56 protein-coding genes (2 of these 56 cut by a window edge) are annotated in these 57,006 nt (G+C 55.8%); 21 read left to right on the top strand and 35 right to left on the bottom strand.

Annotated features, from left to right (window positions below):
- The 4 genes in view from yihX to fabY are tightly spaced (at most 44 nt apart) and all read left to right on the top strand, a layout consistent with a single transcriptional unit that may run on beyond the window.
- Positions 1–235, top strand: the 3' portion of a protein-coding gene (yihX, locus tag PYR66_22680) for a glucose-1-phosphatase (GenBank protein ID WEF28027.1). It extends 365 nt beyond the left edge of the window; the window shows 235 of its 600 coding nt (coding positions 366–600); the start codon falls outside the window, past its left edge; it ends in the stop codon at positions 233–235.
- On the top strand, positions 229–1,089 hold the full coding sequence (locus PYR66_22675; GenBank protein ID WEF28026.1) for a virulence factor BrkB family protein: 861 nt from the start codon (positions 229–231) through the stop codon (positions 1,087–1,089). The genes yihX and PYR66_22675 overlap by 7 nt, the downstream gene beginning before the upstream one ends.
- Positions 1,086–1,523, top strand: a complete 438-nt coding sequence (dtd, locus tag PYR66_22670) for a D-aminoacyl-tRNA deacylase (protein WEF28025.1) — start codon at positions 1,086–1,088, stop codon at positions 1,521–1,523. Before PYR66_22675 ends, dtd begins: the two co-directional genes overlap by 4 nt.
- 44 nt (positions 1,524–1,567) lie before the next feature.
- Complete coding sequence (fabY, locus tag PYR66_22665; protein WEF28024.1) at positions 1,568–2,509, top strand: fatty acid biosynthesis protein FabY; 942 nt, start codon at positions 1,568–1,570, stop codon at positions 2,507–2,509.
- 16 nt (positions 2,510–2,525) lie between these two features.
- Here the strand turns inward: fabY and PYR66_22660 are convergent, their stop codons facing one another.
- A complete protein-coding gene (locus PYR66_22660) occupies positions 2,526–3,443 on the bottom strand; it encodes an alpha/beta hydrolase (protein ID WEF28023.1) in 918 nt (305 codons plus the stop codon).
- Positions 3,444–3,646: 203 nt separating this feature from the next.
- On the opposite strand from PYR66_22660, the gene PYR66_22655 reads away from it, so the two are divergent.
- Positions 3,647–3,889, top strand: coding sequence for a ribbon-helix-helix domain-containing protein (locus PYR66_22655; GenBank protein WEF30531.1), 243 nt, complete (start codon positions 3,647–3,649; stop codon positions 3,887–3,889).
- Complete coding sequence (locus tag PYR66_22650) at positions 3,889–4,263, top strand: type II toxin-antitoxin system VapC family toxin (protein WEF28022.1); 375 nt, start codon at positions 3,889–3,891, stop codon at positions 4,261–4,263. The genes PYR66_22655 and PYR66_22650 overlap by 1 nt, the downstream gene beginning before the upstream one ends.
- 38 nt (positions 4,264–4,301) lie before the next feature.
- Here PYR66_22650 and fdhE read toward each other — a convergent pair whose 3' ends face one another.
- From fdhE to fdnG, 4 genes are read right to left on the bottom strand one after another with little or no spacing between them, the layout of a single operon-like run.
- On the bottom strand, positions 4,302–5,231 hold the full coding sequence (fdhE, locus tag PYR66_22645) for a formate dehydrogenase accessory protein FdhE (GenBank protein WEF28021.1): 930 nt from the start codon (positions 5,229–5,231) through the stop codon (positions 4,302–4,304).
- A gap of 5 nt (positions 5,232–5,236) precedes the next feature.
- The gene (gene fdoI / locus PYR66_22640) at positions 5,237–5,863 is read right to left on the bottom strand and encodes a formate dehydrogenase cytochrome b556 subunit (GenBank protein ID WEF28020.1); all 627 of its coding nucleotides are present in this window, start codon (positions 5,861–5,863) and stop codon (positions 5,237–5,239) included.
- Entirely contained in the window at positions 5,860–6,762 is a 903-nt protein-coding gene (gene fdxH / locus PYR66_22635; GenBank protein WEF28019.1) for a formate dehydrogenase subunit beta, read from the bottom strand. Before fdxH ends, fdoI begins: the two co-directional genes overlap by 4 nt.
- Before the next feature lie 12 nt (positions 6,763–6,774).
- A complete protein-coding gene (fdnG, locus tag PYR66_22630) occupies positions 6,775–9,825 on the bottom strand; it encodes a formate dehydrogenase-N subunit alpha (GenBank protein ID WEF28018.1) in 3,051 nt (1,016 codons plus the stop codon).
- A 157-nt stretch (positions 9,826–9,982) separates the two neighbouring features.
- Here fdnG and fdhD point away from each other — a divergent pair, with 157 nt between their 5' ends.
- Together fdhD and PYR66_22620 are read left to right on the top strand one after the other, a co-directional pair.
- Positions 9,983–10,819, top strand: coding sequence for a formate dehydrogenase accessory sulfurtransferase FdhD (fdhD, locus tag PYR66_22625; protein ID WEF28017.1), 837 nt, complete (start codon positions 9,983–9,985; stop codon positions 10,817–10,819).
- Positions 10,820–10,947: 128 nt separating this feature from the next.
- A complete protein-coding gene (locus tag PYR66_22620) occupies positions 10,948–11,160 on the top strand; it encodes a DUF1471 domain-containing protein (protein ID WEF28016.1) in 213 nt (70 codons plus the stop codon).
- Positions 11,161–11,201: 41 nt separating this feature from the next.
- Here the strand turns inward: PYR66_22620 and PYR66_22615 are convergent, their stop codons facing one another.
- Positions 11,202–11,525, bottom strand: coding sequence for an AzlD domain-containing protein (locus tag PYR66_22615; protein ID WEF28015.1), 324 nt, complete (start codon positions 11,523–11,525; stop codon positions 11,202–11,204).
- On the bottom strand, positions 11,525–12,184 hold the full coding sequence (locus tag PYR66_22610) for an AzlC family ABC transporter permease (protein WEF28014.1): 660 nt from the start codon (positions 12,182–12,184) through the stop codon (positions 11,525–11,527). Before PYR66_22610 ends, PYR66_22615 begins: the two co-directional genes overlap by 1 nt.
- 100 nt (positions 12,185–12,284) lie before the next feature.
- Between PYR66_22610 and PYR66_22605 the strand changes: the two genes are divergently transcribed.
- Positions 12,285–12,833 (top strand): helix-turn-helix domain-containing protein, encoded by a 549-nt coding sequence (locus PYR66_22605; protein WEF28013.1) that lies wholly within the window; start codon positions 12,285–12,287, stop codon positions 12,831–12,833.
- Positions 12,834–12,874: 41 nt separating this feature from the next.
- Here PYR66_22605 and rhaM read toward each other — a convergent pair whose 3' ends face one another.
- The 5 genes from rhaM to rhaB form a co-directional block, all read right to left on the bottom strand.
- Positions 12,875–13,189, bottom strand: a complete 315-nt coding sequence (gene rhaM / locus PYR66_22600; protein WEF28012.1) for an L-rhamnose mutarotase — start codon at positions 13,187–13,189, stop codon at positions 12,875–12,877.
- The gene (gene fucO, locus PYR66_22595) at positions 13,186–14,334 is read right to left on the bottom strand and encodes a lactaldehyde reductase (GenBank protein WEF28011.1); all 1,149 of its coding nucleotides are present in this window, start codon (positions 14,332–14,334) and stop codon (positions 13,186–13,188) included. Before fucO ends, rhaM begins: the two co-directional genes overlap by 4 nt.
- 32 nt (positions 14,335–14,366) lie before the next feature.
- Complete coding sequence (gene rhaD / locus PYR66_22590; GenBank protein WEF28010.1) at positions 14,367–15,191, bottom strand: rhamnulose-1-phosphate aldolase; 825 nt, start codon at positions 15,189–15,191, stop codon at positions 14,367–14,369.
- Between the two features lie 134 nt (positions 15,192–15,325).
- Positions 15,326–16,585: an L-rhamnose isomerase gene (gene rhaA, locus PYR66_22585; GenBank protein ID WEF28009.1), complete on the bottom strand. Its 1,260-nt coding sequence runs from the start codon at positions 16,583–16,585 to the stop codon at positions 15,326–15,328.
- Positions 16,582–18,048, bottom strand: coding sequence for a rhamnulokinase (gene rhaB, locus PYR66_22580; GenBank protein ID WEF28008.1), 1,467 nt, complete (start codon positions 18,046–18,048; stop codon positions 16,582–16,584). Before rhaB ends, rhaA begins: the two co-directional genes overlap by 4 nt.
- Positions 18,049–18,359: 311 nt before the next feature.
- On the opposite strand from rhaB, the gene rhaS reads away from it, so the two are divergent.
- Together rhaS and rhaR are read left to right on the top strand one after the other, a co-directional pair.
- A complete protein-coding gene (rhaS, locus tag PYR66_22575) occupies positions 18,360–19,196 on the top strand; it encodes an HTH-type transcriptional activator RhaS (GenBank protein ID WEF28007.1) in 837 nt (278 codons plus the stop codon).
- A 72-nt stretch (positions 19,197–19,268) separates the two neighbouring features.
- On the top strand, positions 19,269–20,117 hold the full coding sequence (gene rhaR / locus PYR66_22570) for an HTH-type transcriptional activator RhaR (GenBank protein ID WEF30530.1): 849 nt from the start codon (positions 19,269–19,271) through the stop codon (positions 20,115–20,117).
- A 9-nt stretch (positions 20,118–20,126) separates the two neighbouring features.
- On the opposite strand, the gene rhaT is transcribed toward rhaR, so the two are convergent.
- Positions 20,127–21,161, bottom strand: coding sequence for an L-rhamnose/proton symporter RhaT (gene rhaT / locus PYR66_22565; protein WEF28006.1), 1,035 nt, complete (start codon positions 21,159–21,161; stop codon positions 20,127–20,129).
- A gap of 291 nt (positions 21,162–21,452) precedes the next feature.
- Here rhaT and sodA point away from each other — a divergent pair, with 291 nt between their 5' ends.
- Together sodA and yiiM are read left to right on the top strand one after the other, a co-directional pair.
- Positions 21,453–22,073: a superoxide dismutase [Mn] gene (sodA, locus tag PYR66_22560; protein WEF28005.1), complete on the top strand. Its 621-nt coding sequence runs from the start codon at positions 21,453–21,455 to the stop codon at positions 22,071–22,073.
- 72 nt (positions 22,074–22,145) lie between these two features.
- The gene (yiiM, locus tag PYR66_22555; GenBank protein WEF28004.1) at positions 22,146–22,820 is read left to right on the top strand and encodes a 6-hydroxyaminopurine reductase; all 675 of its coding nucleotides are present in this window, start codon (positions 22,146–22,148) and stop codon (positions 22,818–22,820) included.
- 120 nt (positions 22,821–22,940) lie between these two features.
- Here yiiM and cpxA read toward each other — a convergent pair whose 3' ends face one another.
- Both cpxA and cpxR read right to left on the bottom strand, forming a co-directional pair.
- Entirely contained in the window at positions 22,941–24,314 is a 1,374-nt protein-coding gene (gene cpxA, locus PYR66_22550; GenBank protein ID WEF28003.1) for an envelope stress sensor histidine kinase CpxA, read from the bottom strand.
- Entirely contained in the window at positions 24,311–25,012 is a 702-nt protein-coding gene (cpxR, locus tag PYR66_22545; protein ID WEF28002.1) for an envelope stress response regulator transcription factor CpxR, read from the bottom strand. The genes cpxA and cpxR overlap by 4 nt, the downstream gene beginning before the upstream one ends.
- Before the next feature lie 149 nt (positions 25,013–25,161).
- Between cpxR and cpxP the strand changes: the two genes are divergently transcribed.
- The 3 genes from cpxP to pfkA all read left to right on the top strand — a co-directional run bounded on the left by cpxP (position 25,162) and on the right by pfkA (position 27,886).
- Positions 25,162–25,665 carry a cell-envelope stress modulator CpxP gene (cpxP, locus tag PYR66_22540; protein ID WEF28001.1) on the top strand — a complete coding sequence of 168 codons (504 nt, stop codon included), beginning with the start codon at positions 25,162–25,164 and terminating at the stop codon, positions 25,663–25,665.
- 158 nt (positions 25,666–25,823) lie between these two features.
- Complete coding sequence (fieF, locus tag PYR66_22535) at positions 25,824–26,720, top strand: CDF family cation-efflux transporter FieF (protein ID WEF28000.1); 897 nt, start codon at positions 25,824–25,826, stop codon at positions 26,718–26,720.
- A gap of 203 nt (positions 26,721–26,923) precedes the next feature.
- On the top strand, positions 26,924–27,886 hold the full coding sequence (gene pfkA, locus PYR66_22530; protein ID WEF27999.1) for a 6-phosphofructokinase: 963 nt from the start codon (positions 26,924–26,926) through the stop codon (positions 27,884–27,886).
- Positions 27,887–27,953: 67 nt separating this feature from the next.
- Here the strand turns inward: pfkA and rraA are convergent, their stop codons facing one another.
- The 7 genes from rraA to priA all read right to left on the bottom strand — a co-directional run bounded on the left by rraA (position 27,954) and on the right by priA (position 35,929).
- Positions 27,954–28,439, bottom strand: coding sequence for a ribonuclease E activity regulator RraA (rraA, locus tag PYR66_22525; GenBank protein WEF27998.1), 486 nt, complete (start codon positions 28,437–28,439; stop codon positions 27,954–27,956).
- Between the two features lie 92 nt (positions 28,440–28,531).
- Positions 28,532–29,458, bottom strand: a complete 927-nt coding sequence (gene menA / locus PYR66_22520) for a 1,4-dihydroxy-2-naphthoate polyprenyltransferase (protein ID WEF30529.1) — start codon at positions 29,456–29,458, stop codon at positions 28,532–28,534.
- 67 nt (positions 29,459–29,525) lie between these two features.
- Positions 29,526–30,860, bottom strand: a complete 1,335-nt coding sequence (gene hslU / locus PYR66_22515) for an HslU--HslV peptidase ATPase subunit (protein WEF27997.1) — start codon at positions 30,858–30,860, stop codon at positions 29,526–29,528.
- Positions 30,861–30,869: 9 nt separating this feature from the next.
- Positions 30,870–31,400, bottom strand: coding sequence for an ATP-dependent protease subunit HslV (hslV, locus tag PYR66_22510; protein WEF27996.1), 531 nt, complete (start codon positions 31,398–31,400; stop codon positions 30,870–30,872).
- Positions 31,401–31,492: 92 nt separating this feature from the next.
- Positions 31,493–32,461 carry a cell division protein FtsN gene (ftsN, locus tag PYR66_22505; protein ID WEF27995.1) on the bottom strand — a complete coding sequence of 323 codons (969 nt, stop codon included), beginning with the start codon at positions 32,459–32,461 and terminating at the stop codon, positions 31,493–31,495.
- Positions 32,462–32,554: 93 nt separating this feature from the next.
- Positions 32,555–33,583 (bottom strand): DNA-binding transcriptional regulator CytR, encoded by a 1,029-nt coding sequence (gene cytR, locus PYR66_22500; protein ID WEF27994.1) that lies wholly within the window; start codon positions 33,581–33,583, stop codon positions 32,555–32,557.
- Positions 33,584–33,733: 150 nt separating this feature from the next.
- Complete coding sequence (gene priA, locus PYR66_22495; protein WEF27993.1) at positions 33,734–35,929, bottom strand: primosomal protein N'; 2,196 nt, start codon at positions 35,927–35,929, stop codon at positions 33,734–33,736.
- 269 nt (positions 35,930–36,198) lie between these two features.
- On the opposite strand from priA, the gene rpmE reads away from it, so the two are divergent.
- Entirely contained in the window at positions 36,199–36,411 is a 213-nt protein-coding gene (gene rpmE, locus PYR66_22490; GenBank protein ID WEF27992.1) for a 50S ribosomal protein L31, read from the top strand.
- Positions 36,412–36,456: 45 nt separating this feature from the next.
- Here rpmE and PYR66_22485 read toward each other — a convergent pair whose 3' ends face one another.
- From PYR66_22485 to metJ, 3 genes are all read right to left on the bottom strand, one after another.
- On the bottom strand, positions 36,457–37,176 hold the full coding sequence (locus PYR66_22485) for a DUF3053 family protein (protein WEF27991.1): 720 nt from the start codon (positions 37,174–37,176) through the stop codon (positions 36,457–36,459).
- 89 nt (positions 37,177–37,265) lie between these two features.
- Positions 37,266–37,847, bottom strand: a complete 582-nt coding sequence (locus PYR66_22480; GenBank protein WEF30528.1) for a YiiX family permuted papain-like enzyme — start codon at positions 37,845–37,847, stop codon at positions 37,266–37,268.
- A gap of 90 nt (positions 37,848–37,937) precedes the next feature.
- Positions 37,938–38,255, bottom strand: coding sequence for a met regulon transcriptional regulator MetJ (gene metJ / locus PYR66_22475; GenBank protein WEF27990.1), 318 nt, complete (start codon positions 38,253–38,255; stop codon positions 37,938–37,940).
- A gap of 264 nt (positions 38,256–38,519) precedes the next feature.
- Between metJ and metB the strand changes: the two genes are divergently transcribed.
- Both metB and PYR66_22465 read left to right on the top strand, forming a co-directional pair.
- Positions 38,520–39,680, top strand: a complete 1,161-nt coding sequence (metB, locus tag PYR66_22470; GenBank protein ID WEF27989.1) for a cystathionine gamma-synthase — start codon at positions 38,520–38,522, stop codon at positions 39,678–39,680.
- Positions 39,681–39,682: 2 nt separating this feature from the next.
- Positions 39,683–42,115: a bifunctional aspartate kinase/homoserine dehydrogenase II gene (locus tag PYR66_22465; protein ID WEF27988.1), complete on the top strand. Its 2,433-nt coding sequence runs from the start codon at positions 39,683–39,685 to the stop codon at positions 42,113–42,115.
- A 44-nt stretch (positions 42,116–42,159) separates the two neighbouring features.
- Here PYR66_22465 and malI read toward each other — a convergent pair whose 3' ends face one another.
- Entirely contained in the window at positions 42,160–43,176 is a 1,017-nt protein-coding gene (malI, locus tag PYR66_22460; protein WEF27987.1) for a Mal regulon transcriptional regulator MalI, read from the bottom strand.
- Between the two features lie 91 nt (positions 43,177–43,267).
- Positions 43,268–44,767: a PTS transporter subunit EIIC gene (locus PYR66_22455; protein WEF27986.1), complete on the bottom strand. Its 1,500-nt coding sequence runs from the start codon at positions 44,765–44,767 to the stop codon at positions 43,268–43,270.
- Positions 44,768–45,132: 365 nt separating this feature from the next.
- Between PYR66_22455 and metF the strand changes: the two genes are divergently transcribed.
- Positions 45,133–46,020, top strand: a complete 888-nt coding sequence (gene metF, locus PYR66_22450) for a methylenetetrahydrofolate reductase (GenBank protein WEF27985.1) — start codon at positions 45,133–45,135, stop codon at positions 46,018–46,020.
- A 151-nt stretch (positions 46,021–46,171) separates the two neighbouring features.
- Positions 46,172–47,098 (top strand): DMT family transporter, encoded by a 927-nt coding sequence (locus PYR66_22445; GenBank protein ID WEF27984.1) that lies wholly within the window; start codon positions 46,172–46,174, stop codon positions 47,096–47,098.
- 44 nt (positions 47,099–47,142) lie between these two features.
- Here PYR66_22445 and nagE read toward each other — a convergent pair whose 3' ends face one another.
- The 8 genes from nagE to fsa form a co-directional block, all read right to left on the bottom strand.
- Positions 47,143–49,155: an N-acetylglucosamine-specific PTS transporter subunit IIBC gene (gene nagE, locus PYR66_22440; protein WEF27983.1), complete on the bottom strand. Its 2,013-nt coding sequence runs from the start codon at positions 49,153–49,155 to the stop codon at positions 47,143–47,145.
- Between the two features lie 267 nt (positions 49,156–49,422).
- Positions 49,423–50,565 carry an N-acetylglucosamine-6-phosphate deacetylase gene (nagA, locus tag PYR66_22435; GenBank protein ID WEF27982.1) on the bottom strand — a complete coding sequence of 381 codons (1,143 nt, stop codon included), beginning with the start codon at positions 50,563–50,565 and terminating at the stop codon, positions 49,423–49,425.
- Positions 50,566–50,575: 10 nt separating this feature from the next.
- Positions 50,576–51,313 (bottom strand): glucosamine-6-phosphate deaminase, encoded by a 738-nt coding sequence (gene nagB / locus PYR66_22430; protein WEF27981.1) that lies wholly within the window; start codon positions 51,311–51,313, stop codon positions 50,576–50,578.
- Between the two features lie 8 nt (positions 51,314–51,321).
- Entirely contained in the window at positions 51,322–52,236 is a 915-nt protein-coding gene (locus PYR66_22425) for a glycyl-radical enzyme activating protein (protein WEF27980.1), read from the bottom strand.
- A gap of 13 nt (positions 52,237–52,249) precedes the next feature.
- A complete protein-coding gene (locus PYR66_22420; protein ID WEF27979.1) occupies positions 52,250–54,673 on the bottom strand; it encodes a formate C-acetyltransferase/glycerol dehydratase family glycyl radical enzyme in 2,424 nt (807 codons plus the stop codon).
- Positions 54,674–54,831: 158 nt separating this feature from the next.
- The gene (locus PYR66_22415) at positions 54,832–55,581 is read right to left on the bottom strand and encodes a DeoR/GlpR family DNA-binding transcription regulator (protein WEF27978.1); all 750 of its coding nucleotides are present in this window, start codon (positions 55,579–55,581) and stop codon (positions 54,832–54,834) included.
- A gap of 138 nt (positions 55,582–55,719) precedes the next feature.
- Positions 55,720–56,823: a glycerol dehydrogenase gene (locus PYR66_22410; GenBank protein WEF27977.1), complete on the bottom strand. Its 1,104-nt coding sequence runs from the start codon at positions 56,821–56,823 to the stop codon at positions 55,720–55,722.
- Positions 56,824–56,877: 54 nt separating this feature from the next.
- Positions 56,878–57,006, bottom strand: the end of a protein-coding gene (gene fsa / locus PYR66_22405; GenBank protein WEF27976.1) for a fructose-6-phosphate aldolase. Its footprint extends 534 nt past the window's final position; the window shows 129 of its 663 coding nt (coding positions 535–663); its start codon lies beyond the right edge, outside the window; its stop codon occupies positions 56,878–56,880.

The following is a 57,006-nucleotide window of genomic DNA, read 5'->3' as shown; positions in this document are numbered from 1 at the left end:
GGAAGTACGCGCTGCTGCCGATCATATCTATCTGTCGCAAGAAATGGGAATGCGTAAGCCTGAAGCGCGCATCTATCAAAGCGTTCTGCAGTCTGAAGGTTTTTCGCCGGAAGATGCGGTCTTTTTCGATGATAACGCCGATAATATAGCTGGGGCTAATCAGTTGGGGATCACCAGTATTCTGGTAACCGGCAAGGAGACCATCCCCAACTACTTTGCGAAGCAGCTATGCTAAAAAGCGTTCATCAAAAAATCAAACACCATACCAGGCCGCTGGTGGCCTGGCTTAAGCTGCTGTGGCGGCGAATTGAAGAAGACAACATGACGACGCTGGCGGGGAATCTGGCCTATGTGTCGTTACTCGCGCTGGTGCCGCTGATCGCCGTTGTTTTTGCACTTTTCGCCGCATTTCCGATGTTTTCCGATGTAAGTGCGCAGATTCGCCACTTTATTTTCGCCAATTTTATCCCGGCGACCGGCGATGTCATCCAGGGGTATATCGAACAGTTTGTGGCGAACTCCAGCCGGATGACCGCGGTCGGAGCCTTTGGCCTGATTGTTACCTCATTACTGTTGATGTACTCGATTGATAGTGCGCTGAATACTATCTGGCGCAGTAGCCGGACGCGGCCGAAAGTGTATTCATTCGCCGTCTACTGGATGATCCTGACTCTCGGGCCGTTGTTGGCCGGCGCGAGCCTGGCAATCAGCTCCTATTTGCTCTCGCTACGCTGGGCCAGCGAGCTCAATAGCGTGATTGATGACGTTCTACGGGTTTTCCCGCTGATTTTATCGTGGGCGGCGTTCTGGCTGCTGTATAGCATTGTGCCGACGACCCAGGTACGTAACCGCGATGCGGTGATTGGCTCGCTGGTGGCGGCGCTGTTATTTGAAGCCGGTAAAAAGGCTTTTGCTTTATATATCACGATGTTCCCATCGTATCAGTTGATTTACGGCGTGATCGCGGTGGTACCTATTTTGTTTGTCTGGGTCTACTGGACCTGGTGTATCGTCTTGCTTGGCGCTGAAATTACTGTCACTCTCGGTGAATACCGCAAACTTAAAAAAGAAGAAACAGAACAACCATGATTGCATTAATTCAACGCGTATCCCGTGCAAGCGTTACCGTGGAGGGGGAAGTGACGGGTGAAATCGGCCCGGGACTTTTGGTGCTGTTGGGCGTCGAAAAAGACGATGATGAGCAAAAGGCCAATCGTCTTTGCGAACGTGTGCTGGGCTACCGCATCTTCAGCGACGCCGAAGGCAAAATGAACCTGAATGTGCAGCAGGCAGGCGGCAGCGTGCTGGTGGTGTCTCAGTTTACCCTGGCGGCCGATACCGAGCGCGGCATGCGTCCGAGCTTTTCAAAAGGGGCTGCGCCGGACAGCGCGGAAGCGCTGTATGAATATTTTGTTGGGCGTTGCCGCCAGCAAGAGATGAATACTCAGACCGGGAGATTCGCTGCGGATATGCAGGTCTCACTGGTGAACGATGGCCCCGTGACCTTTTGGTTGCAGGTATGAGTCAGCTTCCGGGCAGGCTGCGGGTAACAAAAGAGAGTACAGCTATGTATCACCTTCGTGTACCGCAAACAGAAGAAGAGTTAGAGAGCTACTATCAGTTCCGCTGGGAGATGCTGCGTAAGCCGCTGCATCAACCGAAAGGGTCGGAACGTGACGCCTGGGATGCGATGGCGCATCACCAGATGGTGGTGGATGAAGAGGGCAATCTGGTTGCCGTCGGTCGGCTGTACATCAATGCCGAGAATGAAGCATCGATTCGCTTTATGGCTGTTCATCCTTCCGTGCAGGATAAAGGTTTAGGGACCTTAATGGCGATGACCCTCGAATCCGTCGCCCGGCAGGAAGGGGTGAAACGGGTGACCTGTAGCGCTCGTGAGGACGCGATGGAATTCTTCGCCAAGCTGGGCTTCGTGAACCAGGGCGAAATCACCACGCCGACGACCACGCCGATTCGTCATTTCCTGATGATTAAACCTATCGCTTCGCTGGACGATATCCTGCACCGTGGCGACTGGTGTGGACAGTTACAACAAGCCTGGTATCAGCATATTCCGCTGAGCGAAAAGATGGGCGTGCGCATTCAGCAGTACACCGGGCAGAAGTTTATGACCACCATGCCCGAGGCGGGAAACCAGAACCCGCACCACACGCTGTTTGCCGGCAGCTTGTTCTCTCTCGCCACGTTAACCGGTTGGGGACTCATCTGGTTGATGCTGCGCGAACGTCACCTTGGCGGCACGATCATCCTCGCTGATGCCCATATCCGATACAGTAAACCCATTAGCGGGCGCCCCAACGCCGTGGCTGACTTGGGCTCGTTAAGCGGCGATCTTGACCGCCTGGCGCGAGGGCGTAAGGCTCGCGTGCAGCTGCAGGTTGAACTCTTCGGCGACGAGAAGCTGGGTGCCGTTTTTGAAGGCACCTATATCGTGCTGCCCGCGAAGCCGTTCGGTTCGTATGAAGAAGGCGGGAACGAGGAAGAGTAACCCGTTTCTTACGCGGCTATTGGCCTGGCGCTTGCGCCCGCCAGGCGATATCACGTATGGCATTCCGGGCAGTCTGGCTGATTCCACCTAACTGAAAGAAACCGTGAATGACGCCCAGATAGCGCAGACAGGCGCTATCTACCCCTTGTTCTATTAGCCGTCGGTGCAGAGCTTCTCCTTCATCGCGCAAGGGGTCAAATTCCGCCGTCAGGATATGAACCGGCGGCAGACCGTTAAAATCTTCACGCCATAGTGGGCTGGCTTCCGGATGGGTAACGGAGGTTGTCGCGAAATACATTTCATAGCCACTGATCAGCGTATCTCGGGTGATGATGTAATCTTCGCCGTTGCTGACGTAGCTTGCCATGCAGGCGGTCGCGTCAAGCATGGGGTAAATCAGGATGAGCTGCGCTGGTTGCCATGCTCCCGCTGCTTTCAGGCGCAGGGCCGTGACGAGGGCAAGGTGGCCGCCGGCGCTGTCGCCAGCCAACGTGATGCGGGAAGCGTCAACACCAAGCCGCTTCGCGTGCCGATGGATAATGATAGCGCTTTGTTCCGCGTCATCGTGTCCTGACGGGAAGGTGTGCTCCGGCGCCAGGCGGTACTGAATGGCGATAACCCGACATCCGCTGAACCAGGCGAGCTGGCGTAATTGGTTGTCATGGGTGGCAAAGCCGCCGCTAACAAAACAGCCGCCGTGGTAGTAAAGGATGGTAGGTACTAAGCCGCTGGTATTTGGCGGCGAAACCACGCGAAAGGTCATGCCATCGAGCGTGATGTCTTCAACTTGCACTCGCGTTTCCGTTTCCCCTGCGAGGACGGCACTGGCTAGATAGCCGCCCCTTCGATCATCAATACTTTGCTCTCGCGATGACGGCCGTCCTGCGGCAATAAACTCGTTAACCAGCGAAGCAATACCTTTTTCCAGCGCCATGTGCGTTCCCTCTACTGTTTTAATATCCAGTGTTATAGCCTGGTTTTTATGGAAAAGATATGCCGGGTGCAGCCATGTTTGGATTCTGGAAAGCGGCTCGCAAAAGCACATTTCTCTGCAAGGATCGGCTTCTTCTTAGCTTTTATCGGGTGTAAATTGCTCATAATCTGAACGCCAATGATATACTGGAGGTATATATGAACATGATGGTTGAAAGGGATATGGGCAGAATACTTCTCGATTTATCAGACGATGTCATCAAACGGCTGGATGACCTCAAAGCGCAGCGTAATCTACCGCGTGCGGAGCTGTTACGTGAAGCCGTTGAACAATACCTGGAAAAGCAAGATCGGGCTAAGGAGAGCATTTCCGGCGCTCTCGGCCTGTGGCAAGGCTGCGAAGAAGACGGTGTTGAATACCAACGTAAACTGCGCGAGGAGTGGTAATGGTTAAGGGCGTCGCGCTATTTGATACCAATATTCTTATTGATTTATTTAGTGGACGGCGTGAAGCGCAACAAGCGCTAGAGGCATGGCCGTTGCAGAATGCGATTAGCTTGATTACCTGGATGGAAGTGATGGTTGGCGCCAAAAAGTATCACCAGGAACAGCGTACGCGGATTGCCCTGAGATCTTTTAATATCATTGATGTTTCACATGATATTGCAGAACGAAGCGTTGATCTGCGGCAGGAATATCGCATGACGTTGCCGGATGCCATCATTCTGGCGACGGCGCAGATTCATCGGCTTGAACTGATTACGCGGAACACGAAGGATTTTGCGGATCTTCCCGGCGTGGTCATACCGTACGAATTATAGGACGGGCGACTTGCGTCGCCCGTAACGGGATGCAGAACTTATTCCCCTTCGCCCGGGAACATGAACGGGTTAATCGAGCTTCTGGCGAAGCCTTCCTGTTCCATGCGAGCGTCGAGCACCAGCGAGGCTAAATCGTCGGCAACGGCTTCTACTTTCGGGTCTTTCTCCTGATACATAATCTTCAGGTAGCTCCCGCAGTCGCCGCAGCTTTCGGCTTTCACCGCAGCCTGTTCGTTATCCAGTGACCAGTAGTGCAGGTCGCGGCTCTGTTCGCAGTTGCTGCATTTAACGCGTACCACGTGCCATTCAGTCTCGCACAGGTTGCAGTGCAAATAGCGCAGCCCTTGAGTCGTGCCGATTTGCACAATGCTGGAAACCGGCATGGATCCGCATACCGGGCAGAACTGGCGCTGCTCGCCGTATTCGGCGCGTGCTTTACCTGGGATCAGGCTGGCCATTTGCGCCCAGTACAGCGACAGTGCGGCCCAAATGAATGGCGCTTTGTCACTGCTGACCGACGCGAAATCGGAAGCAAACAGCGCGCTGGCCATCTCTTCCAGCTCCGGTTCGGAGGCTTTTTCCAGGTTCTCGATAACCGACAGCGCCGGGCCACTCATCTCCGGCTTCAGCTCGGCGATCAGCGAATGCAGCAGCTTGTGCCAGTGCTTATCACGCGGCAGCACATGGATATCCAGCGGCGGCTTGCCCTGCTCGTTGGCCTCTTTAATGCGGGCGGTCAGATCCATCTGTAGCGGATGGTCGTACAGCACCACTTCCTGCGCATGGGCGATCAGCGCGGCAAAGCGCAGGTAATCGCCCAACGGGTTGTTGGCAGCCAACTCGCGCAGGCGATCCGCGCGGCGGTTATAAAGATTCTTCAGTCTGGGGAACAGTAGCGGCGGAATTGCTTCCGCCGTGCGTTTCTCGCTCGAACCCAGCTCGTCTTGCGGGATTATGCGAATACTCATTCAGTCTATTTTTCCTGTTTCTGGCGGACCTCACGGTACCAGCGCGGGTGATGTTTCTTCGCCCATGTCTTGGTAACCCAGCCTTCCACCATCGCGGTAATGGTGCCTTTCACCCAAAGGGCAGCGTAGATATGCACCATGATAACCACAATTAACGCGACTGCGGCAAAAGAATGCAGCATCAGCGCAAATCGGATCACCGGGATTGAGAACGCAGGCGCAAAATACGGACGCCAGATGATCACGCCGCTCACCAGCAGCAGTACCAGGAAAATAATCGCCGCCCAGAAAACGCATTTCTGGCCGAAGTTATAGCGCCCGGTATCGCCTACCTCCTCGTTGACGACGATCTTACGAATATTCTTCGCCCAAAAGATATCATCCCGATTGATTAGGTTGTGGTGCCAGTAACGGAAAAACATGATGATAAACGACGCAAACATCACCACCCCGACGAATGGGTGGAGGATACGCGCCAACTGCGGTGTACCGAGGATATGCATCAGCCAGTTAAATGACGGGAAGAAAAAGCCTAACCCGCTTACCGCCGCCAGAATAAAGCAGAAGGCGGTTATCCAGTGGTTGATACGTTCCGGCGCCGTGTAGCGCACGATGGTGTCACGTTTTTTCATTTGCGCACCTCGTCATCTTTCTCATGCAGGTTGTCTTCTTCCTCATCCGCGCGGTTCGGACCGACACCGACGTAGTGGAAGATGCTTGCGGCGAAGGTCGCGGCAAAGCCGACCGCTGCCAGCGGTTTCCAGATGCCTTTCCAGAATTTCACCGTTTGGCTGATTTCCGGATTCTCCGGCAGACCGTGGTACAGATTCGGTTTATCGGCGTGGTGCAGCACGTACATGACGTGGGTGCCGCCGACGCCAGCCGGATCGTACAGGCCCGCGTTGTCGTAACCACGGGTTTTCAGTTCTGCGACGCGCTCGCCAGCCAGCGTTTTCATATCCTCTTTAGAACCAAAGTGGATAGCGCCGGTTGGGCAGGTTTTCACGCAGGCGGGTTCCTGGCCGACATTTACCCGGTCTACGCACAGCGTGCATTTATAGACGCGGTTGTCTTCCGGGTTCAGTCGCGGCACATCGAACGGACAACCCGCGATGCAGTAGCCGCAGCCGATACACTGCTCGGACTGGAAATCGACGATGCCGTTAGCGTACTGAATGATGGCGCCTTCCGCTGGGCAAGCTTTCAGGCAGCCCGGGTCAGCGCAGTGCATACAGCCATCCTTACGGATAAGCCATTCCAGCTTGTCGTTTTGTTCCACTTCAGAGAAACGCATGACCGTCCATGACTTCGCGGTCAGGTCCGCCGGGTTGTCGTACACCCCGACGTTGTGACCCACTTCGTCACGAATATCGTTCCATTCAGAGCAGGCCACCTGACAGGCTTTGCAGCCGATACAGGTGGTGACGTCGATAAGCTTCGCCACTTCCTGTTGGTGTTCCCGCGCCTGAGGCGCGGGGGTGAAACCGTTAGTCGCGGAACGACGAATAATATCTTGCGATTGATAAGCCATAAGTCGTCTCCGTTACGCCTTTTCCACATTCACGAGGAAGGCCTTGAACTCCGGCGTCTGCGTGTTGGCATCGCCGACAAATGGCGTCAGCGTATTGGCGATAAAGCCTTTTTTCGCCACGCCTTCGTAGCCCCAGTGAATAGGAATACCGATGGTATCCACCTCTTTACCGTGAACCTGCAGCGTACGAATACGCTTGGTCACCACCGCCTTGGCTTTAATATAGCCGCGGTTAGAGGAGACCTTCACGGTATCGCCATGGCCGATGCCGAGCTTATTCGCCAGTTTTTCACCGATCTCCACAAACTGTTCCGGCTGCGCGATAGCGTTAAGGAGTGCGTGCTTGGTCCAGTAGTGGAAGTGTTCGGTCAGGCGGTAAGTGGTGCCGACGTACGGGAACTTCTCGGCTTTACCCATTTGCTCAAGATCGTCTTTGAAGACGCGGGCGGCTGGGTTCGAGACCACGTTCGGGTGCAGCGGGTTAGTACCCAGCGGCGTTTCAAACGGTTCGTAGTGTTCCGGGAACGGACCTTCCGCCATCTTATCAAGAGCGAACAGACGACCCATGCCTTCCGGCTGCATGATAAACGGACCGACATCGCTGCCAGGGGCGGCGGTACTGTAGTCCGGAATATCCATCCCGCTCCATTTCGCGCCGTCCCATTTCAGCAGTTGACGCTTCGGATCCCACGGTTTGCCCTGCGGGTCAGCGGAGGCGCGGTTGTACAGGATGCGGCGGTTTAGCGGCCACGCCCAGGCCCAGCCCAACGTATTACCAAGACCTGACGGGTCGGCGTTATCGCGGCGAGCCATTTGGTTGCCTTCCGGCGTCCAGCTGCCGGCAAAGATCCAGCAGCCGCTGGCGGTGGTGCCGTCATCACGCAGCTGCGCGAAGGAGCTTAGCTGTTGTCCTTTCTTGACAATCACCGCGCCGGTTGCCGGGTCGATGATATCCGCCAGCGCTTTACCGTTGCTTTCCATCGCCACTTCTTCAGACGCGGGTTCATGCGGCGTGGAGTAGTCCCACGTCATGTTGAGCACCGGCTCCGTCGTTGGGCCGCCTTCTTCGGCATACATCTTACGCAGGCGTAAGAAGATACCGGCGAGGATTTCGCCATCGGTGACGGCGATCCCTGGGGCATCCGCACCTTTCCAGTGCCACTGCAGCCAGCGGCCGGAGTTAACGATAGAACCGTTCTCTTCGGCGAAGCAGGTGGACGGCAGACGGAACACTTCGGTCTGGATTTTCGACGAATCAACATCATTCGACTCACCGTGGTTTTGCCAGAAGGTGGACGTTTCGGTGTTGAGCGGATCGATGGTCACCAGGAATTTCAGCTTCGACAGGGAGGCCACGACCTTGTTTTTATTCGGGAACGAGGCGACCGGGTTAAAGCCCTGGCAAATATAGCCATTCACTTTGCCCTGGTTCATCATGTCGAAATACTGCAGGACGTCGTAGCTCTTATCCCACTTCGGCAACCAGTCAAAGCCCCAGTTGTTCTCTGCCGTGGCCTTGTCGCCGAAGAATGCCTTCATCATTGAGACGAAGAACTTCGGATAGTTGCTCCAGTAGTTAACCTGGTCTTTCAGCAGTGGCTTCGGCGTGTTGGCGCTCAGGTAAGTCTGCAGATCGGCCTGTTTTTCACTCGGCAACGACATGTAACCGGTCAAGCTGGTGGAAAGCAAGCCGAGGTCGGTCAGACCCTGGATATTGGAGTGGCCGCGCAGGGCGTTGACGCCGCCGCCGGCCATCCCCATGTTGCCAAGCAGCAGTTGGATCATCGCCATGGTGCGGATGTTTTGCGCGCCGATGGAGTGTTGGGTCCAGCCGAGGGCATACAGGAACGACGCGGTTTTATCCGGCGCGCTGGTTTCTGCAATATATTCACAAACTTTGAGGAAGTCGGCTTGCGGCGTACCGCAGATGTTTTCGACGACATCCGGCGTATAGCGGGAAACGTGCTGTTTCAGCAGATTCCAGACGCAGCGCGGATGTTGCAGCGTAGTATCGCGTTTGGCGAAGCCGTTCTCATCCAGCTCATAGTTCCAGCTGGTTTTGTCGTACTGGCGTTTTTCGGCGTCATAGCCGCTGAACAAACCGTCATCGAAGCTGTAGTCCTCACGCACGATCAGGCTGGCGTTGGTGTAGGCTTCGGTGTATTCACGGTTGAATTTTTCGTTATTCAGCAGGTACAGGATAACGCCCGACAGGAAGGTAATGTCGGTACCGGAACGAATTGGGGTATAGAAGTCAGCCACCGACGCCGTACGCGTAAAGCGCGGGTCGATAACGATAAGCTTCGCACCATTATGAATTTTGGCTTCCATCGCCCAGCGGAATCCCACTGGATGCGCTTCAGCGGCGTTGCCGCCCATAACCACAACAAGGTTGGCGTTCTTAATATCAACCCAGTGGTTAGTCATCGCACCGCGACCAAATGTTGGAGCAAGACTTGCTACCGTTGGTCCGTGTCAGACACGCGCCTGGTTATCCACCGCCAGCATCCCGAGGGCGCGGGTGAATTTTTGTGTTAAATAGCCGGTTTCGTTACTGGAAGCGGAGGCGCACAGCATACCGGTGGTTAGCCAACGGTTAACGGTGGTGCCAGCGCTGTTCTGCGCGATAAAGTTGGCATCGCGGTCTTCTTTCATCAGCTTCGCGATACGATCGAACGCTTCATCCCAGCTGATTTGCTGCCATTTATCAGAGCCTGGCGCACGATATTCCGGGAATTTCAGGCGGCTTTCAGAATGGATAAAGTCCACCAGACCGGCCCCTTTCGGGCAGAGCGCACCACGGTTTACCGGATGATCCGGATCGCCTTCGATATGGAAAATGGATGCTTTAGCATTTTTTGCGCCGTCGCCGAGGCTATACATCAATAGCCCGCAGCCGACAGAACAGTACGTACAGGTGTTGCGGGTTTCGCGAGTCCGCAGCAGCTTATACTGCCGGGTTTCCGCGAGCGCAGTCGCCGGGGCGAAGCCCAGCGCTGCTGCCGTTGTGCCTGCCATACCGCCAGCGCAGATCTTAAAGAACTGCCTTCTGCTGACCTGCATGGTTCGCTCCTTGTTTCGACATTGTCACATGTAGTTATTTACTTTGCGGTAGAGGCTGCAAAGGTTCAGAATTGGACTAATTTCCCTCGCTCCCGGAGGGATATAAAAACAGAATACCACATTGTGTGTATGCCTGTTCTAATACGGTTAAATGAAAGTGAATAAGAACCCTCTTGAACAAATCAAAAATGTGACAAAAATCACGGGTTATCGCCAGATTACCCTCTGGAAACGTGAGGATTTACAACGTTCTCAGCCAGACGAGGTAGCTGAAGAAGTGCCGGTCGCCCTGGTGTATAACGGCATCTCGCACGTCGTGATGATGGCGACCCCGAGAGATCTGGAACGCTTTGCCATCGGTTTTTCCTTATCCGAAGGGATTATCAAAAATCGACAAGAGATCTACGGGATGGACGTGGTGCAGGCTTGTAACGGCTTAGAAGTGCAAATCGAGCTCTCCAGCCGCCGCTTTATGGGTCTGAAAGAGCGCCGTCGTGCGCTGGCCGGGCGTACCGGCTGCGGGGTGTGCGGCGTGGAACAGCTGAATGATATCGGCAAACCCGTTGAACCGCTGCCGTTTAGCCAGACTTTTGCGCTGGAGCGACTCGATCTCGCGCTGGAGCATTTAAATGATGTGCAGCCGATTGGCTGCCTGACCGGCTGTACGCACGCTGCCGCGTGGGTGCGTCCTGATGGCGTACTGGCGGGCGGGCATGAAGATGTGGGCCGTCACGTCGCGCTGGATAAACTGCTGGGTCGCCGTAGTGAAGAAGGCGCAGATTGGCAGCAGGGGGCTGCGTTAGTCTCTAGCCGCGCCAGCTACGAGATGGTGCAGAAGGCCGCGATGTGCGGAGTGGAAATCCTGTTTGCGGTTTCCGCGGCGACGACCCTGGCGGTTGAGGTAGCAGAGCGCTGTAACCTGACGCTGGTGGGTTTCTGCAAGCCGGGTAGAGCGACGATTTACACTCATCCGCAGCGCCTGATTGGCGGTTAAATATTGGTCAGTTTTTTTGAATGATGACAACAAATCCTTCCGCTTTTAGTTCGAGGATGTGAAGACTATTATTTATCACATCAAGGCACGGCGCCTTATCCAAACAACTAAATGAAAGGGTTTATATCATGAAAAGCATCAAAACTTTTGTCGCTGTTATCGCTCTGACTGCTTCCTTTGGTTCTTTCGCTGCGCAATCAGTGACCGCTACCGCCTCTACCATGGACAGCGCGGAAGCGAAAATCGCCGCTCAGGCGCAGGCTGCTGGTGCTTCTTCTTACACCATCACCGAAGCCTTCACCGGTAACCGCGTGCACATGACTGCGGAATTGAATAAATAAGTCTGCAACCACCGTCGAAAGAGCGCCTTAGGGCGCTTTTTTTAGTTTATGCCCGCCAGGCGCAGCAGCGCCGTCACCACCGCGGCGGCGATAATGACGACGATAAGTGGCATCTTGCGCCAGGCGAGGAAGACCGCGAAACCGACGCCCAGTACGCGCGCCATGCCGGAAAAATGTTCGCCTTCATAAAAGGTGGTCGCCAGCGCCACGGAAAACAGCAACACTGTCGCTGCATCAGAGAGTAGCGCCTGCGAGCGCTCGGAAAACGCTAAACGGCTGCCGAGCTTGGCGCCGCCTAAACGCATCAAGTAAGTGCCGATCGACAGGATGGCGATCCCGGCGATAAACAGCGTCATGTTAGCCATTATTTTTTCCTCGCCAGTAAACCAAACAATGAAAGCAGCACCGGCAACCCTACCGGAACAAACGGTACGGCGGCGAGTGAAATGACTGCACCGCTGCAGGCGCGAATAAGCGTGGTGCGCTTCTTAAAGGCTGGCACCACTAATGCCAGCAGGATAGCCGGGAATACCGCATCCAGGCCGATGGTTTCCGGAGCGGGCAACAATTTACCCACGCCTGCGCCGACCAGCGTGCCGAGCGGCCAGAATAACGCCACGCCCAGCCCGCAGAGCCAGTAAGCGGCTTTACGCTGTTCCGGCGTTTTCTGTGATAGACCGAAGACCACGCTTTCATCATTCATGATGTGGCAGCCGAGCAAGCTGGCGGCGCGGGCGCCAACCAGATCGCGCACGGTCACGCCGAAGGGGACGTGGCGGGCATTCACCAGTAAGCCCGCCGCTGCCGCTGCCAGGGGGTTGCCGCCGCTGGCGATGATGCCGATAAACATAAACTCCGAGGCGCCAGCGAGCACGGTAATGGACAGGACAAACGGTACCCATATGGGGAAGCCGTAAGCCATCGCCAGTGAACCGTAGGACATGCCGACGACACCTACCGCCAGACACACCAGAATGATTGCTTTGATCGTGTCTCCGCTGAGACGGGAAAAATAGTGCCGCATACGCTTTAGCCATATCGAACGAATTTCCATTATAATGAACGCAACAGAATCGTTTTACAAGACGAACGATTCGTTCGATATAAAATACGAGGAGCGGTGTATGACACAGCCCATTAGCATGATTTCTAAAAGCCTGGTACGCGAACGATCGCGCACCGGCCTCTCTCTGGCGGAAGTGGCGCGTCGCGCCGGGATTGCCAAATCGACGCTTTCGCAGTTGGAATCCGGCAATGGCAACCCCAGTCTGGAAACGTTGTGGGCGCTCTGCGTGGCGCTGGATATTCCCTTTGCTCGTTTGCTGGAGCCGCAGGCTAGCAAAACCCAGGTCATTCGCCGCGGCGAAGGTACTAAAGTGATGGCGGAACAGGCCAACTATCAGGCTATTTTGCTGGCAGCCTGCCCGCCGGGGGCGCGCCGTGATATCTATTTGCTGCTGACGCAGCCCGGCGCCGATCGCATCTCGCATCCGCATCCGCCGGGTTCGGTTGAACATATCATAGTCACTCAGGGCCGTGCGCGCGTTGGTCTGATCGACGCGCCGGAAGAGCTGGGGGAAGGGGACTATATCTGCTACCCCGCCGACCAGGAGCATCTTTTCCAGGCGCTGGTGCCGGATACGCAGGCGTTGCTGGTGGCGGAGCAAAACTAATGGTGTAGATTCAAACGGCCTGGTAAAAACAGGCCGTTTTGTTACGCAAGGTAAAAGACTTCACTCAGTTCAGCGCTCAGTGGGCTGTTATCCGGATTCGTCGGCATCACGTCGCGCATATAGCGCCACCAGCGCTGGCACACTTCGGTTTCCGCAATCGCGTTCCAGCGCGCTTCCGATTCAATTTCCACCGTTGCGAACAGCAGATGGCGCTGTGCATCGAGATAGATCGCGTAATGATGCGCGCCATGCGCTTTCAATGTTGCTTCCAGTTCGGGCCAGATGGGGTTATGGCGGCGCTGATACGCTTCGTGCGCGTCGGGATTCACCTGCATCACAAAGGCTTTGCGGATCATAACGCCTCCAGATACAGCTCGCGGATCTCGTCGCGGTTGGCGCTACGCGGGTTACAGGGCGCGCACGGATCGGCCAGCGCGTTATCCAACCAGCCTTCGATATCAGCCTTGCTGATGCCAAGCTGGCTAAAGCCCGCGGGAATACCGACTCGTTTGCTCAATGCGCGAATCGCGTTAATCGCCTCCATGCTGGCGGCTTCATCGCTCATGCCGCGCGTATCGACGCCCATCGCCTGCGCGATACGGGCGAAACGCGCCACCGCGTTCGGACGGTTAAAGTTTTCGATAATCGGCAGCAGGATGGCGTTGCAAACGCCGTGCGGCAGATTGTGGGTGGCGCCCGGCTGATGCGCCAGCGCGTGTACCAGTCCAAGACCGGCGCTGTTGAACGCCATCCCCGCCAGATACTGGCCGAATGCCATCTGCTCGCGGGCCTGGAGATGGTGTCCATCATCGACGGCCAACGGCAACCATTGGTGAATTAAACGTATTGCTTCCAGCGCGTTGGCATCGGTTAGTGGATGAGCGCCGACGGAGACAAACGCCTCAACGGCGTGGGTCAGGGCATCCATGCCGGTGGCGGCGGTGACCGGAGCCGGAATATCCAACATCACGCTGGCGTCATCGACGGCAATATCCGGGATGATATTTGGGTCAATAATGACCTCTTTCACCTGGCGCGCGGCATCAATAATCACCGCGTTGCTGGTCATCTCAGCGGCAGTTCCGGCCGTGGTGTTAATGGCTACCAGCGGCACACCGGCATTTTTCACTTTGCCGACGCCGGAGTAGGCGGTTGATGGTGCCGGGTTGGCGCTGAGGATTTTCACCGCTTTGGCGGTATCAATCGGGCTGCCGCCACCGAAGGCGATGATATAGTCACACTGCGCCTTGCAGAACGCGGAGATGCCCCGTTGGACCAGCGCTTCGGTCGGATTGGGGAAGACTTCATCGAACAGGTGATAGGACAACTGATGCGCCTCCAGCGCCGAGAACAGGCTGTCGAGCAGGCCCATTTCCACCAGGTGCCCGTCGGTGACGATCAGCGCTTTTCCCCACTGCTTGCTCGCCACCAGGCTTACCATATCGCCGATCGCGCCTGCGCCGTGCAGACTGATTTTCGGCAGTGCCAACATAAAGCTCATGATTATTCTCCTTAAAAAGACGGCTCGCTGTTCTATAGCGCTAGCGCGCTGGCCAGCGGCGTGACGCCGAAGCGCTGACCTAACGCCATCAGCTCTTCGCGGCTAATCGTCTGTTTCATGCCGCCCATCGAATAGACCTTCACCAGCACCTCGGCGGATTTCTCGGCAGTGTCGATTAGGCCGAAGGTTTCATCCAGCGTCGGGCCGCTGCCGAAGACGCCGTGGAATGGCCACAGCACCAGGGTGTGTTTCTGCATGTCTCTGGCCGTCGCCTGACCAATCTCGTCGGTGCCCGGCACCATCCACGGCAGAATGCCGACGCCGTCCGGGAACACCACCAGGCATTCGGTGCTGCCTTCCCACAATTTGCGAGTGAACAGGTCGCTGTTGTTTTCCAGCACGTAGGTCAGGGCGATCAGGTTGGTGGCGTGACAGTGCATGATCACGCGGTCTTTGCCGCCAGTGGCTTTGATACGTTCGCAGTGCGACAGGAAATGCGCCGGCAGTTCCGAGGTCGGCACGGCGTCGTCGGTTAAACCCCACAGAATGAAGTAACCCGCGCCGTCGTTGTCCACCTTCACTACCCCAAGGTTGGCGGCGGGATTGATTTGTACGTTACGGAAGAATTTACCGGAACCCGTGACGATAAACGGCTGATTGGCCAGTTCCGGCATCGGCTGACTGAGTGCGATATAGCGCGGCTGGGCGTGGAAATCGGCCTTAAACGGCGCGATGTCGGCTTCATCCAGACGCAGCGTCAGGTTGCCGCCGTTGCGCTCGTCCCAGCCTTTGAGCCAGGCGTCGGAAGTGGCTTTGATCATGCCCTGGACGAACCAGGAGTCGGTAATGGTCTGCATAGTCTTGTTGTCCTGTTGTATTGGTGGGGTGTCTTCCCCTCACCCTAGCCCTCTCCCCAAAGGGGCGAGGGAACTGTTCGGTATTAGGGTTTTCTCCCTCTCCCTTTCAGGGAGAGGGTCGGGGTGAGGGTCAATCACCCGCGCTTATTCAGAATCTCTTTCTCATAGCCCCGTACGTTCTCCAGCCACTGGCTGCCTGCCGGCGTGTCGTGACGCTGGCAGTACATTTCCCAAATGGCCTGCCACGGCAGGGATTTCTGTTCTTCCAGCAGCGCCAGGCGCGCGGTGTAATCGCCGTCGTTTTCCAGCTGGCGCAGCTGCGCCGTCGGTTCCAGCAGCGCGCGCAACAAAGCTTTTTTCATATTGCGGGTGCCGATAACCCACGCTGCGATGCGATTGATGGAGGCGTCGAAGAAGTCGAGGCCGATGTGTACACGATCGAACAGGTTGTGGCGGATGATTTCGCTGGCGATGGCCTGGGTTTCGTCATCCAGCAGCACCACATGATCGCTGTCCCAGCGCACCGGGCGGCTAACGTGCAGCAGCAGACGCGGGATGTAGAGCATGGCGGCGGAGATTTTGTCGGAGATGACCTCTGTCGGATGGAAGTGACCCGCATCCAGGCACAGCGCGGTCTGGCGGCTGGCGGCGTAGCCCATATAGAACTCGTTGGAGCCGACGGTGTAGCTTTCGGCACCGATGCCGAACAGCTTGCTCTCGACGGCGTCGATATGGTGCGCTGGATTCAGTTTTTCGCTGATCACTTCATCCAGCGCGTTCATCAACCGCTGGCGCGGGGCGAAGCGGTCGACGGTAATATCCTTCATGCCGTCCGGTACCCAGATATTCATCACTGATGGCGTCCCGAGCTGTTGGCCGAAATAAGCGGATATGCGGCGGCTGGCTTTGCAGTGGTCGATCCAGAACTGACGAATCTCTGGATTGGCGTGCGACAAAGTAAAGCCGTCGGCGCTCAGCGGATGCGAGAAACAGGAGGGGTTGAAATCGAGCCCCAGCTGGTGGCGTTTCGCCCATTCCACCCAGTTCTTGAAATGTTCCGGTTTGATTTCGTTTCGCGCCACCGGAGCCGCGGATTCCAGATAAATCGCGTGCAGGTTAAGACGCTTCGGCCCTGGGATCAGGCTCAGCGCTTGTTCGAGGTCGGCGCGTAGCTCCTGGGCATTGCGCGCTTTTCCCGGGTAGTTGCCGGTGGCCTGAATGCCGCCGGTCAGGTTGCCTTCCGGGTTTTCAAAGCCCGCGACGTCGTCGCCCTGCCAGCAGTGCATCGACACCGGCAGACGGTCTAACTGGCGCAGAGCTTCTTCGGCGTCGACGCCGACGGCGGCGTAGCGCTGCTTAGCCAATTCCCAGGCTTGTTCAAGTTGAGTGGTCATGCGCAAAGCTCCTTAGTGGGTTGTTGCTGAAACTGCGCGACGAAGCGGGCAATTTCGCTATCTGAATGGGGGGTGAAGGCGGTGAGTGATTCGTTATCGCGTACGACCTGGCGGAAATCATCGACGTTGTGCAATTCATCCAGCGTCATCAACTGGATGCCGATATTGCCAAGGGCGGAGGCCTCAATCGGGCCCGCGATGACCGGCAGGCCGCAGGCATCAGCGCATAGCTGGTTAAGCAGAGCGTTCTGGCAGCCGCCGCCGACAATATGCAGTTGGCTGAAGGGGCGGCCGCGGAGTTCGGCCAGTTCGCCCAGCACGCGGGCATACAGCAGCGCCAGGCTGTCGAAAATACAGCGCGCCAGTTCGGCAGGGCTTGTCGGGATCGGCTGGGCGGATTCCGCGCAGGCGGCCTGGATTTCGGCGCTCATGTTGGCCGGGTTGATAAAGCGGTCGTCGTTGCAATCAATGAGGTAACGGCAGGCTGGCAGCTGCGCCGTGTCGGCGATCAATGCCTGCAGATCGCCAACATTCTGTTCTGGCAACACCCGCTGTAGCAGCCACAGACCCATGATGTTTTTCAACACCCGGTAGCGCCCCTCAGCACCGCCTTCATTGGTAATATTCGCTTTCAGCGCCTGCTGGCTGGTGTAAGGCGTTTTGCTTTCAAAACCCATAAGCGACCAGGTGCCGGATGAAAGATAGGCGGCATTTTTGCCCGCCAGCGGCGAGGCGATAACGGCGCTGGCGGTATCGTGGCTGGCGACGGCAACCACCGGAATGCGGTTACCCTGCGGGCAGATCCAGTGGCCGATAACGTTGCCCGGATGCGTCGGCGTCCCGAACCAGCTGCGCTGCGCGCCGCTCCAGCCAAGCAATTCGTCATCCCAGTTGTCGCTATTAATATTGACCAGTTGAGTGGTGGTGGCGTTGGTGTATTCCCAGTTCATCGCGCCGGTCAGACGGTAGCTGAAGTAGTCGGGGATCAGCAGCGCGTGCGCCACCTGTTCCGCCAGCATCGGCTGTTGGCTGACCAGCGCCCGCAGCTGATAGAGCGTGTTGAATGGCAGAAACTGGATGCCGCTGCGGCCGTAGATATCGGCGCGACCGAGCTGCTCGATAGCCTGCGTCATCAGGCCATGGGTACGGCTATCGCGATAGGAAACCGGCAGGCCGACACGTTGGCCGTGTTTGTCCAGCAACACAATATCGACACCCCAGGTATCGATGCCGATGCTGTCGATCAGGATCCCCTGTTCGCACACTGTTACCAGCCCGCGGCGGATTTCCGCCTCCAGGCTATCGATATCCCAGCAATCGTAGCCGTCCACGTCCTGCAGGCGGTTGGTGAAACGGTGAACTTCACGCAGCGTCAGCGCTCGCGTTGCGGTGTCATAATTCGCGAGCATGACCCGACCGCTGGAAGCGCCTAAATCAACGGCGACACAATGACGAATACTCATGGTACGACCCTTCTTAAAATCATTGCATGCAGTCTAAAAAAGGCGTCTTTGCGTCACCTTCTCGCTACTGACAGCGATAGCGGGCGACTGGCAACAAGGCAAAGGTGACCGTGAGAAACGTCACAGTTTCGTGTTATTCGCGGCGCTGCGTGGGGTGTGATGCTGGCCGCAGTTCCGGATATTTCCGGCTGGTTCTTGAAAATACGGCAGGTTTTACGCGGTTTGCGGTCGAAAATTGAAGGCCGGATCGCCAACCCTTCATTACTATTTGCGGCGACGGTTGATAATTTTTCTCATTCGAGGGGGCTGCTATGACCGTGTTGCACTGTACGGATTTCTTTAAGGCCGGCGTCTCTGCGGTGGCGATTGAACCGCGCCTTCCTCAACCGGCTTTTCCAGAGCATCATCATGATTTCCATGAGATTGTGATCGTTGAACAGGGGACTGGCATCCACGTTTTCAACGGCCAGCCCTACACTATCAGCGGCGGTTCGGTCTGCTTTATTCGCGATCACGATCGCCACCTCTATGAACATACCAACAATCTGTGCCTGACCAACGTGCTGTACCGCGCGCCGGATGCTTTTCGTTTTCTGACCGGCGTGAATCAGCTGCTGCCGCAGGAGCAGGACGGCAACTATCTCTCGCACTGGCGGGTTAATCAGACGGTGCTGCAGCAGGTGCGGCAAATCGTTGGCCAGATGGAAAAGATCGGTCCAGGCGTCGATCCGCACACCATCGCCAGCCGTGAAATCCTCTTTATGCAGTTACTGGTGTTGCTGCACAGCAACAGCATGGCGGAGGGCGCAGGCAACCACGAGGCGCGGCTGAATCAGTTGATGGCCTGGCTGGAAGATCATTTTGCCGAAGAGGTATGCTGGGAAGCGGTGGCGGCGCAGTTCTCGCTGTCGTTGCGTACCCTGCATCGCCAGCTAAAACTGCAAACCGGGCTGACGCCGCAGCGCTATCTCAACCGTGTGCGTCTGATGAAAGCGCGGCACCTGCTGCGTCACAGCGATGATAGCGTGACTGAAATCGCCTATCGCTGCGGTTTCGGCGACAGTAACCACTTTTCGACGCTGTTTCGCCGTGAGTTCGACTGGTCGCCGCGCGATATTCGCCAGGGGCGCGACACCATTCTCCAGTAACGCGAGAAGAGTCAACGTATTGCCTGGCAAAAACGTGAATAATATCCCGTTATCCGCGTTTGGAGTGTGATGGTGGCAGGTCAGCTGGTACTTCGCAAAGATGAGTTTTTTGCCTCCCCTTCGCAGGCGGTCGCGGTGGCTGACCGCTACCCGCAAAACGTCTTTGCTGAACATACTCATGAATTTTGCGAGCTGGTGTTGGTGTGGCGCGGCAACGGCCTGCATATTCTCAACGATCGCCCCTGGCGCATTACCCGCGGCGATCTCTTTTATATCCGCGCGGAAGACAAACACTCCTACGCCTCGGTGAACGACCTGGTGCTGCAGAATATTATTTATTGTCCGGATCGGCTGCGGCTCAATTTTGACTGGGCGGCGCATCTTCCGGGGCTATTCGGTACGCCGTGGAAGCCGCACTGGCGGATCGGCAGCAGCGGGATGGCGCAGGTTCGGCAGGTCATCAGCCAGTTGGAACATGAAAGCGCACGTCAGGATGCGCAGGCGGATAGCATGGCGGAGCTGCTGTTTGCTCAACTGGTGCTGATGCTCCAGCGCTATCGCTACGCCACCGACAATCTGGCGGCGACGCAAAGCGAAACCCAACTCGACAAGCTGTTGACGGAACTGGCTGGCAGTCTTAATCGCCCCTTTAATCTGGATAGCTTTTGTCTACGCGAGGGTTGCAGCGAACGTGCGTTACGCCAGCAGTTTCGCCAGCAAACGGGGATGACGATAAACCACTATCTGCGTCAGTTGCGGATTTGCCATGCGCAGTATTTGCTGCAGCATACCGAGCGGTTAATCGGCGAAATCGCCATGCTGTGCGGATTTGAGGACAGTAACTACTTTTCCGTGGTGTTCAATCGGGAAATCGGCATGACGCCGGGGCAGTGGCGGCAGCGCAGTCGCGCCGCCGCGTGAGGTAAGGCGTTAATTCGCCATTCCCAGGCCGACAATATTCGCGGCAATAATGATCACCACGCAGCCGAGGCTGAGCACGCTGACCGGACGGCGTCCGGCGTGGTTCCACTCTTTCAGCACCAACCCGACCAGCCCGCCGCACAACACGTAGAAGCTCATATGCAGCATCCAGCTCATGTAGTCGTACTGCGCCGGGATACTGGCGTGACCCCAGGCATAGAAGAAGAACTGCAGATACCACATCAGCCCGCCTAACGCGGAAAGCAGAATGTTGCTGATAATAAGCGGTTGCGCCAGCGAGAAGTCGGACTTTATCGACAGGTCTTTCACTTTGGCGAGACGAATAAAGCAGAAGCCGAGGTTGACCAGCGCGCCGCCGCCCATGATCACGACGTAGCTTGGCAGCGCGGTATACAGCGGGTCAACGCCCAGCGCGGCAGCGGCGTCGTGCATCGGTTTGGCGGCGTTCATCGCAAACGACATTCCGGCGGAGAAAATACCGCACATCACCGCCAGCATGAGGCCTTTTTTCAGGTTGAAGTCTTCCGCTTTAATACCCATTTTGCGCTCTTTGAGCTGACCGGCGCGGGTAACGATACCGACGCCAATCACCGCCACCAACACGCCGAGCAGGGTCATTTGCCCGCCTTTGGTGTTAATCAGTACGTCAAAGTGGCCGTTAAGGATGGGCGTCATTAAGGTGCCGACAATCAGCGTGATGCCGATAGCGATGCCAATACCCATCGACATGCCCAGATAGCGCATGGTCAGGCCGTAGTTGATGTTGCCGATTCCCCACATCGCGCCGAACAAAAAGACGGGCAGCAGGGTAGAGGCGCTGAATGAGCGGTAGTAGGCCCAGAAATCGGGCAGCAGCATGGCGCTAATCGCCCAGGGGAGAATCAACCAGGAAACTATCCCGCCAATCGACCACATGGTTTCCCATGACCAGTGTTTCACCTTCTTGAAAGGGGCATAAAAACAAGCGGCACTGGCGGCGCCGATTAAATGCCAAAATATTCCCATTGTAATCGCATGATTCATTGCCTTTACCCTCATCTGTTTTTGGGTCGGATAAACCCTCTCCGATGCGACGAGTGTAAAAAACGCGCAGTTTTTGCGCCTTTGAGCTGTTGCCACATCAGGCGAGATTCTGGCAACCAGTGGCTTAATGAGTTGTTTTGGCTCACAAACTGAAGTGCCGCTATTTTAGGTATAACCTTAGTAAAACTACGGCATTGATAATCATTTTCAATATCATTTAATTAACTATAATGAACCGACTGCTTACGCGGCGTTAACACCCTCTGCCGCCCGATAATAATGGAGATGATTATGAGTTATACACTGCCATCCCTGCCGTACGCTTACGATGCTCTGGAACCGCATTTCGACAAGCAGACGATGGAGATCCATCATACTAAGCATCACCAGACCTACGTTAACAACGCTAACGCAGCACTGGAAAGCCTGCCGGAGTTCGCTAACCTGTCTGCGGAAGAGCTGATCACCAAACTGGATCAACTGCCAGCTGACAAAAAAACCGTACTGCGTAACAACGCGGGCGGTCACGCTAACCACAGCCTGTTCTGGAAAGGCCTGAAAACCGGCACGACCCTGCAGGGCGATCTGAAAGCCGCTATCGAGCGCGATTTCGGTTCCGTGGACAACTTCAAAGCCGAATTCGAAAAAGCTGCAGCGACTCGCTTTGGCTCTGGTTGGGCATGGCTGGTGCTGAAAGGCGACAAACTGGCCGTGGTTTCCACCGCAAACCAGGATTCCCCGCTGATGGGTGAAGCGATTTCCGGCGCTTCCGGCTTCCCGATTGTGGGCCTGGACGTTTGGGAACACGCTTACTACCTGAAATTCCAGAACCGTCGTCCGGACTACATCAAAGCCTTCTGGGACGTGGTGAACTGGGACGAAGCCGCAGCGCGTTTTGCCGCCAAAAAATAAGGTTGCATTATGCTAAGAGAGAAGCGAGTCTGATGACTCGCTTTTTTTATATCCGTAGCAAGGAGAGCAGCAATGCATTATCCGGTGAATGTATTTGTGGGCAAAATCAGGGACTATGACGGTAGCCGCCCCAGCGCGATCGACAAAATCCAGGTCGATGGCGAATTATGCCTCGGCGAGCTCGGGCTGGAAGGGGACGAGCAGGCGGAAAAGAAAATTCACGGCGGGCCGGATCGCGCGCTGTGCCACTATCCGCGCGAGCACTACCGCGACTGGATCCGCGAATTCCCGCAGCAGGCCGATCTGTTTTGCGCGCCGGCGTTCGGCGAAAACCTTTCTACTGAAGGGCTGACGGAAAAAAACGTTTACATCGGCGATATCTTTCGCTGGGGCGAGGCGTTGATTCAGGTCACCCAGCCGCGCTCCCCATGCTTCAAACTGAACTACCATTTCGGCATTAGCGATATGGCGCAGCTGATGCAAAACAGCGGTAAGATCGGTTGGTTATACCGCATTGTCGCAGGGGGACTGGTGTCCAGTGATGCGCCGCTGGAGCTGGTATCGCGGTTGAGCGATGTCAGCGTGCATGAGGCCGGATCGATTGCCTGGTATATGCCTTTTGACGACGATCAGTATCACCGGTTGTTATCAGCGGCGGGTCTGTCGGTCAGTTGGAGCAGAACCATGCAGAAACGGCGTTTAAGCGGGCAGATCGAGGATAGTTCGCGGAGATTATGGGGGAAATAATTTCCCCCATGTTGAGTATTTCCGGGGATGCTCCCGGATGGCGGCGCATAGTGCCTTATCCGGGCTATCTGCCAGAGCCCATCTGTAGCCCGGCTTAGCGAAGCGCCAGCCGGGACAGTATCAGGTACGTTTATACAATGGCAGCCAGATCGTTAAGCGCAGACCGCCCAACGGGCTGTCGTCAGCTTTAACCCAACCGCGGTGCTGCTGAATCGCCGTTTCGACAATCGCCAGCCCCAGACCAGTGCCGCCGGACTCGCGATCGCGGGCCTCGTCGGTACGGTAGAACGGACGGAAAATCTGTTCGCGATCCTCTGGACTCACGCCCGGGCCGTCATCATCGACGTTCACCGTAATGCCGTCTTTATCCACCGAGAAGCTGACGGAAATCTTCGTATGCGAGTAGCGCAGCGCGTTGCGGACGATATTCTCCAGCGCGCTTTCCAGCGCATTGGGGTTGCCGTACAGCGGCCAGGGGCCAGGCGGATACTCGACGGTGAAAGATTTGCCCATTTGCTCGGCTTCAAACGCCGCGTTGTCCAGCACTTCGCCCCACAGCTGGTTGGCTTTCACCGTCTCGCTGACCAGCGCGTTTTTCGCCTGATTACGCGACATCACCAGCAGGTCGTTGATCATGCTGTCCAGCCGGTGCGCTTCGGTTTCGATACGCTCCAGCTCTTTGCTCTCGCCGCTGCGGCGACGCAGCAGTGCGGTCCCCAACTGCAGGCGGGTTAACGGCGTGCGCAGCTCGTGCGAGATATCCGACAGCAGCCGCTGCTGGCTGGTCATCATCCGCTCAAGCGCGGTGACCATCTGGTTGAAACTTGCCCCGGCGGCCAGGAATTCCTGCGGGCCGGCCTCCAGCTCCGGATGCTGCCGCAGGTTGCCCTGAGCAACTTCGTCGGCGGCGTTTTTCAGCTTCCGCGCCGGTTTCGCCAGGCTCCACGCCAACCACAGTAGCAGCGGGGCGCTGACCAGCATCGTCACGATAAGCAGCAACAGCGGACGGTCAAACAGCAGGTTGATGAAGTCGGATTGCGAAGTGCTGGCAGGGCGGATCAGATACAGTTGATAGTTATCTTCCCCATCCCTGACGGAAAACGGGCCGACCATCTCCAGGCGTCCGTAACGTTTTTTCTGCGGATGATCGGCATTATCGGCCTGGCCGATAAAGTTTCGAATGATCTGCATTTCGTTGCGTTCTGCGCCGATCACGCGGCCTTCGCTGGTCACCAGCAGCAGACGCTGCCCCGGCGGAGCCCACTTATCGATGGCGCGAAACAGGCGCCGCCACCACATCAGGTCGTTTGGCGGGTCGGTCGCCAGTTCGGCCTCGACGTGCTGTTCAATCATGATGCCCTGACGTTGCTCGCTTTCCAGCAGCTCGGTCATCTGGCGCGAGTCCAGCTTGGGCAACATCAGTACCAGCATCAACACCAGCGCCAGCGTGAGCCAGAAGATAGCGAAGATGCGCGCGGTTAAACTTCCAATCATGAAGCAGAGACCATCAGATAGCCGCGTCCGCGCAGAGTTTTAAACCACGGATGGCCGTCTTTGCGTTCCGGCAGCTTACGCCGCAGGTTGGAAATGTGCATATCGATAGCGCGGTCGAACGGCGTCAGCCGCTTGCCCAGCACTTCCTGGCTTAAATGTTCACGCGAGACCACTTGGCCGAGATGCTGCGCCAGCAGGTACAGCAGAGTGAACTCCGTACCGGTTAGCTCCAGCGTTTGCCCGTCAAAATTGGCTTCCTGACGGCCCGGATTGAGACTTAATGCGTCAACTTCCAGAGTCGGAGAACCGGCTTCGGTCGTTTGCTGTTGCTGTTCGCTCCAGTGGGAACGACGCAGAATCGCGCGTATACGCGCCACCAGCTCGCGATCGTTGAACGGCTTAGGCAAATAGTCATCCGCGCCCAGTTCGAGGCCGAGAACGCGATCCAGCTCGCTGCCGCGAGCAGTTAGCATGATAACCGGGGTCTGGTGTGTCTGACGTAATTCTTTAAGCGTGTCGATACCGTTTTTCTTCGGCATCATCACATCAAGCAAAAGGAGATCAATGCTGTCGTCAAGAAGCGCCAGCGCCTGTTCACCGTCATGGGCAACGAGCACATTAAAACCTTCCATATCGAGCAGCTCTTTTAACAGGGAGGTGAGCTCCCGGTCATCATCAACTAACAGGATTTTATTCATTGTTTAAATACCTCCGAGGCAGAAATTACGTCATCAAGGCTCGCTAATCCATGACTTTACGTTGTTTTACACCCCCTGACGCATGTTTGCAGCCTGAATCGTAAACTGTCTCTCGTTGAATCGCGACACAAACGTTTTGGGAGTATGTGATGCGCAATGTTATCGCTGCCGTCATGGCCTCAACGCTGGCGCTAAGTGCTACTAGCCAAGCCGCTGAAGTCGTTACCGGCGTTAACTGGCTCCACGGTGAAGAAGGAGCCCAGCGCAGCGGCCAGAGCCATATGTTTGACGGCATAAGTTTAACCGAACAGCAACGACAGCAGTTACGGGATCTTATGCAACGGGCACGCCATGACAGGCTACCTGTTAATGTTAGCGAACTGGAGACAATGCATAGCCTTGTCACCGCAGATAAATTTGATGAAAGCGCTGTGCGCGCTCAGGCAGAAAAGATGGCGCAGGAACAGGTTGCCCGCCAGGTTGAAATGGCGAAAGTTCGCAACCAGATGTACCACCTGCTAACCCCTGAGCAGCAAGCGGTTTTAAATGCTAAGCACCAGCAACGTATGGATCAGTTGCGTGAGGTTGCAAGGATGCAGAAAGGCTCAGCCATGATGCTTTCCAGTAGTAGCAGTACCGTGCAACCCCAGTAACAAACCCTGTTTTCCTTGCCATAGACACCATCCCTGTCTTCCCCCACATGATGTGGGGGTTTTTTTTGTCTTTTTTTCACCGCCGCCGCTCCATACCCGGTCATCTTCAGAGTAACAGTTCAGGTTATACTAAGCGGATCGCCGGAAAAGGAGCGTTTATGAATCAATCTTATGGGCGGTTGGTGAGTCGGGCGGCGATTGCCGCGACGGCGATGGCCTCCGTGTTACTTTTGATCAAAATTTTTGCGTGGTGGTACACCGGATCGGTGAGTATTCTGGCGGCGTTGGTCGATTCACTGGTGGACATTGCAGCCTCGCTGACTAACCTGCTAGTCGTGCGCTACTCGCTGCAGCCTGCCGATGAAGAACATACTTTCGGCCACGGTAAAGCGGAATCGCTGGCGGCGCTGGCGCAGAGTATGTTTATCTCTGGTTCGGCGTTGTTCCTGTTCCTGACCGGCATTCAGCATCTTGTTCGTCCTGAGCCGATGCAGGCGGCAGGCGTCGGGATGGTGGTGACGCTTATTGCGTTGCTCAGCACCCTAGTGCTGGTGACCTTTCAGCGCTGGGTGGTCAGAAAAACCCAGAGTCAGGCCGTACGCGCAGATATGCTTCATTATCAGTCTGATGTTATGATGAACGGCGCCATTCTTATCGCCCTCGGCCTCTCCTGGTACGGCTGGCATCGTGCTGATGCGCTGTTTGCATTAGGGATTGGCATCTATATTTTATATAGCGCGCTGCGTATGGGTTACGACGCGGTTCAATCGTTATTAGACCGCGCGCTTCCGGATGAGGAACGTCAGGACATAATCAGTATCGTGACCAGTTGGCCCGGCGTCAGCGGCGCGCACGATCTACGAACGCGACAGTCAGGGCCGACTCGCTTTATTCAAATTCATTTGGAAATGGAAGATAACCTTCCACTGGTGCAGGCGCACGTGATTGCCGACCAGGTGGAACAGGCTATTTTGCGCCGTTTCCCGGGGTCGGATGTGATTATCCATCAGGATCCTTGTTCTGTCGTGCCTCCGGCACGGCAGGGGGTTTTTTGAGCTTTCGGTTATAGTCTGTAAACTCGATGTAAAAATGTGGGGCGGGTAGACATTTTTTGTATAAATTACCGCCATTTGGTCTGACCTGAATCAATTCAGCCAGAAGCGTTTGATATACTATTGCAATTATCGTCGTGCACTCCTGGTAAGGGAGCGCTTCAGGCAACAGGATTATTTTTTGCTTCCTAAGTTCAGAGGTAGTCATGATTAAGAAAATCGGTGTATTGACAAGTGGCGGTGATGCGCCGGGCATGAACGCAGCAATTCGCGGCGTTGTGCGCGCGGCATTAACGGAAGGTCTGGAAGTTTTTGGAATCTATGACGGTTACCTCGGCCTGTATGAAGATCGTATGGTCCAGCTCGACCGTTACAGCGTGTCCGACATGATCAACCGTGGCGGCACCTTCCTGGGTTCCGCGCGTTTCCCTGAATTCCGTGAAGAGCACATCCGTGCCGTCGCTCTTGAGAACATGAAAAAACGCGGCCTCGACGCGCTGGTCGTTATCGGCGGCGACGGTTCCTATATGGGTGCGATGCGTCTGACCGAAATGGGCTTCCCATGTATCGGTCTGCCGGGCACCATCGACAACGACATCAAAGGTACCGACTACACCATCGGTTTCTTCACTGCGCTGAGCACCGTCGTTGAAGCGATTGACCGTCTGCGCGACACCTCTTCTTCCCACCAGCGTATCTCCGTGGTTGAAGTGATGGGGCGTTACTGCGGCGACCTGACCCTGGCGGCGGCAATTGCCGGCGGCTGTGAGTTCATCATGGTGCCGGAAGTGGACTATACCCGTGACGATCTGGTGGCGGAAATCAAAGCCGGCATCGCGAAAGGTAAAAAACACGCTATCGTGGCGATCACCGAGCACATGTGCGACGTTGACGAACTGGCTAGCTTCATTGAAAAAGAAACGGGCCGTGAAACGCGCGCTACCGTTCTTGGTCACATTCAGCGCGGCGGCTCTCCGGTTCCTTATGACCGTATCCTGGCTTCCCGTATGGGCGCCTATGCGATTGAACTACTGCTGCAGGGCTTTGGCGGGCGTTGCGTCGGTATCCAGAACGAGAAACTGGTGCACCACGATATCATCGATGCGATCGAAAATATGAAGCGTCCATTCAAGACTGACTGGATGGACTGCGCGAAGAAACTGTACTAAGTTTCGCGGCATAACAAAAAGGCCTTCTCATTGAGAAGGCCTTTTTTATTCGTGCATAGCGGGAGCGTTACTCGATATCCAGTGCATCCTCGGAGAGGATGATACCGGTATTATCGGCATACAGATGGTCGCCGGAGAAGAAGGTGACGCCGCCGAAATTGACACGGACGTCGCTTTCGCCGATCCCTTCGCCTGCCGCACCCACAGGGATAGCAGCCAACGCCTGAATGCCGATATCCAGCTCTTCCAGATCGTCAACCTGGCGCACCGCGCCATAGACCACTAACCCTTCCCATTCGTTTTGCACGGCCAGACGCGCCAGGTCCGCGTCAATTAACGCACGTCGGACGGAACCGCCGCCGTCGATAAGGAGAATATGACCACGGCCATTCTGCTCGAGCAGATCGTAGAGCAACCCGTTATCCTCGAAACATTTTACCGTAATGATCTGTCCACCAAACGACGACCGTCCTCCAAAGTTGGAAAACAGCGGTTCCACGACATTGACATCTTCCTGGTAGATGTCGCAAAGCTCGGAAGTATCGTATTTCATAGGCTTAACGTTCAGTTGCTGCGAGAGTTTTTAGTATATCCCGCGAAGCGCATTGTTTGCAAAATCATCAATTGTTAATTGATATTTATCAGTTATGCCGCCAGCTTACTGGCAATAATTCCGATGACAAACAGCAGGTTGGTTAATAACGCCGCTTTGACTGTCCGTTCCAGCATCGGGCGCATCGCTACCGGCTCGCGCTCGCGCATCACAAAACGCGCCTGTTTCACCAGTAGCGGGATGGCGAGAATAAACAGCCAGCCCCACAGGCTTTGCAGCGCAATCAGGTTGAACAGCGCCAGACACAACGGGGCGCCGAGCAGCAGCACGCTATGGTAGCGGCGGGCGTTCACCGGCCCCAGGCGGACGGCGAGGGTGTTTTTGCCGTTCAGGCGATCGCTGTCGATATCGCGCAGGTTATTGACATTCAGCACCGCGGCAGCCAGCAGGCCGCAGGCGGTGGCGGGCAGGAAAATGACCGCTTCTATGCTGTGCGCCTGCAGATACCAACTGCCGACCACGCTTAGCCAACCGAAGAAGACCAGTACGGAGATATCGCCAAGGCCAATATAACCGTAAGGGCGTGTGCCGACGGTGTAGGTGATCGCGGCGATAATCGACAGTCCGCCGAGCACCATAAAACCGATGAAATCTGCCATGGTCTGCCAGGCGGAGAACAGCAGCGCCAGACCCGAAAGACAAATCAGCACTACCGTCACGATCAGTGCGCGTTTCATCTGCGCCTGGGTGATGGCTCCTTTCTGCATCCCACGCAGCGGTCCGATACGGTCCGGCTTATCGCTGCCTTTGACCGCGTCGCCGTAGTCGTTGGCGAGATTAGATAAAATTTGCAGCAACCCGGCGGTAATCAACGCCAGGACGGAGACCAACGGATCGAAATGGCCCTGTTGCCACGCCAGCGTGGTGCCGACAACAATAGCGGCGAACGCCAGAGGTAATGTTTTGGGCCGCAGGCTTTCAAGCCAGGCCTGGGTGCGAGATATCGGTTGTTCAGTCATTTCTTTCAGCCAAAAAAATGGGGCCGTCATAGCCCCATCGTGTGTGATGAAAATACATTGAACCGGATTATAGGATAAAACGGCTCAGATCTTCATCTGCCACCAGAACATCCAGGTGCTTACCGACATATTCGCCGTCGATGGTGACGGTCTGGCCATTCATTTCGCTGGCATCATAGGAGATGTCTTCGATCAGACGTTCCAGCACGGTGTGCAGGCGGCGCGCGCCGATGTTTTCGGTAGTCTCGTTAACCTGCCATGCCGCCTGAGCGATACGCTTGATGCCTTCTTCGGTGAACTCGATGTCCACGCCTTCGGTTGCCATCAGCGCTTTGTACTGGACGGTAATGGAGGCATTCGGCTCGGTCAGAATGCGTTCGAAATCGTGAGTGGTCAGCGCTTTCAGCTCAACGCGGATCGGCAGACGGCCCTGCAGTTCCGGGATCAGATCGGATGGGCTAGCTACCTGGAACGCGCCGGAGGCGATAAACAGAATGTGGTCGGTTTTCACCATCCCGTGCTTGGTAGAAACGGTACAGCCTTCCACCAGCGGCAGCAGGTCGCGCTGAACGCCTTCACGAGACACATCCGGGCCGGAGGAATTGCCGCCGCGCTTACAGATTTTGTCGATTTCGTCGATAAACACGATACCGTGCTGTTCGACGGCGTCGATGGCTTCCTGCTTCAGCTCTTCCGGGTTAACCAGCTTGGCCGCTTCTTCTTCGATCAGCAGCTTCATCGCGTCTTTGATTTTCAGCTTACGCGGTTTTTGCTTCTGGCCGCCCAGGTTCTGGAACATGGACTGCAGCTGGCTGGTCATCTCTTCCATGCCCGGAGGGGACATGATTTCAACGCCCATCGGCGCCGCGGCGAGGTCGATTTCGATCTCTTTATCGTCGAGTTGGCCTTCACGCAGTTTCTTGCGGAATGCCTGACGCGCAGCGGAAGGTTCCTGCGGCTGCTCAGCCTGGCCCCAGTTGTTTTTCGCCGGTGGGATCAACACGTCGAGAATACGCTCTTCGGCCATTTCTTCGGCGCGATAGCGGTTTTTATCGATGGACTGCATGCGGACCATTTTGATCGCCGCATCGGTCAGATCGCGGATAATAGAGTCCACTTCTTTACCAACATAGCCCACTTCGGTGAACTTGGTCGCTTCAACTTTGATGAATGGCGCGTTGGCCAGCTTTGCCAGACGACGGGCGATTTCGGTTTTACCGACGCCGGTCGGGCCAATCATCAGAATGTTTTTCGGCGTGACTTCATGACGCAGCTCTTCATTGAGCTGCATACGGCGCCAGCGGTTACGCAGGGCGATAGCAACAGAACGCTTGGCAGCGTCCTGGCCGATAATATGTTTGTCCAGTTCGCTGACAATTTCGCGTGGGGTCATTTCAGACATGGGAGATCCTTACGCTTTAGAAGGTAATTCTTCGATGGTGTGGAAGTGGTTGGTATAGATGCAGATATCCCCTGCAATATCCAACGCTTTCTCGGCGATGTCGCGAGCGCCCATTTCGGTGTTTTCCAGCAGCGCGCGAGCGGCGGCCTGGGCATATGGCCCGCCGGAGCCAATCGCAATCAAATCATTTTCGGGCTGAACGACGTCGCCGTTACCGGTGATGATAAGCGATGCGTTTTCGTCCGCGACGGCCAGCAAGGCTTCCAGCTTGCGCAGCATGCGGTCGGTACGCCAGTCTTTCGCCAGCTCAACGGCGGCTTTCACCAGGTGACCCTGGTGCATCTCCAGCTTGCGTTCGAACAACTCGAACAGAGTGAAGGCGTCAGCGGTGCCGCCAGCGAAACCGGCGATCACTTTGTCGTTGTACAGACGACGCACTTTCTTCACGTTGCCTTTCATCACGGTGTTGCCCAGCGTGGCCTGGCCATCACCGGCGATAACGACATGGCCGTTACGGCGAACACTAACTATTGTTGTCACGAGCAGACCCCTTGGTTGCAAAAAGCGGAATAGGGGCCCCGCGCTGTACGCGGGGCAGAATGCAATTATAAATGGGGGGGATTTTTGGGGTTTCAACCCCTGGCGGCGAGACGAATGCAGTTTGCGTGTCCGGCCATCTTGAGGCGGTTGATCATATCGTTGGCATTATCTTTGCCTTTCAGCGGCCCAATCACGACTCGGTTCCAGCCATTGTTGGTCGTGATATGAGAGGCAAAGCCTTCAAAGGCCAACTGCGCGCGCACGGTTTCGGCCTGCTCTGCGCCTTTAAAGGACCCACACTGCACCATCCAACTGCGATCGTCTTTCTTCTCGGCGGCAGCGGCCTTCGGCGCCTCTTCGACGCGGGCGACCGGCGCGGCAGCCTGCGCTTTCGGTTGCGCAGCGGCGTTGTGCGTAGGCGTTTGCAGCAGATCCTGATACGGCTGCTGGTTAGACGCGGTCGGTTTCGGCTGCTGCTGTTGCACCGGCTTCGGCTGCTGGACGCGCGGCTGTTGCTGTGCGGCCTGCTGTTGAGTCTGCGCCCACTGCTGTTGTTGCGCTTGCTGTTGCTGCTGCGCTAAACGTTGACGCTGCAGCGTCTGCTGGCGCTGCGCTGGCGTTTGCTCGTTCCATGGCACCTCGGTCAGCTGTGTAGGCTGCTGACGCATATCCGCCTGCATCTGCGCCAGAAGCTGGCGCTGCTCGTCGGTAAGCTGTTCGGGTTTCATCACTTCACCACCGGCGGTCGGCTCGGTAGGCGCGCGAACGCCGGGCTGGCGGCTTTCCAGCTCTTTAATATAGCGCCAGCGTTCTTCCGGTTTTGGCGGAAGACCGTTGCCTGCCGCCTGGCGGTTCTGCAGCGCTTCCGCTTCTTCTTTCTTGTGATGGGTAATGAAATACAGACCACCAATAAAGGCCACCAGCACTGCCGCCGCGATTGCAACCATAGTCGGTGAAATCGCCGGGAGGCTACTTTGCTTGTTCCTTGAGCTTCGGGGGCTGCTCTTTTTGCGCCGCGAAGGAGCCTGTTGGCTGCGGCGTACATAATCTCGTTGTGCCACTATCGTTTCGCTGTCTTATATTCGTTCGTCAGTCCGCCATGTTACTTAAGCGGCGGGCCTTTGACCAGAAGAGCAGGCCCGAAAGCCTGATGGTTATCGTCTGATTTTTTGCGTACTGCCGCGAACAATCAGTTCGCAATCGAGCAGACGCGAGCCGCTGTTCACGTTATGGCCCTGCATTTGCTCGAGTAATAGCAACATGCCTTCACGGCCGATATCAAAACGCGGCTGTGAAACGGTCGTCAACGGCGGGTCGCAAAATTCAGACAATGAGATGTTATCAAAGCCGATAATCGAGAGATCTTCCGGTACTTTCAGGCCGCGGCGTTTCGCCAGCGACAGGGCGCCCAGCGCCATGACGTCGCTATGGCAGAAGACCGCGGTCGGCGGCACCGGTTGCGCCAGCAACTGCTCCAGCGCGTTGGCGCCAGCTTCAAAGGTAAAGTTGCCGCGAGCGATGTAGTGCGGATCGACGGTAATGCCGCTACGGCGCAGCGCCTGAACGTAGCCCTGCAGGCGGTAATGACACAACGGCATATCTTCCGGACCAGCAATGCAGCCAATACGCTGATGCCCCAGTTCATGGAGATAATTAACGGCGTTGAAAGCGGCGGTCAGATTATCGATATGGACCGTAGGGAGTTCCAGTTCCGGCGCGAACTCGTTCGACATGACCATCGGCGGCAAATTACGCTGCTCTTCGACGCTGGCGTCGAATGGCAGCCGCGAGCTCAGCAGCACCATACCGTCAATTTGTTTGGTGATGATAAGGTCGATAAAGGTTTTTTCTTTTTGGTTCTGATGAGCGCAATCGCCGATCAGCACAAGATAGCCTTCGGCGGCGGCGGTCACTTCGATGCCGCGGATAATCTCGCTGAAGAAGGGATCGCAAATATCCGGCACGATCACGAGGATCGTCCGCGATTCATTACGCTTCATGTTGCGCCCGAGCGACTGCGGCAAATAACCGACTTCCTGCGCTGCCTGCTCAACCCGGCTGCGGGTCGCTTGCGACACTTTGTCGGGATTCATGAGCGCTCGGGATACGGTTGCCGTTGAAACGTTTGCTTTTTGGGCGACGTCTTTCATCGTGGCGGCAACCATTTGTTTTTTGGGCTTCACCTGGTTTCTCCTCGCTGACTGCGCAGACACATCCCTTGCGTTCTGGCATCTGCAACATTTTTAACAGATAGTACAGCCTGTGAGTTACAGAATTTTCATGAAAAACGTGACGGTTGTTGAATTTTTTCGATCCACCTCGCAAGAGAAGGCTTAGCCTTCAATAGGATCGACATCCAATACCCACTTCACCTTGCGTGCTTCCGGCAGGGTGTTTATCAATGCCAGCGTACCGCTGACGATGTGCTGCAGACGCACGCGCGAAGGATGTTGCAGCAGAATTTGCCAACGCCAGCGCCCACCGCGTTTCGGCGCCAGCGCCGGTACCGGGCCAAGCACCCACAGCTTATCGTCGGCCATCGGGCTGGCCTGCAGCAGGTTACGCAGTTGTTGTAAAAACAGCGGCGCCTGCTGGTTATTGTGGTCTTCCGCGCGGATCAGCACGTGGCTGGTCCATGGCGGTAGCTGCATGGTTTGCCGTTCCGCCAGCGCCTGCTCGGCAAACGCATCGTAGCCTTTATAGAGCAGCGTCTGCAGTAGAGGGTGTTCCGGGTGATGGGTTTGCAGGATCACTTCGCCCTGCTTACCCGCCCGGCCAGCGCGGCCGGAAACCTGGGTGTAAAGCTGGGCGAAGCGCTCTGCCGAGCGGAAGTCGGCGGAAAACAGCGCGCCGTCGACATCCAACAGCGACACCAGCGTGACGTCCGGGAAATGGTGGCCTTTGGCCAGCATTTGGGTACCAATCAGAATGCGCGCGCCGCCGCGATGAACATCGGCAAGGTACTGCTCAAGCGCCCCTTTACGGCTGGTGGTATCGCGGTCGATACGGGAAATCGGCACGTCAGGGAACATCGGCGCCAGCGCTTGCTCCAGCTGTTCGGTGCCGAGGCCGACGGGCACCAGATGCGTTGAGCCGCAGGAAGGACACTGACGCGGGATCGGCCGCTGGCTGTCGCAGTGGTGACAGCGCAGATGATGCTGCGCCTGATGCAGGGTGTAGTAGCTATCACAGCGCGGGCATTCGGCGATCCACCCGCAGTCGTGACACAGCAGCGCCGGGGCGAAACCGCGGCGGTTTAAAAACAGGATCACCTGGTTATCGGCCTGCAGGTGTTGGCGCATGCGGTTAATCAGCGCTGGCGATAGCCCTGCCTGTAGCTGTTGGCCTTTTAAATCCAGTACGTGTTGCTGAGCCGGGCGCGCGTTGCCCGCGCGTTTGGTCAGCTTCAGTTCACGATACTTTCGCTGGCGCACATTGTAGAGCGTTTCCAGCGCCGGGGTCGCCGAGCCGAGGATAATCGGAATCTGTTCACTGTGGGCGCGCCATACCGCCAGATCGCGGGCGTGATAGCGCCAGCCTTCCTGCTGTTTATAGGAACTGTCGTGCTCTTCGTCGATGACGATCACGCCCAGATCCTTAAACGGTGTAAACAGCGACGAGCGGGTACCGATAACGATCGCCGCCTCACCATTTTTCGCCTTTAACCATGAGGCGAGACGCTCGCTGTCGTTAAGACCCGAGTGCAGGACTTCTACTGGCGCGTTAAAGCGTTGGCGGAAACGGGCGATGGTCTGCGGCGTCAGGCCGATTTCCGGCACCATCACCAGCGCCTGGCGGCCCTGCGCCAGTACGTTTTCCAGCACGCTCAAATAGACCTCGGTTTTACCGGAGCCAGTGATCCCCGCCAGCAACCAGGCGGAAAAGCGGTCCGAGGCGCTGTGGATCGCCCCAACGGCGGTAGCCTGTTCGGTATTCAGGCGCAGTCGTTCGCCGGGCACGGCGAAGTGGGTCCGCCAATCGCTAATGGCCGGGGCTTCGCTGGCCAGTTCGGCTAGCCCTTTGCCGCGCAGCGCCTGCAGCGCCGCGTCATTGAATTCGAGGTCCGCGACCTGATGGCGCCAGATTTTGCCCTGACGCAGCGCCGCCAGTGCCTGCTGTTGCTTCGGCGAGCGTTTAAGACTATTGATATCCAGCGCTTGCCCCTGTTCGGTGGCGAACCAGTACCACAGCGGCGCGGCGCTGGCCGGTTTGCCCTGGCGCAGCATGATCGGCAGTGCGTGGAACAGCACATCGCCGATCGGATGATGGTAGTACTCCGCCGCCCACAGCAGCATTCGCCAGACGGTTGAGGAGAACACCGGTTCAACATCGAGCGCTTCGGCAACCGGTTTGAGCTCGGCAAGCGGTAATTCGCTGCGCTCGCTGACTGACACTACGATACCGATCCGTTCCTGTTTGCCGAACGGCACGCGCACGCGACAGCCCGCGTTGACTGACATGCCGGCAGGCAATACATAGTCAAAGGTGCGGGGCAGCGGAACGGGCAGGGCGATGTGAGCAACGGGCATGGAATCTTCCTGACTTGAAATCTGGCGGGATAGTATACACATTACCGAAAGACGGCGCGGATCAGTTTGCATCTGCTGGTCAAATTCTGTATGATTCGCCGCCTTTGGTGCGCTTTATGCCGCATCAAACATACCAAAACCCGGGAAGTTCGCTCAGTCGGTATGCGTAAGCGCATCAGCAGTGCGAAGGACGTCGGGAAATTATTAATATCGCGTGGTGTCTGGCGTTAGGGCTGGAAGAGCGACGCGGCCTTAACTGAGGTTCTCCCATGAAAAAAGGTATTCACCCAAAATACGAAGAAATTACTGCTACCTGTTCTTGCGGTAATATCATGAAAATCCGTTCCACCGTTGGTCACGACCTGAACCTCGACGTGTGCGGTAAGTGCCACCCGTTCTACACCGGCAAACAGCGTGATGTTGCTACCGGTGGTCGTGTTGACCGCTTCAACAAGCGCTTCAGCATCCCGGGCAGCAAGTAAGTTGCCAAGCGAAAAAAGCGCCTCAGGGCGCTTTTTTTGTGTCTGCTACTCAGTAGCTGAAATCCCAACCGTCTCCTGAATCTGTTGTCCTGCCATCGATAATTCTTTCATGTTGGCTACCAGTGCTTTGACTTTCTTACTGTATTCTTGCTGATCATGTGGATTGGGAAATATAGCATATTTACCCTGTGGCCCTTCAATTCTGGCATTTTGCGCTTTAATAAAGTCCGCCATTTCAATTTCCTGGTTAAGGATTTTCCCGGTTGTTGTGACAACGCGCGAAATGATTTCGTGTGGGTGGGCGACGGTTTTGTCAAAAGCTTGTTGGAATGTTGTTGCTAATTCGCCTGATAGTTCTAATTTTTTATATTGTTCTTGTGAATGTTCGAACTGCTTTTTCAGTAATAGAGCCGCCGCCTGCTGTGTTTCTAATAGCTCGGCAAGATCTTCTCGATAATCCAACAAAAACTGTGCCGTGTAGACTTTATTCATTAAGTTAAAGTGCTGTGGCCAGCCTGTCATTAAGTGCTGAGATGCGATGCCGTAGTCAGATAATATCTTATAATTATTAGCATAAGGGCCAAATGCTTCCTCTTGCGGAGAGGTTAACGGAGGGGCCGTCATTAACGGTACGCTAAGAATATGTTGCTGTAGATGCTCCGTAAACGTCTGGCACTGCTGGCTATCTTTTGTGTCGCAACCGCTAAGCAGTAAACTAGCTATTAAAATTATCAATAAACGGGAAATATATTTAGCATTGTGCATGATAAGTTGCCATTAATTGGTTTGATAAATAATTACGTACGAATATGTCAGAATTATAAATAGTTTCTAATACAAATAAGGTCTGGATATTACCAGGAAAATATTGGCCAGGTCTTATCAACCGTCTCTAATTGTGGGGCGTCGAACATGGCTTGCGGCGAAATAACCGTCTCATTCAGCGGTATTTTACTCCCATAGCGTTCTTTAAGTTTTGCTTGTACCGCAGGTTGTTGGAGATCGAACTCTTTGAGTTTTTGTCGCTTACCTATCTGCATACCCAGGGCATTGTTATATACCTTCCATACCACCTCTGAACAATATTGTCTGTCATCAGACCAACTGAAGGTAAAATCATAAGGTTTGCCAAGATAGTTTTTGGCTGTTTGTATTAGCTTTTGCTGTTGCTGGGTCGATAGCCCGCCGCTAATTCGGCGAATAATATATTTACCATCCTCGCCGTGGGCGATAAATTTTTTCAGCGGGGTGTGTTTTACCGGGCCGACCGCCTCGAAAACATATGGTTGCTGATTACGTATTACCACCATGCCGATGTGGCTGTAGTCTGAATGTGTTGCAAGCTGGATAGCTTTGCTCTGTGAGGAGCGGGAGATTTGAAAGATAATATCGCCGGTTTGTGGTTCATAGGCGAATGCGGGATGAAAAAACACCATCCCGAAAATCAGGAGAGACTTTTTCACGTCAACGTCCTTGCTAAAATTGAAGAGGCGGCCCTACATCCCGAATGAACCGCCGTCTGCGTATCAGTACTCCCACGTATCCGGGTCGATACCCAGTTCACGCATAATCTCTTTCGCCGCTTCCGGGATTTCATCGCTGCGCTCTTTACGCAGGTCTTCATCGTTAGGTAACGGTTGACCGGTAAAGGCATGCAGGAAGGCCTCGCACAGCAGTTCGCTATTTGTGGCGTGACGCAGGTTGTTCACCTGACGACGCGTGCGTTCATCGGTGAGGATCTTTAACACCTTCAGAGGAATGGAAACCGTAATTTTTTTTACTTGCTCACTCTTCTTACCGTGCTCAGCGTATGGGCTGATATATTCGCCGCTCCATTCAGCCATGAGATACTTAATCCTCTGTTTATTAGTTAAGGGCCAGAACATATGTCCGGCCATAATGACGCGTAGTTTACCGTATGAGCGCGCTTTCTGACATGAGATAAGCCGCTGCCGACGTGCGCTAATGCATATAATTTTAACGGCTATTTGCTTTTTGCTCAATCTATACGCAAAGAAGTTTAGATGTCCAGATGTATTGACGTCTATTGTGACAATGATTACTCTGAGGCTTGACTTCTCACCGATTCAGCCCAGGAACTGTCCAACATGACGCGTAAACAGGCCACCATCGCAGTGCGTAGCGGTTTAAATGACGACGAACAGTACGGTTGCGTTGTCCCGCCCATTCATCTCTCCAGCACCTATAATTTCACCGGTTTCAATGAACCTCGCGCCCACGATTACTCCCGTCGCGGTAACCCAACCCGCGATGTGGTGCAGCGCGCGCTGGCGGAACTGGAAGGCGGCGCGGGCGCGGTGCTGACCAATACCGGAATGTCGGCTATCCTGCTGGTGACCACGGTGTTCCTGAAGCCAGGCGATTTGCTGGTTGCGCCGCACGACTGCTACGGCGGCAGCTATCGTCTGTTTGACAGCCTGGCGAAACGCGGCTGCTATCGTGTGCGTTTCGTCGATCAAAGCGATGAACAGGCATTACGGGAAGCGCTGGCGGAACAACCGAAGCTGGTGCTGGTCGAAAGCCCGAGCAATCCGTTGCTGCGGGTGGTGGATATTGCGAAAATCTGCGGGCTGGCGCGCGAGGCGGGAGCGGTGAGCGTGGTGGATAACACCTTCCTGAGCCCGGCGCTGCAAAACCCGCTGGCGCTCGGCGCCGATCTGGTGCTGCATTCGTGTACTAAATACCTGAACGGCCACTCTGATGTGGTGGCTGGGGTGGTTATCGCCAAAGATCCGGCGACTGTCACTGAACTGGCATGGTGGGCGAATAATATCGGCGTGACCGGCGGGGCGTTTGATAGCTATCTGTTATTGCGCGGCTTGCGTACCCTTTCTCCGCGAATGGAAGTGGCGCAGCGCAACGCACAGGCGATAGTCGACTATCTGAAAACCCAGCCGCTGGTGAAAAAGCTGTATCATCCGTCCCTGCCGGAAAATCAGGGACACGAGATTGCGGCGCGTCAGCAAAAAGGTTTTGGGGCGATGCTAAGCTTCGAGCTCGATGGCGATGAGCAGACGCTGCGTCGCTTCTTGAGCGGTTTATCGCTATTTACGCTGGCGGAATCGCTGGGTGGCGTTGAGAGCCTGATTTCCCATGCGGCGACGATGACGCACGCGGGCATGGCGCCGGAAGCGCGTGCGGCGGCGGGGATCTCGGAAACGCTCCTGCGTATTTCGACCGGTATTGAAGATGGTGAAGATTTAATTGCCGACCTGGAAAATGGCTTCCGGGCAGCAAACGAGGAATAAAGATGAGTGTGATTGCGCAGGCAGGGGCGAAAGGTCGTCAGCTGCACAAATTTGGTGGGAGTAGTTTAGCGGATGCGAAATGTTACCTGCGCGTCGCGGGGATCATGACCGACTACGCACAGGCAGGCGATATGATGGTCGTCTCCGCCGCCGGTAGCACCACCAACCAGCTGATTAGCTGGCTACAGCTGAGCCAGACCGATCGTCTTTCTGCGCATCAGGTGCAACAAGCGCTGCGTCGCTATCAAATGGATCTGATCGCTGGCCTGCTGCCAGCCGACGCGGCTGATGCGCTTATTGCGACATTTATTCACGATCTTGAACGTCTGGCGGGTCTGCTGGACGGCGGCGTCACCGACGCGGTGTATGCCGAAGTCGTTGGTCATGGCGAAGTCTGGTCCGCGCGTCTGATGGCGGCGGTACTGAACCATCTGGGCGTTGAAGCCGCCTGGCTGGATGCACGCGCTTTCCTGCGCGCGGAACGCGCCGCGCAGCCGCAGGTCGATGAAGGTTTATCGTATCCGCTGCTACAGCAACTGATGGCTCAGCACCCGAACAAACGCCTGGTGGTGACCGGCTTTATAGCCCGCAACAATGCGGGTGAAACCGTGCTGCTGGGGCGTAACGGTTCTGATTACTCCGCGACCCAAATTGGCGCGCTGGCAGGCGCTTCTCGCGTGACCATCTGGAGCGACGTGGCCGGGGTCTATAGCGCCGACCCGCGCAAAGTGAAAGATGCGTGCCTGCTGCCGCTGTTGCGCCTTGATGAAGCCAGTGAGCTGGCGCGTCTGGCGGCACCGGTGCTGCACGCGCGTACGCTGCAGCCGGTTTCCGGTAGCGATATCGATTTACAGCTGCGCTGTAGCTACACCCCGGATCAGGGTTCGACGCGCATTGAGCGCGTACTGGCTTCTGGTACCGGCGCGCGCATCGTCACCAGTCACGATGACGTCTGCCTGGTGGAATTCCAGGTGCCGGCAGGCCAGGATTTCAAACTGGCGCACAAAGAACTGGATCAGATTTTCAAACGTGCCCAACTGCGTCCGCTGGCGGTGGGCGTGCATGCCGACCGTAAGCTGCTGCAGTTCTGCTATACCTCCGAAGTGGCCGACAGCGCGCTGAAGCTGCTGGATGAAGCCGGTTTGCCGGGCGAACTGCGCCTGCGGCAGAAGCTGGCGCTGGTCGCGATGGTCGGTGCGGGTGTGACCCGCAATCCACTGCACTGCCACCGTTTCTGGCAGCAACTGAAAGGACAGCCGGTTGAGTTTACCTGGCAGTCGGAAGAGGGGATCAGCCTGGTGGCGGTGCTGCGAGCCGGTCCTACCGAAAGCCTGATTCAGGGGCTACACCATTCCGTTTTCCGTGCTGAGAAGCGTATTGGCCTGGTGCTGTTCGGCAAAGGCAATATCGGTTCCCGCTGGCTGGAGCTGTTCGCCCGCGAGCAGAGCACGCTTTCCGCCCGCACCGGCTTTGAATTCCTGCTCGCCGGGGTGGTGGATAGCCGCCGCAGCTTGCTGAACTATGAGGGCCTGGATGCCAGCCGCGCGCTGGCGTTCTTCGAAGATGAAGCCGTTGAGCAGGATGAAGAATCGCTGTTCCTGTGGATGCGCGCGCACCCGTACGACGATTTAGTGGTGCTGGACGTGACCGCCAGCGAACAACTGGCCGATCAGTATCTGGATTTCGCCAGCCACGGTTTCCATGTGATCAGCGCTAACAAGCTGGCAGGCGCCAGCAGCAGCGATAAGTATCGCCAGATCCACGACGCCTTCGAGAAGACCGGCCGTCACTGGCTGTATAACGCCACCGTCGGCGCCGGTTTGCCGGTCAACCACACGGTGCGCGATCTGATTGACAGCGGCGATACTATCCTTGGCCTGAGTGGTATTTTCTCCGGCACGCTTTCCTGGCTGTTCCTGCAGTTCGACGGTACCGTGCCGTTCACCGAGCTGGTGGATCAAGCCTGGCAGCAGGGGCTGACGGAGCCGGACCCGCGCGTTGACCTGGCGGGTAAAGACGTGATGCGCAAGCTGGTGATTCTGGCGCGTGAAGCCGGATACAACATCGAGCCGGATCAGGTGCGCGTGGAATCGCTGGTTCCGACGCATTGTGAAGAAGGCTCGGTCGATCACTTCTTTGAGAACGGCGAAGAGCTGAATGAACAGATGCTGCAGCGTCTGGAAGCGGCTCGCGAGATGGGACTGGTACTGCGCTACGTGGCGCGTTTCGATGCCAACGGCAAGGCGCGCGTCGGTGTCGAAGCCGTTCGTCAGGAACATCCGCTGGCGGCATTGCTGCCGTGCGATAACGTCTTTGCCATTGAGAGCCGTTGGTATCGCGATAACCCGATGGTGATCCGCGGGCCGGGCGCTGGCCGCGATGTTACCGCCGGGGCGATTCAGTCCGACATCAATCGTCTGGCGCAGCTGTTGTAATGACGTTGAGCGGCCCGCTGGATCTTCCCGGTGGGCCGGTTTCGTTAAGCGGATTCGCGGGCGATAAGCTGCCCGGAGAGCGTGATGTGCTGCGTTGGCAGCGCGGGCTCTTTAATCTTGCGAATAATTAACGAGGCGGCCTGGCGGCCGGTCTCTTCGCTGGCGGAAGAGACGTAGGTGAAGGACGGCGAGGTCAAATTCACGTGCATCATATCTTCAAAGCCCACCAGCGCGACCTGTTGGGTGAGAAAGACGTCTTTCCCCACCGTTCGTCCTACCTGATGAATACCGTTGAGGCAGCCAATCATCGCATCCGGCGAATGGCAGAGCAGCGCGGTAATGGCATTGTTCTTTTCCAGTAGCTGACGGGTGGCGATACTGACGGCCTGGGTATTATCGCTACAGGCTGGCGCAAACTCTTCTCGCACCGTCATGCCGTTTTTCTCCAGCGTGCTGTAAAAACCGAGCAACCGCTGCTGGCGAATCAGATCGTTTTCCTGACCGCCGATATAGGCAATATAGCGATGGCCGCGTTCGATCAAATAACGCGCAGCAATGCTGGCGGCCTGGCGGTTGTCGCGGATCACCCTATCGCGATGGCTGACTAACGGCGTTTGCGAGACCGCCACCAGCGGCAACGGACACTGCAGCAGCGCTTCAGGCAGGGTATTGCAGGTGGTATCGGCATCGAGGTAAATCACTCCGGCGACGCCTTGTTGTTTAAACGACAGCAGGCAGCGTTCCAGATAATCGCTATCGTTGAGCGGCTGACAGAGAAACACCATGTAGCCCTGTTTCTCCAGTTCCTGCACGATGTTGGCCATGACTTTGATGGAAAAACTGTCGTTGAAATCGCGAAGAATCAAGCCGATCAGATTAGTCGTGTTGGCGCGAAGGTTGGCTGCGGCGACGTTATGCACATAGCCGAGTTCCTGGATGGCAGCATTCACTTTTTCGATGGTGGCGTCGGAGATTTTCCCTTTCTGACGTAATACCAACGAGACCGTAGAAACGGAGACGCCGGCCAGTTTCGCCACATCGATAATGCTGACTTTCTTCAAAATCACTCCATGAAAACACTTGTATGACAGTCAGATAGCAGAAGATCGCTGACCTGAGGCAAGCGATCTTCCACACCATAACATCTTCTTGTTATTTGCCAATCATCCCCGACATAGTTTGGGCGATAAATTGCGCTCTGGCGCCGAAAATAATCTGGATGCCGTTATCGCCGACGAAGACCACGCCGCGCGCGCCGATGCCGTTGAGGCCGTCTTTATCCACGGCATCACGCTCGGAGACTTCCAGACGCAGACGGGTGATACAGGCGCCAACGGAGTCGATATTCTGCGAACCGCCGAGCAGAGTGACGATTTCCGTCGCCAACTCGGCATCGGTTTTATCATCAGCGGTCACGGTGATATCGGTACGGCCCGGTGTTTTCACATCGAAGCGGCGAATCACGAAACGGAAGGTGAAATAATAAATCAGCGCCATCGGCACGCCAACAATCACCGCGCTGAGGAAGTTGGTCTGATAACCGTTCAGCGAAGGCAGAATACCGAAGGAGATATAGTCGATCAGTCCGGCGGAGAACGACTTGGCGATATGCGCATGCAGCAGGTACATCGCCATGTAGGAGAGACCGGCCATAATGGCGTTGAAGACGTACAGAATCGGCGCCACGAAGATAAAGGTGAACTCTACGGGCTCGGTGATGCCGGTCAGGAAGCAGGTCAGCGCGGCGGAGAACAGAATACCGGCGGCGATTTTCTTATTTTTAGTATGCGCTTCGTGATACATCGCCAGACAGGCGGCCGGCAGTGCGAATAGCATCAGCGGGAATTCGCCCTGCATAAATTTACCGGCGTTTTGGTAGCTGTCGGTGCTAAAGGATTTTACCCCTTCTTCCAGCATTTTGAACCAGATGGTCTGGTCGCCGTGGATCATCTGGCCTGCCTGGGTGGTGTAGTCGCCGAAGGAATACCAGAAGGATGGATACCAAATGTGGTGCAGGCCGAGCGGGATCAGCGCGCGTTCAACGAGGCCGAAGATAAAGGTAGAAGCCGCCTGGTTGTCGCCATTTATCACCATCGACAGAGAGTCGATACCGGCCTGGATATGCTGCCAGACGTAAGGCAGCAGCAGCCCGAGGATGAACGACAGGAACGCCGCCGCGATGGCGACAAAGCGCTTGCCGGAGAAGAATCCGAGGAATTCCGGCAACTGCATCGCGTGGAAACGGTTGTAGCACCAGGCGGCGAGAATGCCGCAGATCAGTCCGCCGAACACCCCCATCTGCAGCGTCGGGATACCGACCACCATCGCGTATTTCCCGCCCTGAGCGGCCATTTCCGGCGTGATGCCGAGGACGGTACCGATGGTAATGTTGGTGACGAAAACGGAAACCGCCGCCGATAGCGCGGCAATACCTGATTCGGACGCCAGGCCGACCGCGGAGCCGATAGCGAAGAGCATCGGCAGGTTGTCAAAGATAATACCGCCGGCATTCATCATCAGCGGTAAATGGAATTTATCCCCGAAAGCCAACAGTAAGCCCGCCGCCGGGAGAAGCGAAATCGGCAGCATCAAGGCGCGGCCGATCATCGACAGTTTTGATAATGATTTTATGAACCCTGACCACAGACTCATGCTGATTTCCCCGAGTAGATTTATTTGCGATGTTTTAGTAAGTAGAACGTTCTACTAGAACGTTCTACTTACTGTGGATCAAGGTATGAATCGCTGCAATAGCAATCGCTTTAGCAGCGACAGGGATGTGTGATTTTTTGAACTACTTCAAATTCTGTGGGCTACAAAATCCGAAAATATCGCCAGGGCGCGCCAGGCTTGCCGTCAGATGAACTTTTTTCACTTTGACTGAAAATTCCTCACTCTTTACGCCGATTTTTCTATTGACGCCCACGCGCTTTTCCGTCATTTTTACATCTGGACGTCTAAACGTATAGAAGTTCGCAACACGACAAACAAATATAAAGCGATTGATGAGGTAAGGTATGAGCTTTTTTCACGCCAATCAGCGGGAAGCCCTGAATCAGAGCCTGGCGGAAATCCAGGGCCAGATTAATGTGTCCTTCGAATTCTTTCCGCCGCGCACCAGTGAAATGGAGCAAACCCTGTGGAAGTCCATCGATCGCTTAAGTAGTCTGAAGCCGAAGTTCGTCTCGGTGACCTACGGCGCTAACTCGGGCGAGCGCGACCGCACCCATAGCATTATCAAGGGCATTAAAGACCGTACTGGCCTGGAAGCCGCGCCGCATCTGACCTGTATCGATGCCAGCCGTGATGAGCTGTGCGCGATTGCTCAGGATTACTGGAATAACGGTATCCGCCATATCGTTGCGCTGCGCGGCGACTTGCCTCCGGGTAGCGGCAAGCCGGATATGTATGCTGCCGATCTGGTGACGTTGCTCAAAGAGGTGGGTGATTTTGATATCTCCGTCGCCGCCTACCCGGAAGTGCATCCGGAAGCCAAAAGCGCGCAGGCGGATCTGTTGAACCTGAAGCGTAAAGTGGACGCTGGCGCTAACCGCGCGATCACCCAGTTCTTCTTTGACGTGGAGAGCTACCTGCGTTTCCGTGACCGCTGCGTTTCCGCCGGTATCGACGTGGAAATCATCCCGGGCATCCTGCCGGTTTCCAACTTCAAGCAGGCGAAGAAATTTGCCGATATGACTAACGTCCGCATCCCAACCTGGATGTCGAAAATGTTCGAAGGGCTGGATAACGACGCTGAAACCCGCCAGCTGGTGGGGGCGAATATCGCCATGGACATGGTGAAAATTTTAAGCCGTGAAGGGGTGAAAGACTTCCATTTCTACACCCTGAATCGCGCCGAAATGAGCTACGCCATTTGCCACACTCTGGGCGTGCGCCCGGCGTAACCACCTGCTTTACCTCATCTTTCATCCTTTCCGGGGCGGCGAACTGCAATTCGTCGCCCCATTTTTTAGCAGCAAAAGTTCGTTCTGCCTTTAAGCAACCCATCGACAAAGCGAGTATAGTGCCCGCAAAAATAACGATGGTGGATGTGTTATGACTGTTGCAAGGAACAGCAATCTTCTGGCCGGTTGCGGCCTGGCCCTGCTAACGCTTATCTGGAGCTATAGCTGGATTGCGATGAAGCAGGTCACCCTCTATATCGGGGCCTTTGATTTCACCGCGCTACGCTGCATCTTCGGCGCGATCGTGCTGATGGCGGTGCTGGCGCTGCGCGGACGCGGCATGCGCCCGACGCCGTTTGGCTATACCCTGGCGATCGCGCTGCTGCAAACCTGTGGAATGATCGGCCTGGCGCAATGGGCGCTGATGAGTGGCGGCGCCGGTAAGGTCGCCATTCTGAGCTACACCATGCCGTTCTGGGTGGTGATTATGGCGGCGCTGTTTTTAGGCGAGCGGATGCGGCGGCTGCAATATGCGGCGATTGGGCTGGCGGCGTGCGGTCTGCTGCTGGTGCTGCAGCCGTGGCTGCTGGATTTCTCCTCGATGAAAAGCGCGCTGTTGGCGCTCCTCTCTGGCGTCAGCTGGGGGGCGAGCGCGATTGTCGCCAAACGTATGTATCGCCGCTATCCGCGCATCGATTTGTTGTCGTTAACCGCCTGGCAGATGCTGTATGCCGCGTTGGTGATGAGCGTGGTGGCGTGGCTGGTGCCGCAACGCAGTATTGACTGGCAGCCGGGCGTCTTCTGGGCATTGGGCTATAGCGCGATTCTGGCCACGGCGTTGGCCTGGAGTCTGTGGCTGTTTGTCCTGCGCAATCTGCCTGCCAGCGTCGCCAGCTTGAGCACCCTGGCGGTGCCGGTCTGCGGCGTGCTGTTTTCCTGGTGGCTGCTGGGCGAAAATCCGGGATGGGTCGAAGGCGGCGGTATTGTGTTGATTGTGGCGGCGTTGGCGATTATCAGCCTCAAAAAGCGCGAGCCTCAGGTACACAATATTCATCAGTCGGCGGCGGTTGAAAAGTAAACGTGAAGCGTGGCCGCATTGCGCGGCCACGCTGTCTCCTGAGGCTATCCTCTAATCTGGTACAGCGGTTCTCCGGCTGTCACCTGACCCCGCGCGGTAATCTCCAGGGTGGCGAATTCCTCGATATTGCTACATATCACCGGGCTCGCCATTGAGCGTACGTTAGCCTCCAGGAACAGAAGATCCATTTCGAGAATTGGCTGGCCTGCGGCAACAGTGACGCCTTCTTCGACCAGTTGCGTAAAGCCTTGCCCCGCCAGCGCGACGGTATCAATTCCCATATGCACCACGATCTCGGCGCCCTCTTCAGTCTCAAGACAGAAAGCGTGATGAGTATTGAAAACCTTCACGAGGGTGCCTGCTGCGGGCGCGACCACGATATTGCTGTTCGGCAGGATGGCGACGCCATGGCCGACGGCGCCGCTGGCGAAGGCCTCGTCAGGCACCTGTCCTAGCGATACCACTTCGCCGCTCACCGGCGCGACCAGTTCAATGAGTCGTGATGAATGCGCGGCCTTACGCGAACCGGCGTTGGCCGGAGCGATCGCGCTGGGCAACGTTTCTGCGGCATCGACATGGCCGACATTTTTCATGGCGGTCGCGATTTTTTCTGCGACAAAGCCGACGATAATCTGCACGTTGGTGGCGTTGAGGCGAATCACGCCGCTGGCGCCCAGACGACGGGCCAACGCTTCATTGACCTGCGTCGCATCCTTAACACCCAAACGTAGACGGGTGATACAGGCATCGATGTTCGTGAGATTGTCAGAACCGCCGATGGCGGCGACGTACTGACGGGCCAACACGCTGATATCCTGTGGTTTCCCGGCGCTGAGATTCATGTCTTCACCATCGGCGCTGCTGCCAGATACGGCCAGTTCACGGCCTGGCGTCAGCAGGTTGAAGCGGGTAATAGTGAAGCGGAAAACCAGATAGTAAATCGCAAAGTATGCCAATCCCATGGGGATCAACAGATACCAATGGGTGGCCAGTGGGTTGCGCGACGCCAGCACCATATCAACCAAACCGGCGCTAAAACCGAATCCGGCAATCCAGTGCATGCTGGCGGCGATGAAGACGGAGACGCCGGTTAAAAAAGCGTGGATCACGTACAGCGCCGGCGCCACAAACATGAAGGAAAACTCCAGCGGTTCGGTAATGCCGGTGAAGAAGGCTGCGAAGGCGCCCGCCATCATAATGCCCATCACTTTAGCTTTGTTTTCCGCACGAGCGCACTGGTACATCGCCAGCGCCGCGCCCGGCAGGCCAAACATCATGACCGGGAAAAAGCCTGCCTGATAGCGGCCGGTGATGCCGACCACCGCTTTGCCGGAGGCGATAGACTGCGCGCCGCCGAGGAAGTTAGGAATGTCGTTAATCCCGGCGACATCGAACCAGAATACCGAGTTCAGAGCATGATGCAGGCCAACCGGGATGAGCATGCGGTTGAAGAAGGCATAGATCCCGGCGCCCAGTGAACCCAGTTTCTGGATATGTTCGCCGAAGCTGACCAGGCCGCTAAAGACCACTGGCCAGATAAACATCAGGATGAACGCGGCGACAATCATGGCGAATGAGGTAATGATCGGCACCAGCCGGCGTCCGCTGAAGAAGGAGAGCGCTTTCGGTAATTCTGTGCTGCTAAAGCGGTTGTAGAGTTCGGCGGAGATAATGCCGACCAGAATGCCGATAAACTGGTTCTTGATCTTAGCGAACGCTGCGGGTACCTGATCGACGGGGATCTGTTGAATCATGGCGACGGCTGCTGGCGAACAGAGCGTGGTCAGCACCAGAAAGCCAACGAACCCGGCCAGCGCGGCGGCGCCGTCTTTATCTTTCGACATGCCATAAGCCACCCCGACGGCAAACAGCACGCCCATATTATCGATAATGGCTGAGCCGGACTGAATACATAATGCCGCCAGTGCGTTGGAACTGCCCCAACCATTGGGATCGATCCAGTAACCAATGCCCATCAAAATAGCGGCGGCAGGGAGGGTCGCGACCGGCACCATGAGCGCCCGACCAACCTTCTGTAGATAACCCAAAATATTCATGTGAATTCCCTTAAAAATAATAATCCTGAAACCGCGCGATGAATCACGTCATCGTGTGGCTGACCTGTTATGGCGATGGGTATTTAAATTTAATTACCACATTTTTATTGTGGTTTAGTTTTAAAGGATTTCAGGTAGGCTTTAATGTTAGCTATGTCGCATTTTATTAAATATTAAAAAAGGCTAATTCATTAATAAATAATAAAAACAAGAAGAGGCGGTTGTCTTGCAACAACCGCTATATTTAAACGTAACGTTCAGGGAGAATTAATTTATTGACCAGGCAATAGCGCCGCGGCAATAGGTTGTATTCACCTGGTAATTATCTTCCAGCACAACAATATCGGCGTCGAATCCACGCTGTAATTTACCTTTTCTATTATCAAGGCCTAATAACCGCGCTGGATTAATCGTGCAGGATTTTAATGCGGCGCTAAAGGGCACCATGGCTCTTTCCACCATATTATATAACCCGCGATTGAGCTGTAGCGTGCTGCCGACCAGTACGCCGTTGTCGCGGCGGGTCGCGCCGTCGTCGCCCAGCACCATCGGTTCGCCGCCGAACATATAGCGGCCCGGCGGGCAGCCTTTAGACTTCATAGAGTCGCTGATCATGATGATATCATTATCGTTTTTACTGCGATAAAGATGTGCGGCGGAAACCAGACTGACGAAGATACCGTCGGCAATGACCTCGCCGTAAAGGCCGTCAATGTTAAGCGCGGCGCCCAGCAAGCCGGGTTCGCGGTTGACGTACTTTGCCATGCCGTTATACACGTGGGTGACATTTTTGGCGCCGTTAGCGACCGCCGCCAGCGCTTGTTCAAAGGAAGCATTTGAGTGGCCTATATTGACCACGATCCCTTTTTGCGCGCAGTAGCGGGTTAGCGCAAATTGGCGATCTTCTTCCGGAGCCAGCGTGATGGCGATAATGCGCCCGCGTGCGGCCTGTTCGAATGCCTGAAATTGCGCGACGTCGGCGGGGCGGATCTGCTTTTCCGGCTGTGCGCCGCGATACTGCTGGCTCAAAAACGGGCCTTCGAGATGGATGCCGAGGATCTCCGCGCCAGCATGGCCTGCTTCCATCACGCGGGAAATGTTATCCAGCGCGGCCAACAGGGTTGTGTTTTCGTCGGTGACGGTGGTGGGGCAGAACGCGGTGACGCCTTCTTCCGGTAGGCGCGAGGCCCAGCGGCGCAGCCCCTCCGGGTCATTTTCGTTGGTATCGTAATCCCAGGCGCCGTGCGCGTGGCTATCTATCAGGCCGGGAATAATGCGCCGAGCGCCATAATCCTTATCCACTCCGGGGCTTAGCCCAGGCGTGATATCGCGGATAAGCCCATTCTCCATCGTAATTTGCGCCGGATAAAAACCACCGGCGAGCCACACTCGTTCGCTCTGGATCTTCATGTGTTGGCCTCTATGCGCTAATCAGCGATGCCGCTTCACGGTCGCAGATGATGGTGACGTTCTGGTGCATCAATAAGAATGAGGCCGGGAACAGCGGATCAATGCGGGTACAGTGGTGTAACTGCCTGATGACCTCGGCCTTTGATTTGCCATTAGCTATCAGGACGATCTCTTTGCTGCGCAGGATTGTTCCCATACCCAAGGTGATGGCCTGCTGTGGAACGTCGTCTTTACTGGCGAAGAAGCGGGCGTTCGCCGCAATGGTCTCGTCATTGAGGTCGATGATATGACACACTGGGCTATGGGTAGCATGTGGTTCATTGAAGCCGATATGGCCATCATGGCCAATGCCGAGAATGGTGATATCGAAATCGCCATGACTTTGGATCTGGCGCTCGTAACGGGTGCATTCAGCATGGAGATCTTGCGCTAATACGTTCGGTACGAAGGTATTTTCGCCAGGGATATTGGCATGTTGATAAAAGTGTTGGTGCAGAAAATAATAATAGCTTTGCGGGTCGTCTTTGGGCAGTGGAATATATTCATCAATATTAAATGAGAAGGCGCAAGAGAAATCGGCTGTGCCGTTTTGTGCCTGGCTGCTCATTTCGGCGAGCAGGCCGATGGGGGTTCCGCCAGTAGGCAAGGCCATCACTAAGTTGGGTTTTTTATTCAGCGCAAGGGTAATGCGTTCTGCCGCCAGCGCGCTCATTTTTTCGTAGGTGTCGGTAATAATAAAGTTCAACATGTTAATCCTTAACCGCCAATGGTGGCTTTTAATCCAATATCTTCAGCGTATTGTTTAATTTGTTCCGTGACTTCACGCTGGCATGCCGGGATGTCGTGCAGTAAATAGGGCATACCGAGTTTTTGATATTTCCCAATGCCATAAATATGGTATTCAAGAATATCAACCTGTAATACCGCCGGGCCAAGCTGACGGATAAAGTCGAGACGTTGGCGGATATCCTCGGGATCGTCGTTGCGCGTCGGTACGATCACCATGCGGGCGAGGATCGGTTTGCCCATCGAGGCGATCGCTTTGGCATTCTCGAGGATCCGCCGATTGTCGACGCCGGTACAGGTGAGGTGGGTCTCGGGGTTGAAAGCTTTGAAGTCGTAAGAGATCAGATCGACGGTTTCAATCAGCGGGCGTAGTTTTTCCCAGCGGATATTGCCCGCCGTATCCAGGCACACATGAACGCCCTGCGCTTTGAGCAGTTGCGCCGTTTCTTTCACGAATTCCGCCTGTAGCGCGGGCTCGCCGCCGGAAAAGGTCACGCCGCCGTCGCTTGAGTCGTAAAATGTTTTGTCGCGCAGCAGTAATTCCGCCAACTGGTGGGAGGTCATATCTTTGCCGACTTGCTCATAGCCATCGTAGGGGCAGAGATCGACCATCTCCAGCAGGTTGCTGCAATGCTTACGGTCGATATTGACGCCATTGCCCGGTTCGGCAAGGGTAATGGCGTGGTTGTTGGCTGCCTGTACGCAGGTACCGCACTGGCGGCAGCGTTCTTTAAACCAGAAGACATGATGACCTGGCCCGATGGTTTCCGGATTCGCGCACCACTGGCAGCGCAGATTGCACTGCTGCATAAAGACGGTGCTGCGTATCCCTGGGCCATCTTTGGTGGAATAGCGTTGAATGCGGGAAATCAGGCCAGTTCTCATTATGCCTCCTGCCTTACCAGCTCAACTCGGTACGCGCGATAATCGCATCCTGCGCTTCCGGCATCAGCGTTGAGAACAACGCGCAGTACCCGGCGACGCGCACCATCAGGTTCGGATAATCCTGCGGATTCGCCTTCGCAGCGCGCAGAATATTGGAATCAATGATGTTGAACTGGTTATGGAAGATGTTTTTCTCGCGGCTGGCTTCCATAAAGGCGGTAAATTTCTCCAGATTATCGTCGCCTTCCAGTGCGCTTGGCGTGAACTTCATGTTCAGCAACTGGCCGCCGGCGATTTTCTGGTTCGGCAGTTTTGCGACCGAATTAATCACCGCCGTTGGCCCCTCTTTATCCGCGCCGAGGCACGGAGAAGCGCCTTCGTTCAACGGCAGTGTCGCCAGACGGCCATCCGGTGTGGCGCCGACATCAAAGCCGTTTGGGACGTAGGAGGTGATGTTGGAGGTCGACATGGTATAACCGCAGCCTTTCGGCCCCTTACCGTGGCGATCGGTTTTATACTTTGGCAACAGCTTGAGATAGGACTCAAAGACCTCGGCGACGATATGGTCGACATAGTCGATATCGTTGCCGAACTTCGGCGCATTGCGGCACAGTTTGCGCACGCGAGCACCTTCCAGACCTGCAAAGTTGCTGTCCATAGCGTCGCGTAGCTGTTTTAGCGTCAGGACTTTATCGTCGAAGACCAGTTTTTTCACCGCCGCGAGGCTGTCGCCGACGACGGAAGGGCCAATGTTGGATGAGCTGACGAAATCATACTCCGCGCCGCCGTTTTTCAGCGTTTTACCGCGTTCCAGCGAGCAGTTAATCGTGGCTGAAGCAAAGGCATCGGCGTCGTGGTATTTCAGCGCGCGGTCGCAGACCCGATCGCAATCTACCGCCAGATCGGAGTAGAACTCCAGGAGCTGGTTCCATGCCGCCCAGACCTCATCATAAGACTGGTAATTGATCTCGCGACCTTCGAGGCCGTTGATTTTTACCAGCTGTACGCCGGTCGCCGGATCGCAGCCGTTGTTCATCACCAGCTCAAGAATTTTACCGAAGTTCACGTAGGTCATGCCGGTGGCGCGGTGGCCCCAACGGCCTGGGATTGCGGTCTCTACACAGCCCATCGAGGCATATTCACGCGCCACTTCTTCCGTCAGGCCCAGCGTCATCATGGCCGGGATAACCACTTCGTCGCAGAAGATAGACGGCATACCGAAGCCTTTACGAATCAGCTTCGCGGAATCCTGCATCAGCGAATGCGGGGTATCTTTTGAGAAGCGGACGCTGAGGTTAGGCTCCGGCAGGCCGGTCAGCGCCATCGCTTCCAGCGACAGATAAGAGAGGTCGTTGGTGCCGTCGCTGCCGTCAGGCTTCATGCCGCCTACCATCAGGTTGGAATAGAGCGGGTAGCCGCCGCTGTACTGGGTATGGCCCCACGGGCGAACCTTGTTCAGGCTATTGGTCATGATGAAGAAGTGGCTCAGGATTTCCAGCGCCTTCTCTTTGCTGATTTTCCCGGCTTTGATATCGGCCTCGTAGTACGGCCAGACGTACTGGTCGAAGCGGCCGAAGGAGAAAGAGTGGCCGTTACTTTCAATCATCATCAGCAGATGGGTGAGGTAGACGGTTTCTACGGCTTCATAGAAGCTTCTGGCTTTACCTTCCATCAGATGGGCGAACATGTCGCTCATGGCTAACAGTTCATCACGGCGTTTGCTATCAGAAGCGCGTGCCGCCTCGGTTTCCGCCAACGCGGAGAAGCGCTTGCAGTAGTTCAGCGCCGCTTCCATGGTGATAATGACCGCCCGATAGAAATCGCTTTGTTCATCGGTCAGGTTCTCGTCATTTTCCAGGTGCTGTTTGGCAATATCGCGCATGCCGCCGTAACCGACTTCGAGGACGAAATCGTGATTCGGGATGATGTGGCCATCGCCGGACATGCTGATACCACCGCGGTGCAGCACTCCCTGTTTTTCCGCCAGGCGGTTAATGTGCGGCAAATTGGCGAGCACTTCATCCTGGTGCGTTTTCCCTTGCCAGTCATCCTGCAGGACGCGCAGACGGGCTTTGGTGGATTCGGAAACGCGGAAGCTGTCGCCGGAGCGTTTATCAAATTCGTCTAACTCATCGATAACCCAGTTAAAAGAAAATTCCGGGAACACCGGGGCGGCAAAATTGGCGCTCGCCTGATTGCCGACAATCAGCATGTCCGGTTCGATGTAGATGGTCATGTTCTCCAGAATATCGGCTAACGCTAAAGCCCGGCGAATCACGATGGATTGGCCTTCGGAGCGTTTAAACGACTCGGTGATGATCTCGGCGCGTTCCGGGCATAACGTTGCTACGCGATGGAACATCTGATCCTGTTTTTTAGCGATACGCGCGAAGTCGCAATCGTTGTTGGTAGGTTTGAAGCTCAGTAATCCGTTCATAAAGACCTCAATTCTGGAGTGGTTATCCCTATTCCACGCCTGAGGTGTTCTTTTGTCAATTTGTTTGTGATCTTTTGTGTTCTATTTATCATTAATAAATCTAAAAAGAACATTTGGAGGGAACAAAAGAGCACAGACGCCCGTTGCCGGGCGCAGGGTTACGCTGTGCCGTCGACCAGCAGCAGTTCTGTTTTTTGCGCGGTGAGCAGGGAAAGGATGTTGTCAGGGAGGCCATTCTGGCTGATCACGACGTCAAAATCGTCCAGACGGGCGTGGCCGGCGAGGAAGGTTTGCTCGAATTTGCTTTTATCAGCGAGGAGGATTTTTTGCCGTCCGGCGCGCAGCAGCGCCCGTTTGACGTGGGCATCGGTCATTTTAGGTACCGTGAGCTCGCCATGGCCATTAATGCCCTGAGTGCTGATAAAGACTTTGTCGGCATGAATGGTGCTGAAAAATTCGGCGGTGCTGAAAGAGATCATGCCCTGAGTATCATCTTCATATTCGCCTGGCGCGACGATGAGCTTGATGTTCTTTCGCCCCTTCAGCAGATTCACCACCGGAACCGAGTTGGTTATCACCATGATCTTCTTATCGAAAATAGATTGCGCGAGCGTCAGCAACGTTGTGCCGCAATCGATAATGATGGTGTCGCCGTCTTCGACCAGCTCTGCCGCTTTGCGGCCAATCAGATGCTTGTCATCAACCATCTGCACGGATTTAAGCTGGAAGCTTGGCTCGACGCTGGCGCCGCTGGTCAGGTAGGCGCCGCCGTAGGTGGTTTTGACGATGCCCTGTTTTTCAAAGAATGACAGATCCCGACGGATAGTCATTTTGGTGACGCCGAATTTTTCGGCCAGCTCGTTCACAACGACTTTTTTGTCCTGCTGCAGAATGGCGTAAATGCTCATTCTTCTATCTGATGATTGCATAACTACGATTCGCCCAAAGGAAAATCGCACTATAAAACACATGTCATACGCAGGCAATCGACAGTGAAAGGAACATGAAAGAACACGCCCGGCTGATGCCGGGCGTGGCGGGGCAGGTTATTCCCACTCTTGCAGGAAACGCTGGCCGTACTGATCGGCAACCAGCAGCGCGGCGTACACCTGATCGGCGGTCGCGCCGCCGGGCATATTGTGGATGGTTTCGCCTTTGACGCAGGCGGCTTCCGCCACCATACGCATTTTGGCCGGGATATCGCCTTTAATATCGAGTTGCGCCAGGGTGATGGGCAGACCAACGCTGTGGCATAGCGCCGCCGCGGTCTCTATCTCTTCGACCGGCGCGTTTTCCAGCACCAGCTGCGTCAGCGTACCAAAAGCGACTTTCTCGCCGTGGTAGAAGTGATGGGCATCCGGAATGGCGGTCAGGCCGTTATGGATGGCATGCGCCGCCGCCAGCCCGCCGCTTTCAAAGCCGACGCCACTCAGGTAGGTGTTGGCTTCGATAACTCGTTCCAGCGCAGGGGTGACGACATGTTGCTCGGCGGCGAGCATGGCTTTTTCGCCTTCTTCAATCAGCGTGTTATAGCAAAGCTCCGCCAGCGCCAGCGCCGCCTGGGTGCACTTGCCGCCCGCCATGGTGATGGCGCCACTGCGTGAGCAGGCGCGGGCTTCAAACCAGGTCGCCAGCGCATCGCCAATCCCGGCGGCCAGCAGGCGAGCCGGCGCGCCCGCGACGATCTGCGTATCGACAATCACCATATTGGGATTGTGCGGCAGCATCAGATAGCTTTCGAATTCGCCATCGTCGGTATAGATAACGGATAACGCGCTGCATGGCGCATCGGTGGAAGCAATGGTCGGCGCAACGACCACTGGTAGCTGCATATAGTGAGCCAGCGCTTTCGCGGTATCCAGCGTCTTGCCGCCGCCAATGCCGAGCACCGCATGGCATTGAGCGCTGGCGGCGATATCGCGCAGGCGGTTGATTTCATTTTGCGAACATTCGCCGCCAAACGGCGCGATCTCGGCCACCAGGCCTGCGGTGTTCAGACTCGTACGCAGCTGTGCTTCGGCAAAGCCGAGCACGAAGGTGTCGCCGATAATCAGCCAACGTTCGGCCAGTGGTTTGAGATATTCGCCAAGGCGCTTGATGGCGCCAGCGCCCTGGATGTATTTACCGGGTGATTGAATAATGCGATCCATTTCGATTCCTCCTCGATGACCGTGGAAGCCGCCGGTCGACGGCTGACGATCGGATTACAGGTTCAACGTGCCAAATGCGTTATTCCAGTCCTGCTCGAACTTCTCTATGGCTGACTCTACCGCGGGCGTACCAAGCATTTGTTGCGCTACGTCTAATGGAAGGGTGATAGCTTCGCAGCCGGC

Source organism: Klebsiella aerogenes (assembly GCA_029027985.1).
GTDB classification, from domain to species: Bacteria; Pseudomonadota; Gammaproteobacteria; order Enterobacterales; family Enterobacteriaceae; genus Klebsiella; species Klebsiella aerogenes_A.
This window is presented reverse-complemented; position numbering and strand designations above follow the sequence as displayed.

Excerpts from the sequence above, each read along its gene's own strand:
- fdhE (WEF28021.1), bottom strand. The coding sequence starts at position 5,231 with ATGAGTATTCGCATAATCCCGCAAGACGAGCTGGGTTCGAGCGAGAAA.
- fucO (WEF28011.1), bottom strand. The coding sequence starts at position 14,334 with ATGAGCTTTATGTTGGCACTGCCGAAAATCAGTCTGCACGGCGCAGGC.
- PYR66_22465 (WEF27988.1), top strand. The coding sequence starts at position 39,683 with ATGAGTGTGATTGCGCAGGCAGGGGCGAAAGGTCGTCAGCTGCACAAA.
- PYR66_22610 (WEF28014.1), bottom strand. The coding sequence starts at position 12,184 with ATGCGGCACTATTTTTCCCGTCTCAGCGGAGACACGATCAAAGCAATC.
- fabY (WEF28024.1), top strand. The coding sequence starts at position 1,568 with ATGTATCACCTTCGTGTACCGCAAACAGAAGAAGAGTTAGAGAGCTAC.
- PYR66_22650 (WEF28022.1), top strand. The coding sequence starts at position 3,889 with ATGGTTAAGGGCGTCGCGCTATTTGATACCAATATTCTTATTGATTTA.
- PYR66_22445 (WEF27984.1), top strand. The coding sequence starts at position 46,172 with ATGACTGTTGCAAGGAACAGCAATCTTCTGGCCGGTTGCGGCCTGGCC.
- rraA (WEF27998.1), bottom strand. The coding sequence starts at position 28,439 with ATGAAATACGATACTTCCGAGCTTTGCGACATCTACCAGGAAGATGTC.
- PYR66_22410 (WEF27977.1), bottom strand. The coding sequence starts at position 56,823 with ATGGATCGCATTATTCAATCACCCGGTAAATACATCCAGGGCGCTGGC.
- metF (WEF27985.1), top strand. The coding sequence starts at position 45,133 with ATGAGCTTTTTTCACGCCAATCAGCGGGAAGCCCTGAATCAGAGCCTG.
- cpxA (WEF28003.1), bottom strand. The coding sequence starts at position 24,314 with ATGATTGGAAGTTTAACCGCGCGCATCTTCGCTATCTTCTGGCTCACG.
- fdxH (WEF28019.1), bottom strand. The coding sequence starts at position 6,762 with ATGGCTTATCAATCGCAAGATATTATTCGTCGTTCCGCGACTAACGGT.
- PYR66_22420 (WEF27979.1), bottom strand. The coding sequence starts at position 54,673 with ATGAACGGATTACTGAGCTTCAAACCTACCAACAACGATTGCGACTTC.
- hslU (WEF27997.1), bottom strand. The coding sequence starts at position 30,860 with ATGTCTGAAATGACCCCACGCGAAATTGTCAGCGAACTGGACAAACAT.
- priA (WEF27993.1), bottom strand. The coding sequence starts at position 35,929 with ATGCCCGTTGCTCACATCGCCCTGCCCGTTCCGCTGCCCCGCACCTTT.
- PYR66_22675 (WEF28026.1), top strand. The coding sequence starts at position 229 with ATGCTAAAAAGCGTTCATCAAAAAATCAAACACCATACCAGGCCGCTG.
- metB (WEF27989.1), top strand. The coding sequence starts at position 38,520 with ATGACGCGTAAACAGGCCACCATCGCAGTGCGTAGCGGTTTAAATGAC.
- PYR66_22415 (WEF27978.1), bottom strand. The coding sequence starts at position 55,581 with ATGAGCATTTACGCCATTCTGCAGCAGGACAAAAAAGTCGTTGTGAAC.
- rhaD (WEF28010.1), bottom strand. The coding sequence starts at position 15,191 with ATGCAGACCATTACCGACTCCTGGTTCGTCCAGGGCATGATCAAAGCC.
- sodA (WEF28005.1), top strand. The coding sequence starts at position 21,453 with ATGAGTTATACACTGCCATCCCTGCCGTACGCTTACGATGCTCTGGAA.
- pfkA (WEF27999.1), top strand. The coding sequence starts at position 26,924 with ATGATTAAGAAAATCGGTGTATTGACAAGTGGCGGTGATGCGCCGGGC.
- menA (WEF30529.1), bottom strand. The coding sequence starts at position 29,458 with ATGACTGAACAACCGATATCTCGCACCCAGGCCTGGCTTGAAAGCCTG.
- rhaB (WEF28008.1), bottom strand. The coding sequence starts at position 18,048 with ATGAGTATTCGTCATTGTGTCGCCGTTGATTTAGGCGCTTCCAGCGGT.
- rhaT (WEF28006.1), bottom strand. The coding sequence starts at position 21,161 with ATGAATCATGCGATTACAATGGGAATATTTTGGCATTTAATCGGCGCC.
- cpxP (WEF28001.1), top strand. The coding sequence starts at position 25,162 with ATGCGCAATGTTATCGCTGCCGTCATGGCCTCAACGCTGGCGCTAAGT.
- PYR66_22660 (WEF28023.1), bottom strand. The coding sequence starts at position 3,443 with ATGGCGCTGGAAAAAGGTATTGCTTCGCTGGTTAACGAGTTTATTGCC.
- dtd (WEF28025.1), top strand. The coding sequence starts at position 1,086 with ATGATTGCATTAATTCAACGCGTATCCCGTGCAAGCGTTACCGTGGAG.
- cpxR (WEF28002.1), bottom strand. The coding sequence starts at position 25,012 with ATGAATAAAATCCTGTTAGTTGATGATGACCGGGAGCTCACCTCCCTG.
- PYR66_22620 (WEF28016.1), top strand. The coding sequence starts at position 10,948 with ATGAAAAGCATCAAAACTTTTGTCGCTGTTATCGCTCTGACTGCTTCC.
- PYR66_22425 (WEF27980.1), bottom strand. The coding sequence starts at position 52,236 with ATGAGAACTGGCCTGATTTCCCGCATTCAACGCTATTCCACCAAAGAT.
- PYR66_22480 (WEF30528.1), bottom strand. The coding sequence starts at position 37,847 with ATGGTGTTTTTTCATCCCGCATTCGCCTATGAACCACAAACCGGCGAT.
- metJ (WEF27990.1), bottom strand. The coding sequence starts at position 38,255 with ATGGCTGAATGGAGCGGCGAATATATCAGCCCATACGCTGAGCACGGT.
- fdoI (WEF28020.1), bottom strand. The coding sequence starts at position 5,863 with ATGAAAAAACGTGACACCATCGTGCGCTACACGGCGCCGGAACGTATC.
- rhaS (WEF28007.1), top strand. The coding sequence starts at position 18,360 with ATGACCGTGTTGCACTGTACGGATTTCTTTAAGGCCGGCGTCTCTGCG.
- PYR66_22455 (WEF27986.1), bottom strand. The coding sequence starts at position 44,767 with ATGAGTCTGTGGTCAGGGTTCATAAAATCATTATCAAAACTGTCGATG.
- PYR66_22485 (WEF27991.1), bottom strand. The coding sequence starts at position 37,176 with ATGCACAATGCTAAATATATTTCCCGTTTATTGATAATTTTAATAGCT.
- nagA (WEF27982.1), bottom strand. The coding sequence starts at position 50,565 with ATGAAGATCCAGAGCGAACGAGTGTGGCTCGCCGGTGGTTTTTATCCG.
- nagB (WEF27981.1), bottom strand. The coding sequence starts at position 51,313 with ATGTTGAACTTTATTATTACCGACACCTACGAAAAAATGAGCGCGCTG.
- PYR66_22655 (WEF30531.1), top strand. The coding sequence starts at position 3,647 with ATGATGGTTGAAAGGGATATGGGCAGAATACTTCTCGATTTATCAGAC.
- yiiM (WEF28004.1), top strand. The coding sequence starts at position 22,146 with ATGCATTATCCGGTGAATGTATTTGTGGGCAAAATCAGGGACTATGAC.
- rpmE (WEF27992.1), top strand. The coding sequence starts at position 36,199 with ATGAAAAAAGGTATTCACCCAAAATACGAAGAAATTACTGCTACCTGT.
- fieF (WEF28000.1), top strand. The coding sequence starts at position 25,824 with ATGAATCAATCTTATGGGCGGTTGGTGAGTCGGGCGGCGATTGCCGCG.
- rhaM (WEF28012.1), bottom strand. The coding sequence starts at position 13,189 with ATGATCCGCAAAGCCTTTGTGATGCAGGTGAATCCCGACGCGCACGAA.
- rhaA (WEF28009.1), bottom strand. The coding sequence starts at position 16,585 with ATGACCACTCAACTTGAACAAGCCTGGGAATTGGCTAAGCAGCGCTAC.
- PYR66_22615 (WEF28015.1), bottom strand. The coding sequence starts at position 11,525 with ATGGCTAACATGACGCTGTTTATCGCCGGGATCGCCATCCTGTCGATC.
- nagE (WEF27983.1), bottom strand. The coding sequence starts at position 49,155 with ATGAATATTTTGGGTTATCTACAGAAGGTTGGTCGGGCGCTCATGGTG.
- PYR66_22605 (WEF28013.1), top strand. The coding sequence starts at position 12,285 with ATGACACAGCCCATTAGCATGATTTCTAAAAGCCTGGTACGCGAACGA.